Annotated in this window: 32 protein-coding genes, 1 tRNA gene, 1 pseudogene and 1 riboswitch; of the genes and pseudogenes, 18 read left to right on the top strand and 16 right to left on the bottom strand. The window is 55.1% G+C overall.

Translation table 11 applies throughout. The annotated features are described in order from the left end of the window. The 3 genes from LIO64_RS02580 to LIO64_RS02570 form a co-directional block, all read right to left on the bottom strand. Positions 1–854: hypothetical protein (locus LIO64_RS02580; RefSeq protein WP_290547889.1), on the bottom strand; the 854-nt coding region annotated here is incomplete at its 3' end. A 185-nt stretch (positions 855–1,039) separates the two neighbouring features. Next, positions 1,040–2,047 carry a hypothetical protein gene (locus tag LIO64_RS02575; protein ID WP_290547888.1) on the bottom strand — a complete coding sequence of 336 codons (1,008 nt, stop codon included), beginning with the start codon at positions 2,045–2,047 and terminating at the stop codon, positions 1,040–1,042. Positions 2,048–2,051: 4 nt separating this feature from the next. After that, entirely contained in the window at positions 2,052–2,744 is a 693-nt protein-coding gene (locus LIO64_RS02570; protein ID WP_290547887.1) for a hypothetical protein, read from the bottom strand. A 328-nt stretch (positions 2,745–3,072) separates the two neighbouring features. Between LIO64_RS02570 and LIO64_RS02565 the strand changes: the two genes are divergently transcribed. The 6 genes from LIO64_RS02565 (at position 3,073) to LIO64_RS02540 (ending at position 11,343) form a co-directional block, all read left to right on the top strand. Continuing rightward, complete coding sequence (locus LIO64_RS02565; protein WP_290547886.1) at positions 3,073–3,810, top strand: metallophosphoesterase family protein; 738 nt, start codon at positions 3,073–3,075, stop codon at positions 3,808–3,810. A gap of 246 nt (positions 3,811–4,056) precedes the next feature. Then, positions 4,057–5,445 carry an ABC transporter permease gene (locus LIO64_RS02560; protein WP_290547885.1) on the top strand — a complete coding sequence of 463 codons (1,389 nt, stop codon included), beginning with the start codon at positions 4,057–4,059 and terminating at the stop codon, positions 5,443–5,445. A 5-nt stretch (positions 5,446–5,450) separates the two neighbouring features. Continuing rightward, entirely contained in the window at positions 5,451–7,058 is a 1,608-nt protein-coding gene (locus LIO64_RS02555; protein WP_290547884.1) for an ABC transporter permease subunit, read from the top strand. A gap of 24 nt (positions 7,059–7,082) precedes the next feature. Further along, positions 7,083–9,332 carry an extracellular solute-binding protein gene (locus tag LIO64_RS02550; RefSeq protein WP_290547883.1) on the top strand — a complete coding sequence of 750 codons (2,250 nt, stop codon included), beginning with the start codon at positions 7,083–7,085 and terminating at the stop codon, positions 9,330–9,332. 4 nt (positions 9,333–9,336) lie between these two features. Then, positions 9,337–10,314, top strand: coding sequence for an ABC transporter ATP-binding protein (locus LIO64_RS02545; RefSeq protein ID WP_290547882.1), 978 nt, complete (start codon positions 9,337–9,339; stop codon positions 10,312–10,314). 21 nt (positions 10,315–10,335) lie between these two features. Then, positions 10,336–11,343 (top strand): oligopeptide/dipeptide ABC transporter ATP-binding protein, encoded by a 1,008-nt coding sequence (locus LIO64_RS02540; RefSeq protein WP_290547881.1) that lies wholly within the window; start codon positions 10,336–10,338, stop codon positions 11,341–11,343. A 366-nt stretch (positions 11,344–11,709) separates the two neighbouring features. Here the strand turns inward: LIO64_RS02540 and alr are convergent, their stop codons facing one another. Further along, positions 11,710–12,813: an alanine racemase gene (gene alr / locus LIO64_RS02535; RefSeq protein WP_290547880.1), complete on the bottom strand. Its 1,104-nt coding sequence runs from the start codon at positions 12,811–12,813 to the stop codon at positions 11,710–11,712. A 220-nt stretch (positions 12,814–13,033) separates the two neighbouring features. Here alr and LIO64_RS02530 point away from each other — a divergent pair. The 4 genes from LIO64_RS02530 to dgt all read left to right on the top strand — a co-directional run bounded on the left by LIO64_RS02530 (position 13,034) and on the right by dgt (position 18,113). Beyond that, a tRNA-Val gene (locus LIO64_RS02530) sits at positions 13,034–13,108 on the top strand. 389 nt (positions 13,109–13,497) lie between these two features. Beyond that, positions 13,498–14,355, top strand: coding sequence for an EamA family transporter (locus tag LIO64_RS02525; protein WP_290547879.1), 858 nt, complete (start codon positions 13,498–13,500; stop codon positions 14,353–14,355). 154 nt (positions 14,356–14,509) lie between these two features. After that, on the top strand, positions 14,510–16,723 hold the full coding sequence (locus tag LIO64_RS02520; RefSeq protein WP_290547878.1) for a multicopper oxidase domain-containing protein: 2,214 nt from the start codon (positions 14,510–14,512) through the stop codon (positions 16,721–16,723). A gap of 58 nt (positions 16,724–16,781) precedes the next feature. Beyond that, positions 16,782–18,113: a dGTP triphosphohydrolase gene (gene dgt / locus LIO64_RS02515; protein ID WP_290547877.1), complete on the top strand. Its 1,332-nt coding sequence runs from the start codon at positions 16,782–16,784 to the stop codon at positions 18,111–18,113. A 363-nt stretch (positions 18,114–18,476) separates the two neighbouring features. On the opposite strand, the gene LIO64_RS02510 is transcribed toward dgt, so the two are convergent. The 5 genes from LIO64_RS02510 to thiC form a co-directional block, all read right to left on the bottom strand. Then, positions 18,477–19,433 carry a PDZ domain-containing protein gene (locus LIO64_RS02510; RefSeq protein WP_290547876.1) on the bottom strand — a complete coding sequence of 319 codons (957 nt, stop codon included), beginning with the start codon at positions 19,431–19,433 and terminating at the stop codon, positions 18,477–18,479. A 371-nt stretch (positions 19,434–19,804) separates the two neighbouring features. Beyond that, positions 19,805–20,479, bottom strand: a complete 675-nt coding sequence (locus LIO64_RS02505) for a hypothetical protein (protein WP_290547875.1) — start codon at positions 20,477–20,479, stop codon at positions 19,805–19,807. A gap of 15 nt (positions 20,480–20,494) precedes the next feature. Continuing rightward, positions 20,495–21,073 (bottom strand): RNA polymerase sigma factor, encoded by a 579-nt coding sequence (locus LIO64_RS02500; protein WP_290547874.1) that lies wholly within the window; start codon positions 21,071–21,073, stop codon positions 20,495–20,497. Positions 21,074–21,194: 121 nt separating this feature from the next. After that, a complete protein-coding gene (locus LIO64_RS02495; protein ID WP_290547873.1) occupies positions 21,195–22,139 on the bottom strand; it encodes a thioredoxin family protein in 945 nt (314 codons plus the stop codon). A 106-nt stretch (positions 22,140–22,245) separates the two neighbouring features. Next, a complete protein-coding gene (gene thiC, locus LIO64_RS02490; RefSeq protein WP_290547872.1) occupies positions 22,246–24,072 on the bottom strand; it encodes a phosphomethylpyrimidine synthase ThiC in 1,827 nt (608 codons plus the stop codon). Between the two features lie 59 nt (positions 24,073–24,131). Further along, positions 24,132–24,252, bottom strand: a riboswitch (TPP riboswitch). 287 nt (positions 24,253–24,539) lie between these two features. Between thiC and LIO64_RS02485 the strand changes: the two genes are divergently transcribed. Beyond that, on the top strand, positions 24,540–25,133 hold the full coding sequence (locus tag LIO64_RS02485; protein WP_290547871.1) for a sigma-70 family RNA polymerase sigma factor: 594 nt from the start codon (positions 24,540–24,542) through the stop codon (positions 25,131–25,133). 157 nt (positions 25,134–25,290) lie between these two features. On the opposite strand, the gene LIO64_RS02480 is transcribed toward LIO64_RS02485, so the two are convergent. The 6 genes from LIO64_RS02480 to LIO64_RS02455 all read right to left on the bottom strand — a co-directional run bounded on the left by LIO64_RS02480 (position 25,291) and on the right by LIO64_RS02455 (position 34,115). After that, a complete protein-coding gene (locus tag LIO64_RS02480; RefSeq protein ID WP_290547870.1) occupies positions 25,291–28,503 on the bottom strand; it encodes a Sip1-related alpha-galactosidase in 3,213 nt (1,070 codons plus the stop codon). A 32-nt stretch (positions 28,504–28,535) separates the two neighbouring features. Then, positions 28,536–29,396, bottom strand: a complete 861-nt coding sequence (locus LIO64_RS02475; protein ID WP_290547869.1) for a PEP-CTERM sorting domain-containing protein — start codon at positions 29,394–29,396, stop codon at positions 28,536–28,538. 383 nt (positions 29,397–29,779) lie between these two features. Next, complete coding sequence (locus LIO64_RS02470) at positions 29,780–31,828, bottom strand: sialidase family protein (RefSeq protein WP_290547868.1); 2,049 nt, start codon at positions 31,826–31,828, stop codon at positions 29,780–29,782. Between the two features lie 140 nt (positions 31,829–31,968). Next, positions 31,969–32,481: a hypothetical protein gene (locus LIO64_RS02465; RefSeq protein ID WP_290547867.1), complete on the bottom strand. Its 513-nt coding sequence runs from the start codon at positions 32,479–32,481 to the stop codon at positions 31,969–31,971. 173 nt (positions 32,482–32,654) lie between these two features. Next, positions 32,655–33,650, bottom strand: a complete 996-nt coding sequence (locus tag LIO64_RS02460; protein ID WP_290547866.1) for a hypothetical protein — start codon at positions 33,648–33,650, stop codon at positions 32,655–32,657. A 162-nt stretch (positions 33,651–33,812) separates the two neighbouring features. After that, positions 33,813–34,115, bottom strand: a complete 303-nt coding sequence (locus LIO64_RS02455) for a hypothetical protein (RefSeq protein ID WP_290547865.1) — start codon at positions 34,113–34,115, stop codon at positions 33,813–33,815. A 164-nt stretch (positions 34,116–34,279) separates the two neighbouring features. Here LIO64_RS02455 and LIO64_RS02450 point away from each other — a divergent pair. The 7 genes and pseudogenes from LIO64_RS02450 to LIO64_RS02420 form a co-directional block, all read left to right on the top strand. Continuing rightward, a pseudogene (locus LIO64_RS02450) lies at positions 34,280–35,620 on the top strand (sugar MFS transporter); the annotation flags it as partial. Between the two features lie 620 nt (positions 35,621–36,240). Further along, positions 36,241–38,019 carry an L-fucose isomerase gene (locus tag LIO64_RS02445; RefSeq protein WP_290547863.1) on the top strand — a complete coding sequence of 593 codons (1,779 nt, stop codon included), beginning with the start codon at positions 36,241–36,243 and terminating at the stop codon, positions 38,017–38,019. A gap of 91 nt (positions 38,020–38,110) precedes the next feature. Beyond that, a complete protein-coding gene (locus LIO64_RS02440) occupies positions 38,111–38,467 on the top strand; it encodes a four helix bundle protein (protein WP_290547862.1) in 357 nt (118 codons plus the stop codon). A 52-nt stretch (positions 38,468–38,519) separates the two neighbouring features. Further along, positions 38,520–39,944 carry an L-fuculokinase gene (fucK, locus tag LIO64_RS02435; protein ID WP_290547861.1) on the top strand — a complete coding sequence of 475 codons (1,425 nt, stop codon included), beginning with the start codon at positions 38,520–38,522 and terminating at the stop codon, positions 39,942–39,944. Between the two features lie 13 nt (positions 39,945–39,957). Further along, on the top strand, positions 39,958–40,773 hold the full coding sequence (locus LIO64_RS02430) for a class II aldolase/adducin family protein (protein WP_290547860.1): 816 nt from the start codon (positions 39,958–39,960) through the stop codon (positions 40,771–40,773). A 64-nt stretch (positions 40,774–40,837) separates the two neighbouring features. Continuing rightward, positions 40,838–41,371, top strand: coding sequence for a hypothetical protein (locus LIO64_RS02425; protein ID WP_290547859.1), 534 nt, complete (start codon positions 40,838–40,840; stop codon positions 41,369–41,371). 202 nt (positions 41,372–41,573) lie between these two features. Beyond that, positions 41,574–42,101 carry a metal-dependent hydrolase gene (locus LIO64_RS02420; RefSeq protein WP_290547858.1) on the top strand — a complete coding sequence of 176 codons (528 nt, stop codon included), beginning with the start codon at positions 41,574–41,576 and terminating at the stop codon, positions 42,099–42,101. Positions 42,102–42,256: 155 nt separating this feature from the next. On the opposite strand, the gene LIO64_RS02415 is transcribed toward LIO64_RS02420, so the two are convergent. After that, positions 42,257–42,901 (bottom strand): PEP-CTERM sorting domain-containing protein, encoded by a 645-nt coding sequence (locus LIO64_RS02415; RefSeq protein WP_290547857.1) that lies wholly within the window; start codon positions 42,899–42,901, stop codon positions 42,257–42,259. Between the last annotated feature and the right edge of the window lie 1,380 nt (positions 42,902–44,281).

The raw sequence follows: 44,281 nt of genomic DNA, 5'->3' as shown, positions 1-44,281 counted from the left end.
ACACCTGGCTTTGTCTCATTAAGGCTTTTTACTGCCGGCTGCACTAACTTTGCCGCAGCCGGAAGAACACCTGGCTTTGTCTCATTAAGGCTTTTTACTGCCAATTTATCCATTTTTTGCTTATTTCTAGCATTATTTTTTGAGGCAATAAAATTCTTATAATTCTTTTTAAAAACATCTAATATCACCGGTGGTATTTTTTCGGGGTTATAATCTGAGTATTTAAAAGTCAATACAGGATATCTCTTCGTATTTAATATTTTAGAGAGGCGATCCCGATCGTCATATTCGAATATATAGGATCTGTTTTCTACTCTAAGCCAAGAAAGTCTCTTTTCCTTCTTATAATGATAAGTACACTCAACAAGCTTTTGTCCTTCGGAAGAAGTTATTCCTGCTACGGAGTAATTGAGTTGAAGACCACTATTGAATGTTAGCGAATGCAGACGTTTTTTCCTGTAAACCATTTCCCATTCTTTGTTGCATGTAATCAACAATAACTGTTTGCGAGGATCCTCTTCCATGGTATAAGTAACCATTTTCCCGTTTTGATGAAGAGTATTTTTGTATTTGGGACTATTATATTTGCGGTACAGGTAAATTTTCTGTCCTCTAAGATCCCGTATCTGAACTGCTGTTTCACTTGTATGTACAACATAATAATCCAAGGGAAGAAAAACCCAGTTTTTCCCTATGACCGTCTCACGGCCCAGTTGAAATTGAATGGTAATGGGAATGGACAATCCTTCGTTAATCTTTGCTGTATCAAATTGTTCACTATATGGTGATTGATAAGACCATTCAGAAACTGGACAAAAAATCTGAGCTTTTCCTGCACAAGAAATCATTAACAAGCTTATATATACAATAAAGCTTATTTTTTTTGTTCGAAAAAATGTAGATTGATTGCTCACTGGCATTGTACTGATTTTATATATAAGAATTTATCTCCATATACTTTTTAAATATGATAAAATTTAAATTAGCGGATATATATTCCAGTTTATAAAAACAACTTCTATTTATAAAATGTGTGTAATTATACTACAGTAGCAAAAGATAACTGATGTTCTACGTTTTTGAAATCAAGAAGAAAAATAACCTTTTTACCATCAATCTCCTTATAAAGTACTTTGGAATACTTTCCTTTAATATTTACCTGATTCACTATACCTGCTTTCAATAAATAATTTTCCGTCCCATTTATCAATTTTACATTGCTATTAGTGGAAATTTCAATAACCACCTGATCTTCTTTTAGATGATAATTAAAACTATTCACCATCAGCATAAAATCACCTCCTTCACCGCATTCTTTAGATGAACAGCCAGAACCTGCACAGACAGAACCTGCACAACTAGAACCCACACACACAGAACCTCCGCAGGTAGAAGCTATGCAGGCAGAGGCTCCGCAGCCAGAACCTGCACAGATAGAGACAGCACAACCAGAGGCTGCGCAAGCAGAACCAGCACAACCAGAAATTGCACAGAGAGATCCTACGCAACCAGAAGCACCACAAGCAGAACCTCCACAGGCGGAACCTCCGCAAGCAGATCCTCCACAGACAGAACCTCCGCAGGCGGAACCTCCACAGGCAGATCCCCCACAGGCAGATCCTCCGCAAGCGGAACCTCCACAGGCAGATCCCCCACACCCAGACCCTGCACAACCGGAACCACCACATCCTGAGGCAGCACAAGCAGAACCAAAACAACCAGAGCCACCACATGCTGAAGCAGCACACCCAGAAACGCTACATCCACTAACAGGATTCCAAATAAAGATCCAACGAGTTTCGAGATTTTCATCTACCATGCTGTTGGAATTAAACTCTAAACTTCTAAATCCATACTTTACACCCTCCTTTCCTGAAGAAAGGCCAAAAAACAATGCACCATCATCAACATCCATGTTCTTCATGTGAGATGAATGAATGACATTGCTAAGCACCATTTCATTTTCTCCAAACTCTTTAGGACAATACGCCGCTAAAAAAACGGCAGCTATTGCTGAAAATATACAACATATAAGTTTCTTTTTCATAATATTATCTTTCCTGTTGGGCGATATTTACTGCCTGCGTATCTGCATCATTAAAGCTTTTGTTTGGCATGAGAGGAACATCCAAGGCCGGCACCACATACTTGGAAATTATTTCCTGTGGATCCACCTCAACATTCGGATAAGTATATGTATTAACTATAACTGTTGTGCCATCATTTGCAATAATTCCACTCTGCAATGATTTTCCTTCTGGAGTAACCAGAACATTAAATATCAGGCTCTTTGTGCCTAGAGCAACCATAGCCTCATTCTCTTTTACCTTAATACTGAGTAAGTAATTTCCTGTTTCTGTTTTTTTAACACTTAAACCATCCGAAAAGCTTGCTATTTCATTATAACTACACGGTTCAGTAGGCATTTTCCTCATAAATTTCTCCACCTTTGTAGGATTTCTGGAAAAATCATAACGATACACACGCTGCTTCAAAGATGGAAAATAAGCCTCTTCCTTAGAATCTTTATTTTTAAATACAGCAAATCCATATTTAACAGGATTTTCAAAATTTATCAATGTCAACCAAGTTGTATTGAACGTGTCTCCAAAAAAATAAAAATCAGCCGTCCCATTCACCCCTGATGTAGTGAATGTTGATTTTATTAGCATGGGCGGATCAATATTATTCGTCCATTCGTTCATCTTATTTATTATCCATTCGGGAGTTTTCTCCGAGTTCATGGAATTTATTTTTTCTGTTGTATTGCTTTCTGCTATGGAAAAATTTGAGAAAAACAATAGGCTTAACCAATATGAAATGATTCTAACCTTCATATATTTTCCCTTAACACAAATTTTTATTCATGTCAACCAAATTTCATCATTTTCCATAGGAACCATCTTTCATGCTTTGCTAAACCTTGCCAAATAGAGTTAGGCACGAGAAAAACTTGATTTGAAGCTAAAAAACTTTTCGCGTGTTTTTCTATCTATAAACCGCACGACGCTTCCTCCATTTCCCGGCTTGGCAACTTTCCGAAAAGGTGCTATACTTTTTTCCCGCAACACCATGAGTAGAATAGCCCTGATCAGTGACATCCATGCCAACCTGCCCGCTCTGGAAGCGGTAATGAAGGATATAGAACAGCTGCAATGCGACGCCGTTTACTGCCTGGGTGATATTGTAGGCTACAATGCCAACCCGTCCGAATGCCTTGAATTTATCCGTAGCAGCCAGATTCCTACCGTACGCGGCAACCATGATGAGGAAGCCATTGGGGAAGACAATCCGGCAGGCATGAATCCCGTGGCTTACCATGCCCTGATGTGGACGCGCCAGCAGCTTTCCGACGAACAGAAGAAGTGGCTGCGCCGCGCTCCTTTCCAGCGCATCCTGCCCAATGAAATCGTTCTGGTGCATGCCACTCAGGACAAGCCCAATTCCTGGTCCTACGTCACGAATGTAGATACGGCTACGCATAGCATTAACATGCTCCGGGACAATCAGTTCCTGTGCTTCAACGGCCACACGCACGTCCCGCGCACCTTCATCCGCCATGAAGGGAGCATCCAGGAATATGAATCCGGGGACATCCAGCTTCTCAAGACCAACAAGTACCTCATCAACGTGGGTTCCGTAGGCCAGCCCAGGGACGGAGACCCCCGCGCCGCCTACGGCGTGCTGGATGTGGACGGCATGGTTTACTACCAGCGCCGCGTGGAATACGACGTGGAAGAGGCGCAGAAGCGCATTCTGGCCGCCGGACTCCCGGATATGCTGGCGCGCCGCCTGGCGGAAGGAATATGATCCTCTGCGGGCAAGTTACAAGATGCCAGATATCAAAGATTGGATACAGTGGCTGTGATGGCTGTGGAGGATTGTCCCCTTCTCATCTTTTCCCGTTCAAAAACTCTTTTGAAACACAAGTACAGGGAAGCTTACTTCTTGTCTTTAACCTCCGGTAACTGATCATTGCCCTGCCGGAGTTCCTTCCCGCAGGGCGGATTGCGGCTTGCCTCACATGCCACAAACCAGTAGAGTTCTGCGCGACGAATGAAGACCTATATCATCAGACGACTCCTTCTCATGCCCCTGACGCTTCTGGGAGTCACGTTCCTCGTCTTTTGCATAACCCGTTTTGTTCCGGGAGGTCCCATTGAGCAGATGATGCAGCAGCAGAGCATGAGCGCTCTGTCCGGCCAGAAAGCTGGATCCCAGCGCGGCGATAATAACCTGAGTGAAGCGGATATGGAACGGCTGGAAGAACAATACAGCCTTCAGGAACCCATTATTACCGCCTATCTGCAATGGCTGGGAGTGCTTCCTAAAAAGATTTTCATTTCCCGTGAGGAATTCGGACAAATCGGCGGAGTGGAGCCGGCGGACAAGGAAGATGAATATTCCGGCATTTCCGATACGCACACCCGGATCAACCTGAATGAAACGGGAGAACAAGTCGTCGTCGTACGCCAGGACAAGGATTCCGACGGAGTGAAGGATGCGTTCTTTTCCGGCACTCCGTCCAGAAAAGCCGTCTCGGAAGGCTGGACCGTGGACATAGAATCCCCCATGGACCGGGCGGAACGCTGGGCGCGCCGCATGCGGCAGACGGACAATGTGGAAGCCATTCAGGACAAGGCAAAAGGCTATGCCTGGCGGGCCGTGATGTATAAGACAAGCTTCGACGGCCTGCTCCAGGGCACCATGGGCAATTCCTTCAAATATAATGAACCGGTGTGGGACATGATCAAGGAGCGCATCCCCGTTTCCCTGTACTTCGGCATCCTGAGCGCCATTATTACCTATTCCGTCTGCATTCCCCTGGGGGTGTTGAAGGCCATCCGCCACAAGAGCCTGGTGGACAACATTTCCTCCGTTCTGATTTTCCTGGGATATTCCGTACCAGGCTTCGCCCTGGGCGCCGTGCTGGTGGTTTATCTGGGCGCGCGGCTGGAATGGTTCCCGCTCTGCGGGCTCACGTCTCCGGACTTTGCGGACATGGGCTTCTGGGAACAGGCCGGAGACCTGCTGCACCATACGGTGCTCCCCCTGATTTGTTACGTGGTCAGCTCCTTCGCCATCACGACCATGATGATGAAGAACAACCTGATGGACAACCTCTCTGCGGACTACATCAGGACGGCCATGGCCAAGGGCGTGAGCTTCAAGGGGGCCGTCATCAAGCACGCCTTCCGCAACTCCTTCATCCCCATTGCCTCCACACTGGGCAGCCTCATCAGCCTGATCGTTGCCGGCTCCATGCTGGTGGAAAAGGTCTTTGATATCCAAGGGTTCGGCATGCTGAGCTACCAGGCCCTGATGGACAAGGATTACGCGCTGATCATGGGCACGCTGCTGCTCACCTCCTTCCTGATGGTGCTGGGGAACCTGCTCTCCGATATCATTGTGGCCGCCGTGGACCCGCGCATCAAATTTGAATAATACACATGGTTAGAAAACTGGCATACCTTCTGGTCATTCTGGCGGTCCTCACCGCCGGGGGGGAGCTGTGCGGCCTGCTCCTGCCCACGTTGAGCTGGCCCTTCACCGTCTCGCGGGAAATGAGCATGCTCAATATCGTCTGCACGGACCAGAATAACGGCGGCCTTCTGACGCCGCAGGGAAAATTCCTGTGGTTCGGCTGGGCCTGCGTGCTGGTCATGGCCGGGATCGGCTTCTGGATCATGCTGAAAGGACCGCGCCGCTTCCACCCCACGCCGATCACCAAGCGCCGCATTCAGCGTTTTAAAAGCATCTCCCGCGGCTACGTTTCCCTCATCATCCTGCTGGTGCTGACGCTGCTGGCCTGCATGGACCAGTGCCTGGTGGGCAAGCGGGCGCTCCTCGTCGTCCAGGACGGCTCCTGGTACTTCCCCGCCATCATGCGCAAGGTGTACAAGGGCTCCACCTTCGGCCAGACCGGAGACTTTGCGGATGCGGAAGCCAATTACCGAGAACTGAAAAAGCAGGCCGGCCAGCCGGGAAAACCCTCCCTCGTGATCATGCCCCTGGTTCCGTACGACCCCACGGGGGATTCCACCAACCCCGGTTCCGAAGCCCTGACGGTGAATGAGGACGGCCTGGTCTGCGAATCCAATGGCAAGCCGTACTCCGGCCTGGCCTCCCGCCTTCACAAGGATGAAGAGGCCCTGCCCCATATCAGCTACAAATTCCGCAAGGGAAGAAAGGTGGACCGCGCCACCGGCTGGCTGGAAGACAGGACGGAAGTATACAGCGCCACTTATGAAAACAACCAGATCGTGGCGGAACACTACAGCGGCCCCGGCACCAAGGAGGACTTCCTGAAACAGACGGACGAACATAAAATCAGCCGCATCTTCTACCACCCCGCCCCCCCGCTCAAGGGAGGCCACCTTCTGGGAACCAACACCCAGGGGGCGGACATTCTGGCCTACCTGTACGGCGGCCTCCAGGTCAACATGAAGGCCGCTATCTTCTATCTTCCCATCGTCTACTTCATCGGCATCACCTTCGGGATGATGATGGGCTACTTCGGCGGCATGTTCGACCTCGGCATGCAGCGCCTCATTGAAATCTTTTCCCAGGTGCCCTTCCTGTTCATCATCATGATTATTTCAGACATGGTGCCGCTCCAGATGAAAGGCATGTTCCTCATCCTTGGCCTGCTCATCATGTTTGGATGGATGTCCATGACCTACCAGCTCAGAACCTCCACCATGAAGGAAAAAGCGCGCGACTACGTGGCGGCCGCCCGCGTGCTGGGGGCGTCCACCAGCCGCATCCTCTTTATCCACATCCTCCCGAACCTGGTCGCCATCCTGGTCACGCTGGTGCCGTTCAGCGTTTCCGCCCTGATTCTGGCCCTGGCCTCCCTGGACTACCTGGGCTTCGGCCTTCCGGACACGTACGCCAGCTGGGGCCGCCTGCTCAACGACGGGCTGGCGGACCTTTCCGCCAGCTGGGTGGTTACCTCCGCCTTCTCCGCCCTGGTCATCACGCTTCTACTCGTCACCTTCATCGGCGAGGCCATCCGCGAGGCCTTTGACCCCAAGAAATTCACCACCTATAAATAAAAAAGACTTCTGTTCCGCCCTCCCATGCCCAAGCTGTTCCCCATCCTCCGCACCCTCCTTTCTTCCGTGACGCTGTCCCTCCTGCTGACAGCCGGCACCGGTTGTAAGGATTCCTCCCAATCCCAGGGGGTGGGCTGGCAGCCGAACGTGCCTTTCGGCACGCTCCCTCCGGGGTTTGATTCTTTCCCGGAACGGTGGAACAAGCAGACCAATGACCGTCTGGCACGGGAAGAAGCCGCCAAGCAAAAGGAGATACGGCAGCTCCGTGATCAATTCTTCAAGGAGGAAGACCCTAAAATCAGGGAAAAACTGCAAAGCAAGCTCATTGCAGACGAGGCCGCCCTGTCTGTCATCCACCGCAGGCAGACGGAAGGGGACTACATCAAATTCAAGACTCCGGCGGACATTCCGCAGGACCTTAAATGGGAGGACGGACTGGATAATCCGGAAATAGGCGATCCGAACGCCAAAAAAGGCGGCGTGCTGCGCCAGTGGGCTCCGGGTTCCTATCCGGACACGTTCCGGCCCAACGGCCCGAACAGCAACAGCGGATTCCGCGGCCCCCTGTATGATGAAATCATCATCGGCCTCGTTTCCATCCATCCGGTCACAGGAAAAATCATTCCCGGCATCGCCCATAAATGGGCGGAATCCCCGGACAGGCGCACCGTTTACTTCGAGCTGGACCCCGACGCCCGCTACACGGACGGAGCCAAGGTAAAAGCCATTGACCTGCTGGTAAACATGTACATCCGCACCTCGGAATACAGCCGGGACGTCTTCTACAACAACTTCTTTTACCAGAACGCCTCCAACATCACCATCTACGACGACAGCCGCTTATCCATCACGCTTCCCTTCGCCAAGCCGCTGCTCCCGTTCTACTGCACGCTGTTCCTCCCTTCCCCTCCGCACTTCTACTGCGAATTCGGCCCCAACTATGTAGAACGCTACCAGTGGCGCGTACCGCCCACCACGGGCGCCTACGTAGTGAAGCCGGACGGCATCATCCGCGGCCGCCAGGTAACGCTCCAGCGCGTGCCGGACTGGTGGGCCAGGGACAAGAAATTCACGAAGTACATGTATAACGTGGACCAGATCGTGTACAACTTCATTGCGGAACCGTCCAAGGCCATTGAACTTTTCCGCATCGGGGAACTGGACGTCATGAACATCACGAAACCGGAACTGTGGCACGAACGCATGGAAATTCCGGAAGTCCACAACGGCTACATCAACCGCAGCACGTTTTACACCATTTATCCGCGCCCCCCGTACGGCATCTTCCTGAACACCTCCAAGGCCCCCTTCAATGACCTCAACGTGCGGCTGGGCTTCCAATACGCCCTGAACATCCAGAACATCATTGACATTACCTTCCGCGGAGACTACCAGCGGCTCAACTCCTACAACTCCGGCTTCGGGAAATTCACCAATCCCTACATCAAGGCGCGCCCCTACTCCCCGGAACAGGCCCGTTCCTACTTCGCCAAGGCCGGTTACACCATCCCGTGCCCGGACGGAATCCTCCGCAAGCCGGACGGCACCCGGCTCACCGCCGCCATCACCTTCCCCAACTCCTCCCCCTCCCTGGCCTCCACGCTGGGCAAGCTGAAGGAAGACGCCCGCAAATGCGGCCTGGAAATCCAGCTGGACCCGCTGGACTCCACCGTGGCCTTCCGCAAAATCATGGAAAAACGCGTCCAGGCCTCCTTCATGGCCTGGGGCTTCACGCCGCCCCATCCGATGAACGAACAGGGCTTCCATTCCCGCTACGCCTATGACGAACGCGGCAGCCTGATCACCTACACCAATAACATCTGCGCCTATGCGGACAAGGAGATGGACAAGCTGCTGGACGATGAAACGAATGCCGCCACGGAAGACGAACTTCAAAAAGCCACATGGAAGGTGCAGCAGAAAATTCATGACGAAGCCCTGTGGGTCCCCTGCTGGACTACGGAATTCGTCAGGCTGGGCTACTGGCGCTGGGTCAAGTGGCCCAACAGCGCCACCACGCAATTCTGCCATCCGGTCGTGTTCGACCCGATGGAAAGCTACCTGTACTGGGTGGATAACGACGTTAAGAAGGAAACGATGGAAGCCAAGCGGGAGGGAAAAACCTTCGAGGAAGTGGACACCGTGTACGACCAGTACCGCTACATGGACTCCATCGACAGCCTGGATAACAAGGAAGGCGGCGGCAAACTGCCCTCCGTGCCCGTCATTCCGGAAAACGGCGGCCCGCTGGACCCCTCTGCCACGGAGAAATAGTACAATGAGCGAACCCCTGTTGGAAATCAAGAACCTGGTTACCGGATTCGAGACGGAATCCGGCCTGCTGAAAGCGGTGGACGGCGTCAGCTTCACCGTCCCCAAGGGAACCTGCGTAGGCATCGTGGGAGAATCCGGCTGCGGTAAAAGCGTCACGGCCATGTCCATCGTCCGCCTGCTGCCCCAGCCCATGGGGAAAATCCTGGACGGCCAAATCCTCTTCAAGGGCCGTGACCTGGTCCAGGCCAGGGAAACGGACATGCATGAAATCCGCGGCCAGCACATCGGCGTTATCTTCCAGGAACCGATGACGGCGCTCAACCCCGTGCACAGCATCGGCAGGCAGATCGGGGAATCCCTGATGCTCCACCGCGGCATGAACGCCAGGGAAGCTCGGGACGCCGCCATCCAGCTCCTGCAGCGCGTCCGCATTCCGGCGCCGGAACAGCGCGTGGACGAATTCCCCCACCAGCTCTCCGGCGGCATGCGCCAGCGCGTCGTCATCGCCATCGCCCTGGCCTGCCATCCGGAACTCATCATTGCAGATGAACCCACCACGGCCCTGGACGTCACCGTGCAGGCACAAATCCTCTCCCTGCTCAAGGACCTTCAGGCGGAAATGGGTTCCTCTTCCATCCTCATCACGCACGATTTGGGCGTCATCGCGCAGAGCTGTGACTCCGTGGTAGTCATGTACGCCGGGCGCGTGGTGGAAAAAGCCCCCGTCCGGGAACTCTTTGCCAATCCCCGCCACGCCTATACCAAAGGCCTGCTGGCCTCCATCCCTCAATTAAGCTCCGTGCGCAAAACCAAGCTGCCTACCATTCCCGGGCAGGTGGCTTCCATTGCGGACTTCGTGCCTGGTTGCCGCTTCTGCCAGCGCCAAGGGGTGCCCGTGGAAGAACTCACGGAACGCCCGCCCCTCGTGGAAATATCCCCGGACCACTTCGTGGAAGCCTGCCCCCGCTGCGCCAATCTTTAACCCTTTCCCCCTCCTCTCGCCATGCCGGAACCACTCTTGCAAGTCAACAACCTGAAAATGTACTTCCCCGTCCGCTCCGGGATCTTCCTGCGGCAGGCCGGATGGGTGAAGGCGGTGGACGACGTGTCCTTCAGCATCTACCCCGGCGAAACCCTGGGGCTGGTAGGAGAATCCGGCTGCGGCAAATCCACCATCGGGAAAAGCATTGTCCGCCTGCTGAAACCCACGGGAGGCTCCATCCAATTCAACGGCAAAAACATCGCCACGCTCTCCCAGCGCAAAATGCGCCCCCTGCGCCCGCACATCCAGATGGTCTTCCAGGACCCGGCGGAATCCCTCAACCAGCGCCAATCCATCGGCCAGATCGTGGCGGAACCTTTCGTCATTCACCGCATGGGGACGCCCGCCGCGCGCCGGGAATGGGTGCGCGGCCTGCTGGACCGCGTGGGAATGCCGGACAGCGCCATTGACCGCTTCCCCTTTGAATTCTCCGGAGGCCAGCGCCAGCGCATCGGCATTGCACGCGCCCTGACGCTGAACCCCAGCCTCATCATTCTGGATGAACCCGTTTCCGCGCTGGACGTATCCGTGCAGTCCCAGGTGCTCAACCTCCTTCTGGAACTTCAGGAGGAACGCAAGCTCTCCTACCTCTTCATTGCCCATGACCTGGCGGTGGTGAAACACATCTCCGACCGCGTGGCCGTCATGTACCTGGGAAAAATCGTGGAAATGTCGGATGCGGAAACCATCTACCAGTCCCCCAAACACGCTTACACCAAGGCCCTGCTGGACGCCATTCCGGAACCGGACCCCGCCAAAGCCAACCAGCACCAGCCCCTGCCGGGAGACGTTCCCTCCCCTATCAATCCGCCGCTCGGCTCCGCCTTCGGCCACCGCATCCAGCACCCTTCCTATCCGGAAACGGTGGGAGCGGACCTGACCCCCGTGGAAATAGAACCGGGCCACTGGGTAGCCCCGGACCCCTGCTCCCTGGAACCGGAAGACTGGAACAAGGTCCGCCAGCGGTAAAAACGCGGAAAAATGTTAAATTCGTTTCCTGTCGTAAAAGAGGGGCCTAGAGGTAAAGCCTCTAATTCCAAGGAAATTCAGGGGTGTGAAAAGGTATGCAAAAACGTTGATGAACCATGTCCTTACCGTTCCGGCAGCCTGGGAATGAAGGCCGCATGGCCTTCATCATTAAAAATCCTTCCGGAGCGCAGAAAAGCCTCCATTCCGTTTCGGAAAAACAGCCATGAGGGGCAGGAGCCCCTCACTCCCAGGAGAATCACGGCCATTCAAAACGACGGGTTGGAGACACCAGTTCACCGTAGCCTTGCAGCTTCGGCTCCGTCTATCCAGCAAAAAACAAACGGGCTCAAAACAGCCCGCGTTCTCTTACACGTAAATCCGCGGCACGCGGGAACTGATGCTGGTCAGCACGTTGCTGGGGATGGTATTGGCGCGACGCGTCAACTCCTCCCAGCTCACGTTGGGTCCCATGATCTCCACCAGGTCCCCGGTCTCCACATGGTCCATGTAGGTGACGTCCACCATGATCTGGTCCATCGTCACACGGCCCAGCACCGGGCAGTACTGGCCGTTGATATACACGCGCGCGCCCTGGTTGGACAGGTACTGGAGATAGCCGTCCGCATAACCGATGCCGATGGTGGCCACCTTTGTGCTCCCCTTCGTCATATAACAGTGGTTGTAGGAAACGCCATGGTTGCCCGGCAGCGTACGGATCAGGGTAATACGGCTGTACAGGGTCATGGTGGGCTTCAGCTCCTTGTTATAGGGGGAAGGCATGGGGGAATACCCGTACAGGATTCTTCCCAGCCTCACCATGTTGGCGCAGGGAGCCTTGTAATTGAACACGGCCGCGCTGCTGCACAGGTGCCGGAACTCATACTGGTACGTTGCGGAAAGCTCATTCACCGCTTCCGTAAAACCGCTGATCTGCCCGTGCGTAAAGGAAATATCGTCCGAGGCCGCGGACAAATGGGAAAACACGCCTTCCAGATGAAGATGCTCCAGCTTCCTGAGCTTCTCCGTCAGGCCATGCAGCTCACTGGGCAGGAAGCCGCTGCGGCCCATCCCCGTATCCACGCCCACATGGACATGCACGGGCTTGTTGTACAGAGCCCCCAGGGAATTGAAATGCTCCGCCTCCTCCATGCTGGAAAGGGCGGCTCGCCAGCCGTTCTGCACAATCTCCTCCCGTTCCCCGGCAAAACAGGGACCAAGGATAAAGGGACAGGTCTTTACGCCGGCATCGCGCACCCGGCACGCTTCCGCCACGGTCGCTACGCCAAAAAAGGCGCACCCCTCGTCATCCAGAGCCTTCACCACGCCTTCCAAACCGTGGCCATAAGCCTCCGCCTTCACAATAGCCATCTGGCGCTGGTCCGGCATCGCGCGGCGGACGACGTTCAGATTGTGCCTCAGTGCGTTCGTATCAACCTCGGCCCAGGCTCTGGGAGGGCTTGTGCAACTCATGCCCGGAGTGTAAAAAGACGGCTGATGCTGTACAAGCAGGAAATCAGCCACCATTCCCCTTTCCTGCACAGGATAATGGAAAATACTGGCAATCAGGATCTTGTTAGAATGAAACAAGGAACCTTGAGAGAAGGAAAGCAGCTCCACTTTTTCACTCGCCTTCAAAAAACTCCTTGCCAATCCCATGCATGAACGATATATTTCCTCCCGCACTGCAAATGCGCGGTTAGCTCAGTGGTAGAGCACATGCTTCACACGCATGGGGTCACTGGTTCGAAACCAGTACCGCGTACCATTTTCATAAACGCCCCGGAATCATGTATTCCGGGGTGTTTTTCTTTTTAATGTGAGTCTTTATTTTAGCGAATAACAGAAATGCCCTTCTCTTCGGGATGACTCAGAACAAAATGTCTAAAAATATTTCAACTATGATTGATAAAACTATTTGATTGACATACTTTATCAATTGTAAGGAGAAAAAACAACAACTCTTATTCCGCGTCCCCAGTATACCAAACGCATTGCTCCGTTTATCGGCAAGAGTTTCATTCTGCGCCAGGTGATGTAGGAAATTCACAGGAAGAAATGTGACGCTCAACGATATGATTCTGGGCCTTCTTCTTTAACCAATGGCACCGCATGGGCATTGACTTGCCTTCTCTTTCTACATATGCTCCCGCTCTCATGTCTGCGCTGCTGATCACGTCTTTCATCTGGGCGTTGTCATTTGGACTGTTGGGGAATTGCCTGTCCGGCCTTCCTGCCAGTTTTGTCGCGCTGACGCGCATGGCAGGTTCCCTGGCTGTTTTCCTTCCCTTCGTCCGGAAAGTTCCGTTCAACCATGCCTTCGGGATGATGGGGATAGGCGCCGTCCAATTCGGAGGCATGTACCTTTGCTATATCGCAGCCTTCCACTATCTGCCTTCGCACCAGGTTGCCCTTTTCACGGCCACTACGCCGATTTACATCGTTTTGATCAACGGCCTGATGAAAAGAAAGCTGCCTCCGCTCCATCTGGCGGCGGCCATTCTTGCAGCCGTGGGAGGCGCGGGCATCCTTTGGAAAGGATATTCCGCCGGCAATGGTGAACTCACGGGGATTATTCTGGTGCAGCTCTCCAACCTTTGTTTTGCGGCAGGACAAATGGCCTACATTTCCTTGAAGGACTCCTGGTTCGGGGGAAGTGAGGCTTCCTGCTTCGCCTATGCTTACGCAGGCGCTCTGCTGGTTACATTACCTTCCGGATTACCGTCGGGGCTTGCCTGCTGGCAGGATATTTCAGCCATGCAATGGTGGCTGCTGGTCTATTTGGGAGCTATCCCTTCAGGAGTCTGCTTTTTCCTCTGGAATTACGGCGCACGCCGGGTGACGCCCGTGAAGCTGGCCGTCATGAACAATCTCAAAATTCCCCTGGCGGCGCTGATTTCCCTGCTCCTGTTCAGGGAGCAGCCCCATATGTTCCTGCTGGCCCTGGGATGTCTGCTGATCCTGGCCTCTTTTTTAATCACGCCCATTCCTATCGGGAAAGCTTCGCAGAAATAAGCTTCAGGCGCCCATGCTCCGGGTTTTGGCCGGCCATTTAGTTTCCAGGTTTTCCCTTCATGGCTTCCGGAAGGGCATGACACATCACCTATGTCTCCTTTTGAACCGCAGATGGAAGGAACGGGTCTTTTCTGGAAGTGCTTTCCTCCCGTTCATGTTTAAATTTGCCTCCCATTTTTTCCCATTCCTGTGCTGGTGCCTGATGGCGCAGTTTTCTCCGTCCCTCGCCGGAACGGTGGAATATGATTTATACGTCCGGAATACGCCGGTCAATTTCACCGGAGCCGCGCGCCCGGCCATGAGTGTCAACGGGAGCATTCCCGGTCCCACCCTGTATTTCACGGAAGGGGATACCGCCGTCATCCGGGTGCACAACCTGATGGATACGGAGACTTCCTTCCACTGGCACGGCCTGCTGGTGCCCAATGACCAGGACGGCGTTCCGTACCTGACGTCCGCTCCGGTAAAGCCCCATACCACGCATACTTATACCTTTCCGATCATTCAGAACGGTACGTACTGGTACCATTCCCACAGCGGCCTTCAGGAGCAGAGCGGACTGTACGGAGCATTCGTCATCCGCAAACGCCCAGGCGATGCGGCGCGCAGAACGGAGGACGCCTTGCCGGAATACACGCTGGTGCTGAGCGACTGGACGAATGAGAATCCGCAGGAGGTCAACAGAAAGCTCCACACAGGCTCGGATTGGTTTTCCATCCGCAAGGGGAGCGTGCAGAGTTACTGGGAAGCCCTGCGTGCCGGATATCTGGGAACCAAACTGACCAGCGAATGGAAGCGTATGAATGCCATGGACGTGAGCGACGTGTATTATGAACGCTTTCTTCTCAACGGCTCCCCGCAGGTTTCCCTGCCCCGGCTGAAGGGCGGTGACCGCATCAGGCTGCGCATCGTCAACGGGGCATCTTCCACCTATTTCTGGCTGAGGTACGCAGGCGGCAATATCCGCGTGGTGGCCAGCGACGGGAAGGACGTGGTTCCCGTGGACGTGGACCGCATGATGATTGCGGTTTCCGAGACTTACGACGTCATCCTGACGGTGCCGGAATCAGGCAAGTCTTTCGAATTCCAAGCGACGGCGGAGGATACCACCGGGTCTTCCTCCCTGTGGCTGGGCCACGGGGAAAAGCAACGGCTGCGCCCCTTCCCCAGGCTGAATTATTTCAAGAAGATGAAGCAGATGAACGGGATGATGACCATGGGAGGGAACATGAAGATGATGAAGAGGAATTCCGGTCCCATGCACCAAATGAATCATCACGGAATGGGCATGGTGGACATGAATTCCGGCTCATCCCATGAAGGAGGACATGGCAGCATGCAGGAGGACGAGAGGGGAACCACCCTGACGTACGACATGCTGAAGTCCCCCTCCCGGACCAGCCTTCCTTCCGGCGTGCCCGTGAAGGAATTGCATTTCATGCTGACCGGGAATATGAACCGCTACGTGTGGAGCATCAACGGGAAGACCCTTTCTGAAACGGACCGGATCATGATCAGGGAAGGTCAGAACGTCCGCATCATCCTGACCAACAATACCATGATGAGGCACCCCATGCACCTGCACGGCCATTTTTTCCGGCTGGTGAACAAGCACGGGGATTTTTCCCCGCTCAAGTTCACGGCGGACATCCAGCCCATGACGACCCAGGTGATTGAGTTCAATGCCGCAGAGAAGACACGCGGCAACTGGTTTTTCCACTGCCATATCCTGTACCACATGATGAGCGGCATGGGCCGGGTTTTCACGTATGAGGATTCTCCGCCCAATCCTCAGCTGCCCCACCCCATGCGGGCGCTCCAGCGCGTTTACGATATGGACCGGAAGTGGTACCTGACCGTGAACAACGACTTCGCCTCCAACGGGAATATCGGGGATCTGGAATTCGGGGGCACCCGGTGGAGCGTGCAGGGGGAATGGCAGATAGGCTACAAGGATACGCGCGGCTATGAGGCGGAAGGACGGTTTGGCAGGTACATCGGGGAAAAGCAGTGGCTTTACCCCTACATGGGAGTGGACTGGACCTGCCGCCAGGGAGAGGCGGGGGAACGCAACATGTTCCGCCAGACCACTAAAAAGAACCGGGAAGTGGACGGCACCCTGGGCACCCGGTACACGCTGCCCCTGTTCCTGATTGCGGACGCGCGCATTGACACGGACGGCAAGGTGCGGCTCCAGCTGGAACGGGACGATATACCGCTCACCTCCCGCCTGCGCCTTTCCTTTTCCCTGAATACGAACCGGGATTATTCCGTGGGCCTGCATTACATCCTGACCTCCCGCCTCAGCGTTTCCACCAATTATGACAACAACCTGCACTGGGGAGTGGGCCTGATGCTGACCTATTAAACGCTTCCTCCATTTTTTCCTGTTCCATCCGGGCAATCCCCTGTAGCATTCCTTCACCATGGCAGGGATAATGAATTGGGAACAGCTCTTGTCCGATACCCGGTGCGGCTCAACGCATCAACGCACCACGCGTGCGCAGAAGGACCGGAACGAATACGATAAGGATTACGGCCGCATCTTGTTTTCCAGCGCGTTCCGCCGACTTCAAGATAAGACGCAGGTGTTTCCTCTGGGACGGAATGATTATGTGCGCACCCGCCTGACGCACAGCCTGGAGGTGGCTCACATCGGTTCCTCTTTAGGCATGCGAGTAGGTAATTTGCTCCATAAAAAACATAAGAAACTTAAATCTATCATTGAGCCTTCCGAATTAGCTACAATCGTTTCCACCGCCTGCCTGGCCCACGACATCGGCAATCCGCCCTTCGGCCACTCCGGGGAGGACGCCATTGAAACGGCCCTGAAACGGCATGGCTTGGAGCTGCCGTTTGAAGGGAATGCCCAGGGGTTCCGCATCCTGACCCATACCGGGGACCCGATGGACGGCAACGGCCTCCAATTGACAGCCGCCGTTCTGGGCGCTTTCATGAAGTATCCCTGCACGTTATCCTATTCCGCAGCTGTCAAGAAACGCTCCATTACGGCAGTCAACAAGCTTGAATGTAAAAAATTCGGTATCGGAGCAGAGGAAAGAGAAGCCGCTTCCTTCGTGGCTGCCCACCTTGGGTTGATTCCACGTTCCACGCCGGATGAAAAAGACCTTTGCTGGTGCCGCCATCCCCTGGCGTATCTGATGGAGGCCGCGGACGATATCTGCTACCGCATTGCGGATATTGAAGACGGGTATTTTTCCGGCCTTCTGGATTTTGGCCATACCAGGGATTTGTTCAGTCCCTTCCTGACGAAAAAGCAGCGTTTCTCCGTCCGAAAGATGGAAAAGAAGGAGGAAAAAGATTCCTGCATCCATTACATGCGCGCCCTCGCCATCGGCAGGAGCATCCGGGCCGCCGTGGACAGTTTCACGATTTATGAAGAGGAGCTTCTGCAAGGGAGCATGGAGCAATCCCTGATTGACAGCTCGGAACTGGCCGCCCCGCTGAACGGCCTGTACCAGTCTGCCATAGAGAATGTGTACCAAGCCAGGGAGGTGATTGAAGTGGAGGCCATGGGCTACAAGGTGCTGGGCGAGCTGATCGACTTTTTCATGGAATGGGTGGACCATCCTTCCTCCGGACAGGCCAGAAAAGTCGCCATTATGCTTCAGGGAACCAAATTGCCCCGGGACGATGAAGGAAGAAACGCGCGCCTGACGCACATGCTTGATTATATTTCCGGCATGACGGATTCCTTTGCACTGGAGACATACCGGAAATTGACGGGCATTTTATAGTTTTCATGGCGGTTCGTTTGCCGGGAAACGCTCAAGAACGGCTCCGCTACCCAGATAGAGGCAGCGCACCACAGCTCCCCCAAATACAGTCAAGAGCATTCATCCCGTTGTTGCATAACAACCGGCCCAGGAATCAGCGGATTAAAAAACATCCCGTTTTCCCGACTCCTCCGCTTACATCATAAATCCTGACTAGTTAAAAACATACATCATCCACCCGCAGGCAATCCGCTTTTTTCCAAAGGTCAAAGGAGAAAAAACTGTCCACTCTTTCATATGTCGCCATCATAAAAAGGCTGCCCCACATGGGGCAGCCGTCCTTAACATAATGATCATGGATTTCTCCACTATTTCAGGAAGGGGTTAAAAGCAGAAGTTGGTTTCTATGTTTTTCAGGCGTTCCCGGACAGCTTCCGGTACGGCGTCCTTTTCCTCCTGCGTATTGTAGGGGCCGGAGTAGAGGACTTTCCCTGCGGCGTCCGTCACATGAACGGTCGTGCCTGTCTGGGAGTTGGAAGAAACCACAATGGTTCCATTGGCGTCCGACATATGGACGGAAGATGAGCTCTGGCCTCCGCCGGAAACCTTGCCCATGGGAGGCATGGGCATTTGCTGGAGCCCCTGCAGGCTCCGCAGCATCTGGAGAGCTCCCGGAGTCAGGTCCATCCGGCTGATGATGTCATCCATCCGGGAATCTTCCATTGCGGAGTTTCTCAAAAAATCATCCATCATCTGCTGCATGTCCAGAATGCGCTGAGGCAGGGCCGGCCGAACGGCCATTCCGGAGGGAGGAACCGCCGCCTGGCGGCGCGTGGGAGGGACCAAGCGCGGCTGCGTCCGGGGATCTCCCTGGGCAGCCAGTATTTCATCGGCTGAGAGCGTTCCGCCATCCAGCGTGATGTCCGCCGTTTCCCGCTTGCCCTTGCGGTAGAACACCGCCGTTATTTTGTCGCCCGGCACTTTTTCGGACAGGGCTTCCGTGACAGACTGAGGACCGGAAAGGGACATGTCCCCCAGCTTGACAACAACGTCATTTTCCTGCAATCCGGCCTTGGCGGCGGGGCTGTCCTGCACCACTTTGGTCACCAGCACTCCGGGAAATCCGCTTAGTTCCAGTTGCGCCACTACCGCCTGGGGCACCGTACCGGGCACAATGCCCAGCCTGGCCGGCTTGGAGGAGGGGAGCGGCTTGGTTTGCGGCGTATATGGCGTGAGAGGAGGAGGCTGAAGGGTATCCGTACTTCCTGCGGGCCGGTCAATGGAATATCCGGAGCCCGAACTTATCAGAACCCCCAATGTCAGAAAGATACAGGTTTTCATATCCATGTGAGATAATATACAACGGCCGTTCGTGCAATGTTCAAAATTTGCATATTTTTTTGACGGCCGCTGTACGGTTCTCCGGCTCCAGACTCCTCCCGGAACACGGAAAGACTGCCTGGAAAAACAACAGGGGAATAAAAAAGGCTAGAAATCTTCTTAGCGGCAATGCCTTTTCAATAGCATTCCCATGCATGCGGAAGGCCGGATTCCCCTTGGTAAAACACAACTTTCCGGTTTTTTGGAAAAAAGTTTTCCAGACAGGTCAGAGCGGCTTCCTTTCCATTACGGAACTCAGCACAGCCCCGCGACATGCCGCAGAGGACAGCTCCCTCTCCCCCATGCCCCGAAAACATTCAGGAAGATTGGACTCAATATTCCTTTTCAGGAAGAATCCTACGGATGATGGAAGGGGCGATCACAGGCACGCGTTCATCGCCTCCCTGCAATTCAAAAAGAGTGGGGGGCCGCAACAGGTCCCGCTTTTCTCCGGGGGGAAGTACAGGCGCTTCCGTCTTTTCAGACTCCGCTCCCGCTCCATTCCCGCCGGCTACCGTGCCGCCGGGCGCTACCAGCGTATTCTGAACAATCAGGACGGCACCCACCGCCGCAGCCACGGAAATGCCGGAAATATAAGCCAGCCGCCGCCACAGAGGCATTTTCGCCGCTTTTTCCTCCTTCACTTCCGCGGCGCAATCCATGGCCTGCGCCATTTTGCAGACGGAGAATTCCAGCATGGAAGAGGCGGAAAGCCTTTTCAGCCGGATTTCCATTTCACGCTCGGATTCAGCGCACATCAGGGAACAGCATTGCTCCCTGAACAGGACTCTGGCGGGAGCGGGCTGCAAACGTTTCAAAAGAGATTCCATTTCATGAATTTCCTCCTCGGAAATTTCATCATGCCGGACGCGGTCATTCAGGGGAAAGATTTCCTCGCACCTTCCGGCCAGGCGGGAAATCAATTCATCGGATACGGGAAGGGGCTGCATAGCGGCCGTACCGCCACCTTCCTCCCCTGTGGCGGATGTTGTTGTTTCATGTTTCATAAGAGTGGATTGGAATTAGAGTTGTTCTTTTTTGTTTCTCAGCGCCTTGCGGAGCAGATCTATCCCATAGCGGTATCGGCTTGCTACCGTGTTTTGTGAGATTTCCAGCGTTTCCGCAATTTGCTGAAAGGTTTGTTCTCCCCAGATTTTCAGGACAATAACCTCGGAGAATTTGGAAGGCAGCTTCTTGAGCTGCATTTCCATGAACTGTTTCAGCTCCTCATCCGCCGCCGCACTGGAAAACCAGGGGTCCGCATAAACATCCTCATCCTGTTCGGCGGCACAGGCTTCATCCTCCCTTTTCTGCCTCCGGTCGGATTTGCGGCCATAATCCACCGCCAGCCGCCGTATGGAGGCAAAGACATAGGAAAGCCACGCCTCCTGACCTCCTACAAATTCCCCGGCAGCCTCCTTGCGCGCCAGGCGGATCAGGGCATCCTGAAGGATGTCTTCCGCATCTTCCGGCGAGCGGGACTGCTGGCGGGCAAAAAGCAGCAGCTGGGCCACGTGCTGCCGCAGCCATTCATCCCAGCTCAGCAAATGATTGTCTTCTTCCCGGAATTCCTCTTCCCTGGTATAGGCGGACGTATTCATCTCTGCATGTTCGGTTCCTTCATCCATCATAGCGCAACAGCTTCATTTTTTTGTTTAAAATAAAATAGAAAAACTTCTCCTTTCTTCCCCTGAAGGGAGAAAAACTTTCATCAAAGGGTGTTTACTTCCAGTCATTCATATGCTTCTGCATATTACCAATCCACGGCTCCAGTTTCCTGGCCTCCTGAGATTCCGGATCGGCGTCGCGGGCCATTTTCAAATATTCCAGGGCCTTGGGATAATTGCGCTCCATGGCGTACCCATCGCTGATATATTTGGCTATTTCCAAACGGATGGCAGGCAGAATGTCCTTCCTGTCCAGCATTTGCAGAGCCTCCTCCCGGCCCGCAGGGATCTTGTTCGCGGAAAAGGCGCCTGCATGCTTTTTGTAAAATTCTTCCATCATCAGCCTCTGTGCCGCCATGACCACGGCCTTTTCAGCCTCTCCGGCAAAACCGTATTTGTCCTCCGGGTCCAGCGCGGCAATTTCCGCAATCAATTCTTTCTGGAGAGGCTGCAAATCCTTGGGCAGCAGTCTGATGGCCTGCACCAGCTTTTCCAGTTTTTCCTTTCCCTCCAGCGTCCGGGCAGCGGCCACGGCCTCTTTCAGCTTCAGCCTCGTCTTCCCGGCGTCTTCCAGTTTCTGTAAATACTCTTCCGCCGTCTTGCAGGCTCCCACTATTTTGGCATAAGGGGCGCCGTCAGCCTCCATCAGCAGGACGGAGGGAAACACGGAGATTCCATAGCGGCGCATCAGCTCTTCATGGAGCTTGAGCTGCTCCGGGGGCATTTTCCCCGCCGTTCTGGGAAAGTCCAGCTCCACCAGCATGAAGTTCTTCCCTCCCGCATAATTGGCAAAAGCCTCCGTATCAAAAATATTCTTGCGCAAATAAATGCATCCCGGGCACCAGTCGGAGCCAGTGAAATCAACCAGCACGGCACGCCCGCTTCCGGCGGCCTTCTTCAAGGCCTGTTCCAGATTCGTCTCCCAGACGGGGGCGGCCGCGGAAACCATTACCGCCGCCAGGGGAAAAACCGCCAAGGCGGGAAAAAATGGAATCTTCATCTTGCGGGCATCATACCAGCCATGGGCGCCTGTGTCATTTTCTTTTTCAACACGCCTCCGCAGACGCACGACGGTGAAACACACCGCCGTGCAGGCACATAGAGGACTACTGCTGGGAACGGCGGCGGATGTCCTGGCTGAGGCGCATGGCGCAGAAGTCCGGTCCGCACATGGAGCAGAAATGGGCCTTTTTGGCGTTGGCATGGGGCAGCGTCAGGTCGTGGTAGGAGCGGGCCTTCTGCGGGTCCAGGGAAAGGTTGAACTGGTCCTCCCAGCGGAATTCAAACCTGGCCTGGGCCAGCGCATTGTCTCTCCACTGGGCGGACGGGTGTCCCTTGGCCAAATCTGCGGCGTGGGCCGCCAGCTTGTAGGTGACCACGCCTTCCCGCACGTCTTCCCTGTCCGGCAGGCCCAGGTGCTCCTTACGGGTGACGTAGCAGAGCATGGCGCAGCCGCGCTGGCCAATGATCGCTCCGCCGATGGCTCCGGTAATATGGTCGTAACCGGGAGCGATGTCCGTCACCAGCGGCCCCAGCGTGTAGAAAGGGGCTTCCATGCACCATTCCAGCTGCTTGCTCATGTTTTCCGCAATGAGGTGCATGGGCACGTGCCCTGGCCCTTCATTCATGACCTGGACGCCCGCTTTCCACGCGCGCATGGTCAGATCCCCCTGGACTTCCAGTTCCGCCAGCTGGGCAAAGTCATTGGCGTCCGCCACGGAACCGGGACGCAATCCGTCCCCGATGGAGACGGCGATGTCGTAAGCCGCCAGAATGGAGCAGATTTCATCCCAGTGAGTATAAAGGAAGTTTTCCTGTTCATGAAGCATGCTCCACTGCGCCATGATGGAGCCGCCGCGGGAGACGATGCCCGTCATCCGCCGCGCGGTATGGTTCACAAACCGCAGCAGCAGGGCGGCATGGATGGTAACATAGTCCACGCCCTGCCGGGCCTGTTCCACAAGGGTGTCACGGAAGATTTCCCAGCTCAGGTCAGCTACCTTGCCTCCCACCTTTTCCAGCGCCTGGTAGATGGGTACGGTCCCGATGGGAACGGGAGAATTCCTCAGAATCCATTCCCTCGTGGCATGGATGTTCTTTCCGGTGGAAAGGTCCATGACGGTATCCGCCCCCCAGTGGATGGCCCAGCGGAGTTTTTCCACTTCCTCTTCGATGCTGGACCCCAGGGCGGAGTTGCCGATGTTGGCGTTGATCTTCACCAGGAAATTGCGGCCGATGGCCATGGGCTCGCATTCCGGGTGGTTGATGTTGGCGGGGATCAGGGCGCGCCCGGAGGCGATTTCATCCCTGACGAATTCAGACGTAAAGTAAGCGGGCATCCGGCAGCCGCGCCTGCGTTCCGGCGCGTGCTGGTGGTCCAGCCGGTCACGTGCGACCATGCGGGACGGCCCGAATCCTTCTTCCGCTTCCAGCTCGGACGGCCGCGGCATCACCGTCAGCTCATCCAGCACGGCCTGCGCCTCGTCCGGGCGGCTTTTTTCATGGGGATAACGGTCATATACAGTCTTAAACGCCTGTTCCCTCCCCAGGTTCTCCCGGATGGCTACAAATTCCATTTCCGGGGTAATGACTCCCCGGCGCGCATATTGCCGCTGCGTCACGGGCGTTCCACCCGCAGCCTGAAGGCCGCGTCCCTGTTCCGTTTCCACCTCTTCCACATCGCCGCGGGCCCTGATCCAGGAAGCGCGCAGGGCTGGAAGCCCCTGCTCTGCGGTTCCTTCATAAGCCTCGTCTCCCCACGGGCCGGAACAATCGTACACGCGCACGGGGTCATTGGGGTGGGCGGAGCCGTCAGGCAGCAGGGTGTCGCTCAGGAGGATTTCCCTCATGGGAACCTGCACGTCCGGATGCAGATGGCCCGGAACATAAATGCGGCGGGACCCGGGATAGGACAATTTGGCGGTATCGTTCATAGCATGGATGCTGTGTTCAAGTACCGGCAGCGGAAAAACAAACGCCGCGAAAAACGGGCAGGCCCGTTTGATCGAACTCCCTGCGGCGGAATTATCCGCATCAGGTTTGAAGGGTTCCGCGCAAACGGCATGCCGCCGCGCAATCTCAGCCTTTATTGTCTGGCACCCCTGCCGAACTTGAACACAGGGTAACACGGCCTTCCCCGCCATCCAAGCGTTTTCCGCCGCGGGGCCACGCAAGGGAACGCCGCCGCCCAGAAACTGAAGAGGGCATGGAACGCAAGCGGACTACAATCCGTCTGATGATTCAATTGCCGCAGAGGCCTTCAACGCTCTCCGCCGCGTCTAAAACAAGACCCTCTTTCATCTCGTCAGCCCCGGAAGAATAGGGTAAAAATCTTTTCCGCAGCATCCGCGCGACTGGATGAAACCATTCCCGGAGCGCGGGGTTTATAGAAGGGAATTTCATGGACGAAGCACAAGACAGGCCATCCGCGGCACTTGACGAAGACGCCCAGCTGATGCTGAGAGTCCGGAATGGCGACGCTTCCGCCATGGAAACGCTGATCCGCAGGCACCAGAATTCCGTATACGCCACGGTAGCCCGCATGCTGAACAACGGCCCGGAAGTGGAGGACATCGCCCAGCAGGTGTTTATCCGCATCTGGAAAGGCGCCGGGAATTACGAACCCTCCGCCCGTTTCACCACCTGGATGTTCACCATTCTGCGCAACCTGGTGTTCAATGAGGTGCGCCGCCAGAAGCGCAAGCCTACCACTTCCGCGGACGCCATGGAGGAGGAAGGCGGCATGACCGTCTTTCTGGAGTCCTCCCAGGCTCCGGATGAAGCCCTGGAACACGCTGAACTCCAGCGTGCCGTGGATGAGGCGATCGCCGCCCTGCCGGAAAAGGCCCGCCTGGCCGTCCAGTTGCGCCGCTTTGAGAACATGCCCTATGAGGAAATAGCCAAAACGCTGGACATGACGGTTCCCGCCACCAAGAGCCTCCTGTTCCGCGCCAGGAACATGCTGAAGGAGGCCCTGGCCTCCTTCCTGTCCTGAGTTTGCCAGGGTCCGCAGGCATGGATTTTCCAGGCCTCCATGGCGACCGGGCAGCTTTTGTCCCCGCTGACAAGCCATACACGCACCGGTTCAGCCTGGTTCAAGGCCTTTCCCGGTGAAAAAATCCCGGAGAGCGGCGAAAAGGCCACCCGCTTTTTTACAACCGCGTCACCTTCAGCCTCAGGAACCGCCTTTCCGGCCCTGTGCCATCAATCGCCACGTAATCCACATATTCTCCCCGGGAACCGGACACCGTTGCACCGGATTCCTCCACCCAGTCTTTCAGGTTTCCGGAGCTTTCCACGGCAAACGCCACATCCTCAGCATCAGGGTTAACCGGCCACGCCAGCGCCATATACTTTTTTCCATCCCGTTCCTTCACCGTCAGCGTTGTCACGCTCCCGCACGGTTTCATGGGGTCCCGTCCGGTAGCGTATTTCATCAGGTTGACGATGCCGTCCCCCGCCGGGTTTCCGTCCGGGGCGGAATTCGCATCCGTTCCCTCAAAATACTTCTTTTTCCATTTTTCGTATCCTGCAGGTTCAGGCACCCCCGCCCTCCGAACCCGCACCACGCGGCTGCCGCCAGAGCTTTCAGGAAACGTCACCAGGAAGAACCCCTCACTTCCCGGTACGGGGGAGATGGAGACGGCGCCTTCGATCACCGGAGTGCCCTCCTCCTGGTAAATCAGCACTTGTTCGGCATCCTCCAGGGTGAACTCCATTTCCGTGGCGGAAGAGGAAATGCCTTCCTTCACGCAGGCGGGCGATAAAAATTTTTCCGGATTCCCCAAAACAGCCCAGCCATTTTTTACAGGGGCCAGCAGGTAGAATATATCTTTCATGGCTCCGCCCTCCACGCTCGGAAGGCTCAACGTCACCCCCTGCGCCGTCAGCTTCACTCCCCGCTTGTTTCTCCAATCGTAAGCCACAAGCCCCTCCGCAGGCACCTCCCAGTTTGTTCCGGCGGCCGTTCCCTGCAGCATGGCCGCGGCATGGGGGTAATCATCCGGGCGCAGCACGCCGGTCCTGGTGGTGGAATCCGTATTCAGGTTGTAATAAACCACAGCGGCGCAATGGTTGTTCAACGGAGCAATGACCCCGTACAGGGAAACGCTGGTCAGGGGATGGATGAAGCAGGAGTCCGGAAGGGGAACGGCAGGAGCCAGGGGCCTCAGCAGCCTTCCGTCCCTCTGGACCAAAGGAAGAATGTTGGCGGAGTCAAAAGAATCCGGAGCGTCCGACAAGTAAACCGGCGCCCCGGAAAGAGCCTTGGACAGAGCCATGACGCTGCCGCAATTCGCGTCGGAAGAGTGGAACATGTCGTGGTCCGGCCACGCCGTCTGCCCCAGCCACAGGCTGTTAGTGTAAGACTGGAACAAATGGCTGCGGGCCTCATTCAACTTCGGATTAACCGAGGAATAGGAATAGTCAATGCTGCACCGCGTCACGGCGCTGCGCCCCGTATTGAATACGTTGAGCGTTCCGTGGGCCATGCAGTTAATCATGCCAAGCAGGGAACTGTTGCTCGTTACGGCCTTGTCCAGCGCACGCAGGCACCAGCCCATTCTTTCCGCGGCGTTTCCCGTCCCTTTGGTAAGCCCCAGGTAGCTTGTTTGATAGTCGATCTTGACGAAATTGAATCCGGCGTCACTCACGGATTTCATGAATGCTTCATAAAACGCATCAGCCCCTTCCTCGCTCCCTCCCGGATAATAAACGCCGTTGACGGAAAGGAGCTTGCCATTCATGCCCAGCGTATTGTCCGCATGAATACCCTGCTTTTCCCCGCAAAAGGAATGCCACAGCCCCAGCCACGAGATCCTGTCTTTTTGCAGGTTCCTCTGGGCTATCAGGGGGGACCAGCCACGGGGAAATTTGGAAGCGTCCGGGGAGAATGATTTCAGACGGTAGCCCTGCTGGGTTTGAAAACCGTCGTCCACCAGCATCCAGCGTACCGGAAGAGGCCCTGCATTAATGGTCCGGGCGGCGTCCGCCAGAAGACCGGAATTGATATTTCCCTTGTACTGTTCCCAGCTGCACCATCCCAGGTACTTGAACGGTTCCGGATAGGAGGCGTCTTTCTCATAGCGCCACAGGGATTTTCCCTGAAGGCGGGGATGGGCCATGGCCGCTTCCCACGCCTGTTTTGTGGCGGTGTAAATATCATTGGAAACGGCATAACATAACATCGGTTCCTGATCATCCGGAACCCTGGAGGCGGAATCTCCCCAGGTGCCGCTTTTGGCGTACAACGAATGGCCGGAAATCTCCAGCCACGACAGGGAAGCGTTTCCGCAGAGGGGGACGACGGCCAGGTATTTGCCGTTCGCCAGCTTGAACAGGGCCAGCATGCCGCGGTTGGAGGCAGTGCCGCCGGCCGCCGGATTCCTCACGTCCAGCACGTCCGCTAAAGAAGCGGCATTCCAGGGCAGCTCCCGGTTGGCGTCCGCCGGAAAACGGCCCTGCTCCGCGGCAAACCATGTTACTTTTTCATAGGAGGGAAGCTTGACTTCCAGAGAATATTCAGCGTTGGTTCCATGCATTCCGGTACCGGACGCCCGGCCCGTTTCCAGCAGAACGGGAGACGCTTCATTGCCCGCAATGGCTATGGAAGAGGAGGGGGGCTCTTCCACGCCCCCCTCGGAAAGCGTCAGTCCGTTCAAGGCTCCCGGGGCGCCACTGCCTCTTACGGCCACGACAAGGTCTTGCCCTGCCGGGAGGGAAAAAACCCTTTTCAGGTAAAGTCCCCTTTCATTTTCCGCAGCGCTTACCAGGCAGTTTCCACTGGCGCTGAACGGTTCCGGAGACTGGATGGAAAAGGCGACGTCCCCGGCGCCATTGGTCGCAGACCTGCCTGCAAACAATTCCAGCGTGTACGTTCCCGCCTTCAGGTTGGAAAAGGTAAGGGTAACCGTTCCATTGGTGATATAAACGCTGTCCCGCGCGGCTTGCGCCGGCCAGCCGTTGACGGCCGTCCCCGCCAGGTTTTCCTGGGGAATGTCCGCTCCATGCTCCTGGTAAACGCTGTCCTCCAGACCGGGGGTGCCGCACTTGGTCCCGCTGGTTCTGGAAATAACCAGTACGGGATTTTTTTCACCTTCACCCAGGGAGGAACCCGTAAATTCCACGGAGGACCGCTTGCTCTCGGTGGCGTACGCCTCATTCAGATAAAGTTCCACGGGGGAGGCGGGGCCTGCCCCCCCCGTGGTGGTATTCAGCGCGATATTATGCCATCCAGCCTCTTCCGTGCGCCCGGTGTAGCGTCCGAAATCAATCCGCAGAGCTCCGGCGCCGCTTCCGTTTTCCGCGGCGGCCGCGGCCACGCAAAAAGAGAAGAAGACCGCCCCAAGATGATGACCCCAATTCATGTTCACGGAACAGGGAAAAAGCCCTTCGCTGGTTAATGGACGGCAGAACGCTTCCGACGCAGCACAAGCGCGCCCAGCCCCAGCAGGGAAAGAGAGGCGGTGCCCGGCTCCGGAACATTCAGACTATTGATTTCAATCATGTTGACGTTATAGTCCCCCACTCCTGCTAGAGACACATTGAGTTCTTCCACATTTTCTCCCGTCGTAAACGTCCAGGTGACTTCCGTCATTTGATTTGCATCCACTCCAATTCCGGAGACAGTGCTACCATTAGTCGTTGGGGTAGGAGCACCTCCCGCAGTAGCAGCAGCGACGCTGCTGACAAGATCTTCGATTCCGCTCAAAGTGAATCCGCACGTATTGCTACCAGTAGCGGGATAGGTGTTCGCCCGCCCGCACAACAGGGTGATGGTGTAAGTGGTACTGGCCTGAAACCCGGACAGGGTGAACAACTGGGTAGAACTCGTGCTGCCCGAGGTCACGCTTGCGCCGCCTTTCCACGCGTTGCCGTAGGTAGCGTACTTGTCGCCCAGGCCTGAATCTCCCTGCGGGAAAGAGCTCAAAACAGCTTTGTCCCCTTTGCCGCCCGGCAAGTTGATGCTGGAAATGCTCAATCCGGAACTCTGGTTGGAGGAATCAACCAGGGAGATGGAGCTGCCAGAAGAACTGGTGGCGCCACTGTTCCCAGCCTTTATTTCATTCCATGATGAGCCGGAATCCAACGTCTGCACGGTAAACGTTCCGTTCGTCATGCTCTGGGACTGGGAACCGCTGGTGGAACCTCCCATTTGGCTGGCAGTAGCATCGCAGGCGATGTTGATCAATACGGAGGACGCCTGGGAGGCCATGGGACAAAGACAGGCGCAAATGATGATGAATAATGTTCTCTTCATAATAACGTGTTTGAATGTTCTGCGGTTTTACGGATTTCTAATCCGTTAAACCACAATAATTAAACAAAATCAAAGATATAGATGATAGCCCAGCCGCCAGCCCCGGGGATAGCCGCCTTCTCCGCTCGTTTTTATCCATTGGTTATCTTTCGCTTTGAAAAATGTATTGACTTCCGGATTAGAAATCCGCGTGAGCAGCATTTCCCTCCCCTGAAAATTTTTTATCCAATCCCTCCTCCTCCCCTGTTGACTCCAGTTTTTCCCGGAAAATTTTAAGCGGGACACTGGCGCGCCTTTTGAAAAAAATTGCCTTTTCCTAAAATAAAAACGGGCCACCTCCCCCGGAAGAGAGGTGGCCTGTCATTCATTTGCGGAAGCCCGCGTCAGCGCGCACTTCCCGCGTTAAGAACGTCCTTGTACGGGATCTTCAGGAAATTCAGGGAGCCCTTCGTCTCATACAGCACGCCGATGTGGTTTTTATCCACCGGGGCCAGGCAGGAGTATCCCCAGCCGTTGCGCACGTCATAAAGCAGCCACTTGTCTTCCGGCCAGGAAGCGGCGTCATCCGTGGAAGCCTTCAGCGTCATGTGGGAACGGCCGGAAGTGGTGTTCGGGTTGGAGAACAGGACTACCCTTCCGGCTCCCGGAACGGAGTCCACCGCATAAATGCTTCCCTGGCAGACGGACTCCTTCAGCTGGGGCGTGCGGTTGGTGGGATGTTTTTCCCACGTTTTCCCCATATCCTTCGTAACGCCCACCACGCGGGAACCGCCCCAGTTGCAGCGGGCGTTGATCATGATGGAACCGTCTTTCAGTTCAATCACCTGGGCTTCCGTCGTCTGCTCGCTGACGCCCGTGCCGCAATGCCAGGTTTTGCCCTGGTCCTTGGAATAAACGATGGTGGACCACGGAACTCCCTGGCCGTCCCAGTACTGGGCGGCGAAAACGAGCGTACCGTCCTTCATGGAGATGCCGCCTCCGGGACCGTTGAACAGGATGCGCCAATCCTTGTCTTTGGTCTGTTCCGTGATGTTGATGGGCTTGGACCAGGTGCGGCCGTCGTCATCGCTGTAGGCCAGTACCAGCTGACCGCAGACTTCCGGGGAATTGTCTCCGGATTTGCTGCCCCAGATGGAATGCCTGTGGCTCCAGATGGCGGCCACCCAGATTCTCCCGGTCTTTTCATCCACCAGAATGGCCGGATCGCCCACGCCCTTGGTCGCCCCCAGGGAGGGAGCAATCTTGGAATCGTCAATGGCTATCTTGACGTCGGACCACGTACGGCCGCCGTCAGAGGAACGGCTCACGCCTACGTCAATATTGGCCGGAAGGTCCCCTGCATGGTCGTAACGGATGTCGTAAACCGCCAGGAGGGTGCCCTTTTTCGTGCGGGCCAGTCCGGGGATGCGGTAGAATTTGGAATTGAAGTCTCCGGGCTTCACCACGGCCACGCCTATGCGCTGCTTTACGGGAGAGGCATTCGCCACTTTCAGGAGCTTGTTGCCGGCCATCACGCTGGCCGGGCGCACCACCACCCTGCCGTCAATGGAAGCGCCGTCCTTCATCGTTACGCACGCCCACAGGTAATTGTCCCCCGGCTCCAGTTCCAGCTTGCCCTTGACGGAAATCTGGGGCTTGGAACTGCCGGATAATTTCACCGTTCCCAGCACCTGGGCCGGATCTTTCGGGAAAACAATCGGCCCATCGACGATGTGGGGCTTCTCCCCGCCGCGGAGAACCGTTACGGATTCAATGTCGGAAAGCTTCGTCGTGCCGGAGAAATCCAGATTGACGGCCGTCAGGAACTGCGGGTTGAGGCAGCCTTCCGTCTGGACGTTCACGGAAAGAACCGGATTGCCGGGAATGCGCACCATCACCGGATAGGTGGAAGAAGCCATCTCCACCTGCGGCTTCACCTTCATGGGAATGCAGGGGACGATGAACAGGTCATCCAGCTTCATTCCCTTGTTTTCCGGCGCCGTCAGCTTGAAAATCAGGGAACGGGTTCCGGCGGGAATATGGGTTTCTATCTTGGTATTGAACCCGCCCGTCCTGATTCCCTTGCCGTCATAAATCTTCTTTTCCCCCTTCGGTCCTACGGCAATGATGGAGAATTCAAAAGGCGCCTGCCCCGTCCAGCGCTCCGCCCAGGCGGACAGCAGGACATCCCTGGAAGGCGTATCCTTCAGATCCAGCTTCAATTCGGTATCCTGGCCGCCCAGCATCCGCAAGGAAGAATTTCCGGACTTTCCCCCACCCCCGATTTCCGCCACGCCGTCCTGGCAGGACAAGGGGCCGTACTTGGTTGAAAGTGTGGTGAATTTTCCGTGCTTGGCCTGCTCAAAGCTTTCCGTACCCAGGGCGCCGGTCATGGACATTCCCAGGGCGCACAGCAGGGAGAGCACTGTCAAGTTGTTCAAAGGTAAATGCATGGTATATATGGTGTGTAACGGTAACTACGGGATGGACGCATCATTCTTATCCGTCCATCGCGCCATTACCAGCGTGGTTCCTAGCACACCCCGTATTTTCAAGTCCAGCCCGGCCCGCTTTTCTGCAAAAAGACCAGAAGTCACTCTTTCTCCGCTCCGCCGGAAGGAGAAAGAGGCTGTATGGAAATTACGGGCCGCTCCGGAAAGGAGCTGGAATCCTTGTGCATGTAATAATGGGACCAGTGCAGAACAACCTTGTCGCCCGGCTTGAGCGCGGCAATCTGCTTCAGGATGGAGGCGTCCTGAAGGATGGGCTTGTGGCCCGCGTTCACGTCAACCATCAGTTTTTCCTGCTTTTCATCGCCATATTTGCCAGGCTTCCGGTAATCCAGGTACTTGATGATCCGGAAGGTGGCGAAGTCCTTGGGATGGTCGCATTTGTCCGGGCACAGGGACGTCCTGAACATGCACTTCCTGTGAATGATGCCCGTAAACTCGGCTTCCGCCACATGGTCGGAAAGCAATTCCCCGGAAGGAAGGGGCGCCTCCGGCGTACCGGAGGAAGCCGGAGGAAAGGCCACAAGACTTTCCACGGCGTGGGAAACCAGCCCACCAATCAGGAAAAGGCCAAAAACGGGAGCATACTTTATCATGCGTCCATGCTTAAACATCCCGCCAACGGGAGTCAAGCAGAAGCCCAGCCTTCCCCTGCATGCATCCGGACAAATTTCCGCAGAGCCGGGCAGCACAGCAGCTTCAATACCTGGAGGAAGACACCACCCTGTTCGTTTGGAGATCCGGACAAACAGGGTGGTGTTTTTAACGATCAGTTGCCGTCAATGCAGCCTTCACAGGACAATTCCTCGGTATTCTTGAAATCAGATGGAGCAATAAAGGAGGAACGATGTTCATTGAGCCAGAGAAGGGCTTCTTTCTGGGCTTCCCGGCTCCACAGGCTTTTCCAGTTTTTCTTATGGGTAAGAAGGCAGTACCAGACATAGGCAACTCTTCCCGTCCATATGATAAGCTCTATTTTTTCCTTGAGGGAAGAACATACACAACTGCCGTTTTCCGGCTGGGCTGTCATGGCCTCCCTGGCGGATTGCAGCAGGATGGTTCCGTGCTTTTCCGGATCGAAGACGTTTTCAGATATTTCCTGAATCATGAAATTCTCTTCATACCCGTCCGGGTCGGCGCCGGCGGCGTCCAATTCCCCGGCGTCCATTTCTTCAAGGGCTTCTGACAAAAGAGACCGTTCCCCGTCTCCGGCGCAAGCGTCCAGCGGGATGACCGGCTGTTTGTAGTGCAAGTGGTAGGACTCTCCAGCCTCTTCATAACACTTCGCTACAAATTGAGAACAAAATGCCGTCGGATGGCTGCCTTCCAGCAAAGAGCGCAATGCCTGGTAGGTAGACGCCAGCAGGCATATTGCGGCCCCGGCCGTCTCCCGGTCCCAGCGGAACCGGCAATACTTGGAAGTGACCAGAAGAAGCCCCAGCAAATAAATGCCGCCATACGGGAGTTTTTGCTGCAGGTATTTCCTGCCCGTTTCAACTACCGGGTCCAGCGAGGGGAGAACCCTGTTTCTATAGACATGGATGGTGCGCCCGGAAAACCTTTCCCGGGCCGGATTTTCCAGGACGGGATGTTCTCCGGTGGCTTCGAGGATGGTCTGTTTTTCCTCATCGGCATAAAGGGCGGCATGGCTTACATCCGAATTTGTCAGCAGCCCGATCAGGGAAGAAATGGTGTCCCCCTGCAACACGGAGAAAAGGAGGACGTCCCCCTTTTTCAACTCATTGATTGATAGTTCAGTCTTCATGGTGAATCATTACTACTTACGGATTAAGAGAAATAAGGAGATCCAATTGTTGCTGAACTTCTTTTTGCTCTTCCTTCACCTTGTTCTTGGCACCGCTTAACCTTTCCATAACATTATTCTGTTTAGTTGTTTAAATATATAAAAACTCCAATATTTCAACTATCACGATATAAAAAAATTAAAAATAATCAACAGGAGATTAAAAAAATAGGTATATTTTTCTAAGCAAATACATAAATCTAGAATGAAGCCTGTTTCTCCAGGTCCATTGCTACTCCTCCCTTCTCCTCTTCCTCTCCCTGTTTTCAATGCCTGGAACACTTCTTCAGGAACAGCACCCACTTTCCCGAAAATCGCGGTCCCTGTTCCTCTGGCATCCTGCATCTGCCCTATGCCCGTAATGGTGATATAGGAAAGGACCCGTCCTTGAATTCCTCGTTTGACAGGGAAGCGTATCTTCCACACGCAACCATGGAACATTTCAAGACGTTATTATTTTTTCACGGTCAGCTGTATATGGATATTTTCCAGCAGGCGCTCATTTGTATGGAAGAAAAATCAGATTCCCGGCTTCTCCCCTGTTTCCAGATTGACGCATCGTTATTCGTGTGAGAGATTAGAAAAAGCATATGGACACCAATCGTACCTCTACCGTGCCGATCGTACCCAAGCAGTACCGGCTGCCGTTTTTCATGCTGGTCTCCTGCTTTGCGCTGTGGGGCCTGCTGAATAATATGACGGACAACCTGGTCCCTGCGTTCAGCAAAATATTCATGATTAATGCATCCGAATCCGCAGGGGTGCAAATCTCCTTTTACGGTGCGTACGCGGTGCTTGCCATTTTTGCGTCCATTTTGTTGGAGGAATTCTCTTACAAGGCGGGCGTGCTGATCGGCCTGGGGTTCTACATGATCGGCGCCCTGTGCTACATTCCCGCCGCTATCGGCCAAAGTTTTGACATCTATCTGGTAGCCATCTTCGTCCTTGCCGGCGGCCTTTCCATTCTGGAAACCACCTGCAACCCCTTCGTGCTCTCCATGGGTTCCCAGGAGACCAGCGTCCGGCGCCTGAACTTCGCCCAGGCCTTCAACCCCATCGGCTCCCTGACAGGCATCTTCCTGGCCAAGTACTTCATCCTCGCCCACCTGAACGATGCGGACATGGACACCCGCAAGGCCATGGACCCGGAACAACTGAATGCCATCGTCAGCAACGAGCTTTTCTGGGTGTGCGTTCCCTATGTGGGCCTTGTCGCCATTGCCGCCGTCATCTGGTTCTTCTTCTGCCGTTACAAGTCTGATGACGAAAACGTTCCCACCCCGGAAAACACGCAGCCCCTTTCTTCCAAGCTCGGCCGTCTGGGCCTGTGCATCGCCTTCATCCTGATCCCCTTCCTGTTCCAGTACTACTCCACCTTTGAATTCAGCATGGTGCAGCAGATCCTTATCATGATGGTCGGCCCCATCGCCTTCCTGATCATCATGCCGGACTACCGCTGCCAGCTCATGAAACTGGTCAGGCTTCCCCGCTATTTCTGCGGCGTGGTGGCCCAGTTCTTCTACGTGGGCGTGCAGATCGCCGTCTGGACGTGGACCATCAAGTACATCATGTCCGTCTTCCCCGGCATGCAGGAAGCGGCCGCCTCCAATTACTACATCTTCTCCATCATCCTTTTCATCGCCTGCCGCGCCATCACCACGGCGCTGATGAAAAAATTCAACCCGGCCAACATGATGTCCCTCTTCGCCATTGCCGGCATCCTCTGCTGCATGGGCACCATTTACCTGCCCAAGGAAATCTCCGTCTGGACGCTGGTGGGCATTTCCGGCTGCATGTCCCTGATGTTCCCCACCATTTACGGCATTGCCCTGCGCGGCCTTGGTTCCGAAGTGAAGCTGGGGGCCGCCGGTCTCATCATGGCCATCCTTGGCGGCGCGGTCATCACCCCGTACATGGGCTCCTGCATTGACAACACCACGGTGAAAAACCAGGTGGCCTACTTTGAATCCATCGACCGCCCCCTGATCGCGCAGGCGGAAGCGGCGGACTCCCGCAAATCCCTGTCCGGAACCATGCTGGCCCTGTACAAGATGTCGGAAGCCAATCCCTCCGAAGGAGAAGAACAGGCCAAGATGGCCGCCAAGTTCCAGAAAAACCTGGATACCTTCCTCTCCCTCCCTTCCCTGAACGGAGAAGCCTTTGACCACGCGGCCAAATCGCTGCCCGGCTGTTCCGGCCTCAAACCTGAAGAACTGGCAGCCTTCAAGGCCAATCTGGGCCGTCTGCCCGCTCCCTCCGGCAGGGAACAGCAGATCCAGCAATTCTCCCTGATTCCGGCGCTCACCACGCTTTCCGGCAACCAGGAGGAAGTCCTGAACAACTTGATTTCCCACCCCCTGGACATGAAACAATTCCAGACGGCCCAGGAAAACTTTGTGGAAAAAGCGGTACGGTCATCCTTCTTTATTCCCATCATCTGCTTTGCCGTGGTACTAATCTACGGCTTCTTCTTCCGCAACACCCATCTGAAAAAGGAAGAGGAAGCGCCTGCCCAGGCATGAACCTCCTTCACCTCACCCATACGCAAGATATGAAAACAGCATTACCAACCATCGGTATCCGCCCCACGATTGACGGCCGCCGCCTCGGCGTCCGGGAATCCCTGGAAGATCAAACCATGAACATGGCCAAGGCGGCCGCGGCCCTCATTGAAGCCAACATCCGCCACGCCTCCGGAGAGCCCGTCAAGTGCGTGATCGCAGATACGTGCATCGGCGGTCCGGCGGAAGCCGCCGCCTGTGCGGACAAGTTCAAGGCGAACAACGTGGGGGTCTCCCTGGCTGTTACGCCCTGCTGGTGCTACGGCAGCGAAACCTTTGACATGGATCCCTTCACGCCCAAGGCCATCTGGGGATTCAACGGAACGGAACGCCCCGGTGCCGTGTACCTGGCCGCCGCCCTGGCCGGTCTGAACCAGAAGGGCTTCCCTGCCTTCTCCATTTACGGAAAAGACGTGCAGGACGCCACGGATACATCCATCCCGGAAGACGTGGCTGAAAAAATCCTGCGCTTCTGCCGCGCCGGCCTCGCCGTAGCCACCCTCCGCGGCAAGGGCTACCTCTCCATCGGCGGCTGCTCCATGGGCATCGCCGGCTCCATCGTGGACCAGTCCTTCTGGGAAAACTACCTGGGCATCCGCGTGCAGGCCGTGGACATGACGGAAGTGCGCCGCCGCATGGACCAGAAGATTTACGACCAGGAAGAATTCGACCTCGCCATGCAATGGGCCGACTCCGTCTTCAAGTTTGCGGAAGACAAGAACCGCCCGGACCTGAAGCTGGATGAAGCCGGACGCCGCAGGACCTTCAAGGAAAGCGTGCTGATGGCCATGATCTTCCGGGACATGATGCAGGGCAACCCCAAGCTCAAGAAAATCGACCGTGAAGAAGAATCCATGGGCTACCAGGCTATTGCCGGCGGCTTCCAGGGCCAGCGCCACTGGACGGACTTCTACCCCAACGGCGACATTGCGGAAACGCTCCTCAACTCCACCTTTGACTGGAACGGTCCCCGTGCGCCGATGCCCTTCGCCACGGAAAACGACTCCCTGAACGGGGCTTGCCTCCTCTTCGGCTACCTGCTCACCGGCCAGGCGAACGTCTTTGCGGACGTGCGCACCTACTGGAGCCCGGAAGCCGTAAAGCGCGTCACCGGCTACAAGCTGGAAGGCCACGCCAAGGACGGCATCATCCATCTCATCAACTCCGGCTCCGCCGCCCTGGACGGCTGCATGGCCTGCACGGACAAGGACGGCAAACCCGTCATGAAAAAGCACTGGGACGTCACCCCGGAAGACGCTAAGACCATGATGGAACAGGCCGTCTGGTGCCCGGCCAACCGGGAATACTTCCGCGGCGGCGGCTACTCCGTCCACTACGTCACCAAGGGCGGCGCCCCCGTCACGATGATGCGCCTGAACATCGTCAAGGGACTCGGCCCCGTCCTCATCGTGGCGGAAGGCTGGTCCGTGGACCTGCCCGCCAAGGTGCACAAGACGCTGGACGAACGTACTGATCCGGGCTGGCCCACCACCTGGTTCGCCCCGCGCCTGACGGGCAAGGGAGCGTTCACGGACGTCTACAGCGTCATGGCCAACATGGGAGCCAACCACGGAGCCTTCACCTATGGCCACATCGGTGCGGACATCCTGACGCTGGCCTCCATGCTGCGCATCCCCGTATACGCCCACAACATCCCGGACGACCAGATCTACCGTCCCTCCGCCTGGGGTCTCCACGGCACCGCAGAACCGGAAAGCGCCGACTTCCGCGCCTGCGCGAATTACGGACCGCTGTACGGCAAATATTAATCCTGACGCTGTCATCAGGGGGAAGGATCCTTCCCCCTGATGAAGCTGGATTAATATAAAAGACCAAATACGAATGATTAAAGACTAAAACATGAACGAAAGCGCCGCTCATGAAAAAAGTTTTGCCTTTTCCATTCGTATCGTCTCCCTTTGCCGCCACCTCCGCACCCAGCGGTGCGAGCAGGAGCTAATCCGGCAAATCCTGCGTTCAGGAACAAGCATAGGAGCCAATCTCGCTGAGGCCTCCTATGCCGTCAGCAAAAAAGACTTCTTCTCCAAAGTACACATTTCGTTAAAAGAATGTTCGGAAACTTGGTATTGGCTACGGCTTCTGCACGCCACTTCCAGTCTGACCGACCAGCAATTTGAAAGTTTGAAACAGGATTGCCTGGAACTGATGCGGCTTCTTACCGCCACGACAAAAACCCTTTCCGGTCAAAACCTCTGATTTCATCCCTCTTTTTTCGTAGTTAATCTTTAGTATTTAATATTTTATATTCATGTATTCTCTCTGCTTGGACTGCGGCGCCACAAACGTGCGCGCCATGGTTGTGGACGAAAAAGGCGTCATTGTGGGGAAGGCCTCGCAGCCGAACGCCACGCTTCCCGGTGAGGAAAATCCGGACTTCCATGTCTGGGACGCCGACCGGATTTTCAAACAGCTTTCCGAATGCGCCGTGCAGGCCCTCCAGGGCCTGGATGTGGAAAAGGTGAGGGCGGTGACCGTCACGACCTTTGGCGTGGACGGCGCGCTGGTGGACGCCTCCGGCAACCAGCTTTATCCCGTCATCTCCTGGAAATGCCCCCGCACGGCGGAGGTCATGAAACACATCGGCAACTATATCCCCCAACAGGAACTGGAGCGCATTTCCGGCGTCGGCGCCTTTGCCTTCAACACCATTTACAAGCTTGTCTGGCTCAAGGAAAACCGTCCTGAGCTGCTGGAAAAGGCCCATGCGTGGCTCTTCATCTCCAACCTCCTGGCTTACAAGCTCACCGGCGTCATGGCTACGGACCGGACCATGGCCGGAACCTCCCAGCTTACGGATTTGGAAACGGGAGACTTCTCCACCTTCATTCTGGACCACCTAGGCCTGCGCCGCGACCTCTTCCCCCCCACCGTGGACGCGGGAGAAACCATCGGCATCCTCACGCCGGAAGCGGCGGCAGGCATGGGCATCCCCGCCCTGGCGGGCGTTCCCGTCATCTCCGCCGGGCATGACACCCAGTTCGCCATCTTCGGCTCCGGAGCGGACAAGGACCAGCCCGTCCTATCCTCCGGCACCTGGGAAATCCTGATGGCGCGCTCCGCACAGGCCCACCTGACCCCGGAAGATTATGCGGACGGATCTACGGCGGAATTCGACGCGGAACAAGGGCTGCTCAATCCGGGCCTGCAATGGCTCGGCTCCGGCATCATTGAATGGGTGAAATCCACCTGCTTCCCGGGTGAATCCTACGACACCATGGATGCGGAAGCGGAGGTCATCCCTCCCGGCTGCGACGGCGTCACCATGGTGCCGGACTTCCTGGCCTCCGGAGACCGCAAAGGCTCCATCAACGGGCTGGTGCTGGGCAGGACGCGCGGCCACATCTACCGCGCCGCCATGGAAGCCCTCACCTGGCGGCTGAAATCCCGCCTGCGCCGCCTGGAATCCGTAGGCGGATTCAAAAGCGAATTTCTCCTCCTGGTGGGAGGAGGCGCCAGAAACAGCATCTGGACCCAGATGCGCGCGGACATCCTCCGGATTCCCGTGAAAGTCTCTGAAGTTTCGGAAAGCACCGTACTGGGTGCATCCATGTTTGCCTTTGCGGGCGCGGGGGTGTACTCTACGCCGGAACAGGCCAGGGACGCCTTCGGCATCACCTACCGGACCTATCTGCCGGGCCCCCAGGAGGCCGCTTACGAAAAGCTCAACCATTAACACGCAACTATATATGTCAGAAGACTGGTCAATCTCCCCTCCCCTCCCGGACAAAGTGTTCCCGTGGGAAAAATACAACCCCGTCACGCGGGAGGAAGTGAATGAATTCTTCCATTCCCCGGAAATCCTGGTCATCAAGCAGCGCATGTGCGATATAGGCCGCCGCCTGTGGGACCGTGAATATGTGGACGGCAACGGAGGCAACATCTCCGTGCGCGTGGCGCAGAACCTGCTGCTCTGCTCCCCCACGCTGTGCTCCAAGGGATTCATGACGGTGGAAGACATCTGCCTGGTAGACATGGACGCGCGCCAGAAAGCCGGCATCCGCCCCTCCACCAGTGAGGTGAAAACGCACATCGCCATGATGAAATCCGTGGGCGTCAACTCCTGCATCCACGCCCATCCGCCGCACTGCAATGCCTTCCTGTTCGCCGGACAGGTGCCCCCCTCCGGCATCAACCCGGAAGCGGACATCTTCCTGGGCCACATCCCGCTGGCCCCTTATGGAACGCCAGGCTCTCTGGAAACGGCCCGGGCCGTGGCGGAAGCGGCCAAACAATCCACCGTGGTCTTCATGGAAAACCACGGCGTGATTACCGGAGCCCGCGATGTGGAAGAAGCGGAATGGTTCATGGAAAACGCGGACGCCTACTGCCGCATGGTGCTGATGGCCGGCCTGCACAAGGCCCCCCTGAACCAGGTGGGACCGGAAGGCGTGGCGGACTTCCTCGCCATCCGCAAATCCATCGGCTATGCCGTCCCGGAAAACCAGCCCCTGTATAATACGGAAACCTACGCCGGGTACAAGCTTGGTAAATCCGGCAAGTAACTCTCTTCAACGGGGCGGCTGATTCAGTTCAACCGCCTCGTTTTTTACCCCTTCCCCCCACCCTATGACCTCTTTCACCATTTTTACCGCCGCTGCTTCCCTGCTGCTGGCAGCCGTAACAACCAACGCCGGAGAAATTTCCCCTTCTTCCGGAAACATGGAATCTCCGGTTCCCGATCCTCCGGGCGAGAAAATCAATTTTCTTACCGCATTCAAATACATGGAAGCAGGCGACGGCACGGAAGAACTCGAGTTTGACTGGATAGTAGCGCCGCCCCCAGAGACGGAACAGGATTCTTCCCTTCCCGAGCCCGGGGAAATGACGGCAAAGAACGTGCACCGGGAAAATGGCGCGCGCACTACTTCCGTCCACTGGATCATGAAGATGTTCCCTGCTACGTCATCCTCCGAGCTGAAAGACTTAATCAAAGCATTTATTACTGAAATGGATCCCGATCGCCATCAGGTCAGAAGCAATACGGAAGAACTCGAATTTGACTGGGTAGTGGTCCCGTTCACAGAGCAGGAGCATCGTTCTTCCCTTCCCGGCCCCGGGAAAATGCCGGGAAAAGAAAAGGACGCAGAAAACGGGGACTAAATTAGAAACATGTTGTTTGCCCCCGGAATGCCTTTTAACAATTTGATTGGCCCCATTCCTGCCGGCATCAATTCCCGGTGAGATGATCACCGGGAATTGATGGAATCAGGAAGAGTCCCCATATGGGAGAGAAGAAAGGATTTTTTCTCTTTTTCCAAGCGAGGCCCCAATCCTCTTTCACCCCCTCCCTTATTAAACGGCCATGTTCATCGCCCATCTTCCCGCCGGCTATTTACTGGCCAGAACCCTCCGCTTCCGCACTCCCGGAAGGAAAGCCGCCATGACCGCCGCCCTGCTGGGCGCGATTGCCCCGGATCTGGACCTGGTTTATTTTTATACCGTGGACGCGCGCCAGCACCACCATCATTCCTACTGGACACATTACCCTTCCGTCTGGATCGGGCTGATGCTGGCCGCGTGGGGCATCAGCCGCTTCAAACGGTGGCGCGGCGGTGGAACTTGGATGTTCATCTTTTCCATGAGCGGGTTCCTCCATATCCTGCTGGACGGCATCGTGGGGGACATTCCCCTGCTGGCTCCCTGGTCCATACGCTTTTACGCCCTGGCCACGGTTCCGGCGCAATATCATCCCTGGTGGCTCAACTTCATGCTCCACTGGTCCTTTTTACTGGAACTGCTGATCATTGCCGTCGCTGCCCGGATCATGGTTTCCGGCAGGAAAAAATCACAACTTTCCCCTGAAACCGCCCCTCGCGGGGAAGAACCGTGAATCATGGGCATTCCCGCCGTTGCGGAACAACAGCGGCATTCTCCCGTTCCCCGTTAAAGCCGCCTTATGGAAAGGGCTTCTCCTAGAACTATAAGCGCACCGGCGCGGAATAAACCGCACGGGTGCGCTTTGGCAGGTAAGGTTGCCTTTCCGTTTCAGCGGCGGCGTCTGACCAGCAAACCGCCCATGCCCAGAATGCCCAGCAGGGAAACGGAGGGCTCCGGGACAGATTCGTTACCAGTCACGTATTCTACATACAACTTCTTGCCGTCTGCGTCGTAAACCAGTTTATATTTGCCCAGATCATCAGAGGAAGCAGTCAACTCCGCATTCTGATCATAAAGGGAGGCGACCTCTCCGGAGGTGAAACTCACGTTGAATTTGGAAAAATCAAACCCTAGATCTCCGCCATTCGTCCCGAAAGACATCAACTCCCTGCGCTGGATGGAAAAATCCCCTCCCCCCAGGATATCCAGGGTTCCATTGAAATTAAAGTAGGCGCTGGCCGAATTGTTGAAATTGGCCTGAAACTCCACGGAACCCTCACTGCCAAGATTGAACGTTATCGGCTGCCGACCAATTTCAGGAGCGCCATTCTTGTAATCTCCCCATACATTGTTGGTGAAAATCAAGCCGTTTGCAGAGCCGATCGTGAAGGAGGAACCCCACCACTTTGCATCATTGAGCGTCACAGTCAGGGAGCTTCCGGCCTCAATATGAACGTCCATTCCATAGAAGGTATTCACTCCAAAGTTATTTCCCACCTTGACGTTCATATCCCCATTGTAGCCTATATACATGGTATCTCCCGTGGCGGGAGCGGCGGATGAGACAGGACCGGAGACAGTTCCCGTCCTCCAGTTTCCAGCCGTTTCCCACCAGCCGTCATTAGGACCCGAATAATACAACGATGCACCGGAAGAGAGGGAAACAGTGCTGAATAAAATTGCTAACGCAGTAAAGGCAACTTTCATACATGCAAGAATTAGCGGATTACAAATCCGGAGAAAACCAATGCCGCCACAAAAAACGCGCATGACAGATAACATGAGGACGATAGGAGCGGCAGGAAAAATTTGTTGATTTTCATCATCCCTGTGATCCAGATGTTCCTATTTACCCTAACAAACTTTTCCCCAGATTTTTTCGTTGACTCCGGATTTGTAATCCGCCTATACGAGCATGATTCAACTACTATTCCCTTAAGAATCATCAAGAAAGCTTCATCTGATTCCTGTTTTACCTTTTGGATAGCAATCGGAAGGGTCACTCTCCGGACCTGCTCCATATGTCCTTTTATGCCTATCCGTGGTTCTGGTACGGCATCTTCTCTAGCGGCGCCATCTCTTTATGTACTGGTCTTTTTTGCTGGAACTGGCGATCATGGCCATTTCCACATGGATCATTGGCCTCCTGAAAGAGAGGACCCAGTCCATTCTCCTTCACCCAAAAGTTGAACTCCAACCGAAATTCCTCCTATCCTTATCTCATTAAAAAAAGTAAAAGTAAAATTCAAAAAATCATATTATCTTCCCATTCCATTTTTTTGCGTATAGAATCATATTATCATAGAATAAATTGATAATTAATGCTAATTACATTCCCTCCCTGTCAGATTCAACTTGAATTCGGGAAAATCACCTCTTCTGGAAATATCCGTATTGCCAAAAATACTGTTGCCGTTAACCGGACGACATAGGTTATTTTACTTGAATCAAAAGAAAAATTACCCATAAGCCAGCCACTTTAATAAAAAATGTTATACAAATATCTCATTGCTTGTATTTTATAATACGGAAAAAAGCAATAAAATCGGAAATCCGTCTCTCCAGGCAAGGAAAAACCGGATTCACCTTATGGAAATTCCTCTGAAAAAGCACAAAAGGAACATTCAACTTACAGGCCTTTTCTTCATGGTAAACAGCAGCAAGTCTCATATGGAAAATGGTAATAATTTACTGAATTTAAAATATCCGGAATTCTCTACCGGAACATGAAAGTCGTAAAAAATGGGAGGAAACAGACCGATTTTTTCAGCTTTCAATGTAACCGAAAACTGCCTGTTTCGAAAACGTTCTTTTTGCCAATATTTCTTATTTTTTTAAAATATTGACTACCAATTAATTTATAAATACATAAAGGATTTCAAACGAACAATAAATGAACGGATTCACAATCCG

It is taken from the genome of Akkermansia sp. (genome assembly GCF_020860705.1).
Lineage (GTDB): Bacteria > Verrucomicrobiota > Verrucomicrobiia > Verrucomicrobiales > Akkermansiaceae > Akkermansia.
Note: the sequence above shows the minus strand (reverse complement) of the source record. Positions and strands in the feature narration are given on the sequence as shown.

Excerpts from the sequence above, each read along its gene's own strand:
- thiC (WP_290547872.1), bottom strand. The coding sequence starts at position 24,072 with ATGAACGATACCGCCAAATTGTCCTATCCCGGGTCCCGCCGCATTTAT.
- LIO64_RS02510 (WP_290547876.1), bottom strand. The coding sequence starts at position 19,433 with ATGAAAACCTGTATCTTTCTGACATTGGGGGTTCTGATAAGTTCGGGC.
- LIO64_RS02430 (WP_290547860.1), top strand. The coding sequence starts at position 39,958 with ATGTCAGAAGACTGGTCAATCTCCCCTCCCCTCCCGGACAAAGTGTTC.
- fucK (WP_290547861.1), top strand. The coding sequence starts at position 38,520 with ATGTATTCTCTCTGCTTGGACTGCGGCGCCACAAACGTGCGCGCCATG.
- LIO64_RS02525 (WP_290547879.1), top strand. The coding sequence starts at position 13,498 with ATGTCTGCGCTGCTGATCACGTCTTTCATCTGGGCGTTGTCATTTGGA.
- LIO64_RS02550 (WP_290547883.1), top strand. The coding sequence starts at position 7,083 with ATGCCCAAGCTGTTCCCCATCCTCCGCACCCTCCTTTCTTCCGTGACG.
- LIO64_RS02495 (WP_290547873.1), bottom strand. The coding sequence starts at position 22,139 with ATGAAGATTCCATTTTTTCCCGCCTTGGCGGTTTTTCCCCTGGCGGCG.
- LIO64_RS02445 (WP_290547863.1), top strand. The coding sequence starts at position 36,241 with ATGAAAACAGCATTACCAACCATCGGTATCCGCCCCACGATTGACGGC.
- LIO64_RS02460 (WP_290547866.1), bottom strand. The coding sequence starts at position 33,650 with ATGAAGACTGAACTATCAATCAATGAGTTGAAAAAGGGGGACGTCCTC.
- LIO64_RS02540 (WP_290547881.1), top strand. The coding sequence starts at position 10,336 with ATGCCGGAACCACTCTTGCAAGTCAACAACCTGAAAATGTACTTCCCC.
- LIO64_RS02440 (WP_290547862.1), top strand. The coding sequence starts at position 38,111 with ATGAACGAAAGCGCCGCTCATGAAAAAAGTTTTGCCTTTTCCATTCGT.
- LIO64_RS02555 (WP_290547884.1), top strand. The coding sequence starts at position 5,451 with ATGGTTAGAAAACTGGCATACCTTCTGGTCATTCTGGCGGTCCTCACC.
- dgt (WP_290547877.1), top strand. The coding sequence starts at position 16,782 with ATGGCAGGGATAATGAATTGGGAACAGCTCTTGTCCGATACCCGGTGC.
- LIO64_RS02465 (WP_290547867.1), bottom strand. The coding sequence starts at position 32,481 with ATGATAAAGTATGCTCCCGTTTTTGGCCTTTTCCTGATTGGTGGGCTG.
- LIO64_RS02420 (WP_290547858.1), top strand. The coding sequence starts at position 41,574 with ATGTTCATCGCCCATCTTCCCGCCGGCTATTTACTGGCCAGAACCCTC.
- LIO64_RS02565 (WP_290547886.1), top strand. The coding sequence starts at position 3,073 with ATGAGTAGAATAGCCCTGATCAGTGACATCCATGCCAACCTGCCCGCT.
- LIO64_RS02415 (WP_290547857.1), bottom strand. The coding sequence starts at position 42,901 with ATGTATATAGGCTACAATGGGGATATGAACGTCAAGGTGGGAAATAAC.
- LIO64_RS02545 (WP_290547882.1), top strand. The coding sequence starts at position 9,337 with ATGAGCGAACCCCTGTTGGAAATCAAGAACCTGGTTACCGGATTCGAG.
- LIO64_RS02505 (WP_290547875.1), bottom strand. The coding sequence starts at position 20,479 with ATGAAACATGAAACAACAACATCCGCCACAGGGGAGGAAGGTGGCGGT.
- LIO64_RS02475 (WP_290547869.1), bottom strand. The coding sequence starts at position 29,396 with ATGAAGAGAACATTATTCATCATCATTTGCGCCTGTCTTTGTCCCATG.
- LIO64_RS02485 (WP_290547871.1), top strand. The coding sequence starts at position 24,540 with ATGGACGAAGCACAAGACAGGCCATCCGCGGCACTTGACGAAGACGCC.
- LIO64_RS02570 (WP_290547887.1), bottom strand. The coding sequence starts at position 2,744 with ATGAACTCGGAGAAAACTCCCGAATGGATAATAAATAAGATGAACGAA.
- LIO64_RS02520 (WP_290547878.1), top strand. The coding sequence starts at position 14,510 with ATGTTTAAATTTGCCTCCCATTTTTTCCCATTCCTGTGCTGGTGCCTG.
- LIO64_RS02470 (WP_290547868.1), bottom strand. The coding sequence starts at position 31,828 with ATGCATTTACCTTTGAACAACTTGACAGTGCTCTCCCTGCTGTGCGCC.
- LIO64_RS02425 (WP_290547859.1), top strand. The coding sequence starts at position 40,838 with ATGACCTCTTTCACCATTTTTACCGCCGCTGCTTCCCTGCTGCTGGCA.
- LIO64_RS02575 (WP_290547888.1), bottom strand. The coding sequence starts at position 2,047 with ATGAAAAAGAAACTTATATGTTGTATATTTTCAGCAATAGCTGCCGTT.
- LIO64_RS02560 (WP_290547885.1), top strand. The coding sequence starts at position 4,057 with ATGAAGACCTATATCATCAGACGACTCCTTCTCATGCCCCTGACGCTT.
- LIO64_RS02500 (WP_290547874.1), bottom strand. The coding sequence starts at position 21,073 with ATGAATACGTCCGCCTATACCAGGGAAGAGGAATTCCGGGAAGAAGAC.
- alr (WP_290547880.1), bottom strand. The coding sequence starts at position 12,813 with ATGAGTTGCACAAGCCCTCCCAGAGCCTGGGCCGAGGTTGATACGAAC.
- LIO64_RS02480 (WP_290547870.1), bottom strand. The coding sequence starts at position 28,503 with ATGAATTGGGGTCATCATCTTGGGGCGGTCTTCTTCTCTTTTTGCGTG.